This is a genomic window from Clostridium beijerinckii HUN142, from assembly GCF_000621745.1.
Lineage (GTDB): Bacteria > Bacillota > Clostridia > Clostridiales > Clostridiaceae > Clostridium > Clostridium beijerinckii_A.
In genome coordinates, this window is the sequence record NZ_KK211340.1 from 62348 (window position 1) to 120018 (window position 57671).

Sequence of the window (57671 nt, forward strand, 5' to 3'; positions counted from 1 at the left end):
TCTTCTTTATCACATTTGTCATGTTTATCGCATTTATCATATTTATCTTCTTTATCACACTTATCGTGTTTATAATCTTTTTCAGGTTTTTTACACTCTTTATTCTTGTTTCTTTCCTCATCTAAATTATCTATAGTTTCAGTTATGTTTTGATGATCTTCTGGAATCCTATTTTGTTTATCTTCAACTTTAGATTCTATGTTCGCTTTAGGTTGAAGATCAATCTCATCCTTTTTTCGTTCAACTGATTCATCTTGTAATTTAGGTGCCTTTACTACTTCCTCTTCTTTAGCACTTGACTGAGTTATAGTTTTACTCGCTACACTTACACTCAAATTTTCTTTTTCCTTAGTTTGCAATGTTGTTTTATCAACGTATTTCTTAGAATCGACTTTTATAATCTTAAACCTTCTCCAATTATCAGCAGATTCTTCTCCATTCATAAACCCATGCATTACAAACTCTGTTTCATTATCTTTCGCCCTGCATATAGCAGCACCAGATATTTTTTCATAAGATATTCCAAGACCAGCTATGTTATTTACATAATATTCTTTACTAGTATCTCCCTTTCCGACTTCATTTATTGCTAAAGGTCCAATATCAATTAATTGTTTTAAATCCTTTTTACAACAGATAAGTACCATGGAGTAATTATCTTCTTGCCTAAGATTCTGAGCATAAAATGAGATTTTGCACTTATCGCCTTTGGCCTCCACCTTAGCATATCCAGACAAAGCTTTATCATTAGATTGAGAATATCCTCTCTCATCTTCTTGTAATATTATAAAGTTTCTATACAATTTGTTGTGTGCCAACCCTATATTCCCTCCACATATATTTATTCCATATAGTATATGTCTGGAAATTAGAATTATGATTTAGCTAACATTTTTCTATATTTTTATGATACATGCAACACTGAAAATCTAATGCAAATTAAAAGCAGAGAACGAATAATTCCGCAATTACTCATTCTCTACTTTTTAGTTTCTTATATCATATATAAAATCAGATAAAACTGCAAATTCCTCCAATGTTAGTGTTTCAGCCCTTCTCTTAGGATCAATTCCTGACTTTTCAAATGCTTCCTCTAATTTTTCTTTATCTACTCTTAATGTCTTCGCTGCATTCCACAAAGTTTTTCTTCTCATATTGAATCCTGCTCTTACAAGCTCAAACATAATCCCCATATCCTTAGTCTTCACTCTAGGTTTATCCAACCTATCTAATCTTATTACTATAGATTCAACTTTTGGCCTAGGAATAAAGCAAGTTGGTGATACTTTTCTTATTATATTTGTATCACAATAATACTGTACTAAAACAGATAATGCACCATATTCTTTACAATTAGGTTCAGCATTAATTCTTTCTGCAACTTCTTTCTGAATCATTATAGTTAATGATTTAAAGTTATATCCACCCTTTAGAAGTTTAACTATTATAGGTGTTGTAACATAATACGGAAGATTTGCTACAAGCTTAACACTTTTCTCATCTCCAATAAGTTCATTAAAATCCACTTTAAGTGCGTCCTTATGTATTAAACTAAAATTCTCATTTTCCCCCAACTCTTGCTCAAGTATTGGAATTAAATCGCTATCTAATTCTATAGATGTTACTTTTTTAGCTTTCATCAAAAGTTGAGCAGTTAGCGTTCCTACACCTGGTCCAATTTCTATAATAAAATCATCATTATTAACTTCTGCCCCATTAACTATATCATCGAGAACAGAATCGTCAACTAAGAAATTTTGTCCAAGGCTTTTTGAAAATTTAAAGTTATATTTCTTTACCAGTTCCTGAGTTTTTATATCTTTTAAATCCATTTATTTATTACCTACTTCCAGTTGTTTTTCTATTTCTTCTATAGCATTAGTAAATTCTTCTTTGGTTATTCCGTAATTATTTAATCTAGAAACCATTTGTGCAGCATTTCCATAACCTATACCTAATATTTTACCAAGCATAGTTCTTCTAATCTTTGAAGTATTATCTCCTGTAAGCTTAAAATAAAACATATCCTGCATAGTAAAAAATGCCTTTTTTTCTTCTTGTGTTATTTTTGCCATTTCAAGAGCTTTCAATATAACTTCTGGACATGCATTTTCTACTCCGATATCTCCATTTTTTAACCCATCTTCTTTTGTAATATATGCATGTTTTATTCCCTTAACTCTCTTTGCTATTATTCTTCTTATCTTTTCCCCTGCAAAATCTGGATCCGTTAATACAATTACACCTTTTCTTTTCTGGGCCTCCTGTATTCTTGCTATTACCTTTGCATTTATTCCAAATCCTCCTACAGCAATTATTTCTGCATCTATAGCTTTCTTTACAGCATCAACGTCATCTCTACCCTCAACGACTATTACTTCTTTTATCAATACATTACTTCCTTTCTTTCTTAATAATTACTTTATGCATTATATATCTATATTATAAAATAGCCCTTAATTATTTTATCTCATTTCTAATAATATGATAAAACACCTACAATTCAAAGAAAAAAATAGAGATAACATTTGTTATCTCTTAAAATAGCTTACCATTGCCCTGGGTAAGCAACTACTAATACATCAACTGATCTTCTTCCCCATGAATCACATTCATTTGACGAATTAAGGTATATGTCAATTCTATCGCCCTTTATAGCACCACCTGTATCTGATGCAATTGCATATCCATATCCATCTACATAAACCTTACTTCCTAATGGTATTACAGACGGATCGACTGCAATCGTACTCATACCACCTTGATTTCTAACAGGCGTTCTTCCTGTAGCTGTAGTAGAATGATTGCTATAAGCGGTTGCTGTGCAATTAATCTTTTTCTTATAAGTTACTCTGTCTCCACCTCTACTTGCGTACACTTGACCAGTTCCTTTGACCACAACTTCATTTTGTGGTTCTAATATGGTTTTAGTACTCTTTACATTACGAGAAATCTCTACTTCATCTTTATATATTATTTGATAAGTAATTTGTTTCTGACCATTAACTCCTTCACTCTTAACCTTCTGAACACTACTGTCCAAATTCTCATCTTTTTCTACAATTGTATCGAAGTTAATTGGCTGTTTCTCGGTGACATCTTTTGTTTCCACTTTGACAAGTTGGACACTTTCGTTACCCTCTAAATTAGACTCTAGGGATGGTAATACCTCATCCACATCTTTGTCAAATTCTATTCCTTGATCTTTTAATGTATTTTTCTCTGCATCCAGCATATCCTCAACCGTATCCTCTGCTGTTTGCACTTGTACTTCCATTCCACCAGCCTTAATTTCTACTGGAATAGCCTTTTTTACTTTAATAGTTTCTTTTTCAGATACTTTGGATTCCAAGGATGGTTGCACTTTATCTTTAGGCGATACTTCTATCCCATTTTCTTGCAACACACCTTTAACAGTCCCCTTGTACGTGACAAAAGTCGCTTCTTTACCGTCTATACTTATTACGAGCGTTTTTCTCATGCTCATTATAGTCACTGTTGTAACAACTACAAATGCTAACGCAATTGTTCCAATTATAATTTTTGCCTTCGGACCGTTAGAAAAACTTTGCCTAATAAATTGTCTCAATTTTTCTATCATTATTTTCCCTCCTTTGGCAAGAGTGTCTTTTGAATTATATATTAATATTCTAGACTTGTCAAATTAGTAAACTCTTGCAATATAATGAAGCATTGTGATAATGCACTCTGTGCATAAAATATAATATATAAAAATGATAGCGGTTTTTAATATTACTCCATTATAGAATTAAAAATTTATGATATTAAATTATAGAAACATTTATTAAACTTAATAGTAATTTCAGTTTAAGATTAGATTTGTTTTTATGTTGAATACAGAAATTATATTTAAAGTGTACAACTAATATTTTACCTTATTTTTCCTTTCTTATCAATCTAAAAAAATTCTCATTAAATCGCAAATTTGCCTCATAAGGGTCAATATTCTTAATCTCTGCTATCTTAGTTATTATATATTCAATATAATCTGATTTATTTCTCTTTCCTCTGTTTGGTTCAGGTGCCATGTATGGACAATCAGTTTCCACAAGTATTTTTTCTAAAGGGATTTCTCTAACTACCTCAACAACTTTTTTTGCGTTTTTAAAAGTAACAACACCTGTCACGCCTATATAATATCCTAGTTTTACACATTCCCTTGCAAATTCCACACTCCCTGAAAAGCAATGAACTACACCTGTAACATCTGGAAACTCTTTAATTATTTCTAATGTATCTTGATGTGCATCTCTATCATGAATAACAACTGGATAATTTAGTTCTTTCGCTAAATTCATTTGTCTCCTAAATACATCCTTCTGAATATCCTTCGATGGATTTTCATCCCAGTAGTAGTCTAATCCAATTTCTCCAATAGCCACTATCTTCTCATTATTCTTAATATAAGATTTAATTTCATCCACTGTATCGTTCTTCATCTCATCTGCATTCTCTGGATGTATTCCTAAAGCACCAAAAATAAAATCATGATCCTTAGTCAATCGGTCTGTTGTTTTTAAACTATCATATGATGCTGCGCAATTTAAGATTCCAATAACCCCATTTTCATTAATCTCATTTAACAAAGACTCTCTATCCTCATTAAAAGCTTCATCATCATAATGAGCATGGCTATCTATTATTTCAAATTTTTGATTCATAAACAAATATTCCTTTCCTTCTAAATATTGTTTCCAATTATTACATTCTGAAACCACTATATTTAAATTTAGTATCACTTACTCATACTTAGATAATAGCATAAAGTTTTTTACTTAGATCTCTTTATGGTAACTTTATTTAAAATTATGTAATCCAATATAAATATTCTAGAAACTTTAATTTATCAAAGTTTCTCTTAAACTATGATACAATACAAATTAAAATAAAAATAAATTCGTAAATACTAGTTAATTTCTACGAATTTATTATTTGACACCTAGATGACATATTCATGTACTAAAATTAAGATTGTAAAGTAGTTAAAGCATTATTATTTACCCCTTTTAATCATTTATTTAGAATGGTTAACTGAACGTCTCACTCCCCTAAGTGAGACGTTCTATTTTTTTGTAATTATCTTACGATACTACCTGTTGGAATTTCACCTGGATCCACTGCCTTTAATATACTATCGTCATCAGTTGCAGCACATAAAATCATTCCTTGTGATAATTCGCCTCTAAGTTTTACTGGCTTTAAGTTAGCAACTAAAACTACATTTTTACCTACTATTTCTTCTGGTTTATAGAACTTAGATATTCCAGAAACCACTTGTCTTTCTTCTCCACCTAAATCAACTTTTAATTTTAATAATTTCTTAGCTCCCTTTATTGGTTCACATGCTAATACTTTTACTACTCTTAAATCAACCTTTTCAAAATCATCTATTGTTATTTCTTCTTTTATAGGTGTAATTTCTCTCTTAGCTGGTGCTTGAGCAGCCTTTAAAGCTTCTAATTCTTCTAATTTCTTATCTACATCTATTCTTGGGAATAGGTTATCAGCTTTAACCATTTTAGTGCCTGGTTTTGTTCCATCAAATGATTTTAATGAATCCCATGAAGCTAATTCTGTATTTATTTGTTCATTAATTTTTCTCGCTGTATCTGGTAAAAATGCTGAGATCATTACTGACGCAAATCTAAGACTTTCAGATAAATTATAAAGAACTGTTCCAAGTCTAGCTTTTTTACTTTCATCTTTAGCTAATATCCATGGAGTTGTTTCATCTATATATTTATTTGCTCTTCTTATTAATTCAAAAACATATTCTAAAGCTTGTGGTATATTTAATTCGTTTATTGCCTCCTCAATTTTAGCTGGTGCTGATAATGCTAAATTTATTAACTCATCATCAATAGCTTCTTTTTCATCTTGAGCTGGCATTTCTCCACCAAAATATTTTTCAACCATTGCAACTGTTCTTGATAACAGATTACCTAAATCATTACAAAGATCTGAATTTATTTTCTTTATAAATATTTCATTATTAAATAATCCATCTGCTCCAAATGGAATTTCTTTTAATAAATAATATCTTACAGGGTCAACTCCAAATTCATCTACAAGAACAACTGGATCTACTACATTACCTTTAGATTTTGACATTTTTCCACCATCAACAAGTAGCCATCCATGACCAAAAACTTGCTTTGGAAGAGGTAAATCTAGCGCCATTAACATTATTGGCCAGTAAATAGTATGGAATCTTAAAATATCCTTTCCTATTAAATGTACATCTGCTGGCCAGTATTTATCATATAAATCTTTATTATCTTGGCCATATCCAAGCGCAGTAATATAGTTTGATAATGCATCAATCCAAACATATACAACATGGCTTTCATCAAAAGTTACAGGTACTCCCCAGTTAAAGCTTGTTCTTGAAACACAAAGATCCTGAAGACCTGGTCTTAAGAAATTATTTAGCATTTCATTTTTTCTTGATTCTGGTTGAATGAACTCTGGATGGTCTTCAATATATTTGATTAATTTATCAGCATACTTGCTCATCTTGAAGAAATATGCTTCTTCCTTTGATTTTTCAACTGGTCTTCCGCAATCAGGACAATTTCCGTTAACTAATTGTGTATCAGTCCAGAAAGATTCACAAGGTGTACAATACCACCCTTCATAAGAACTCTTATATATATCTCCTTGATCATATAATTTCTTAAATATGTCTTGAACAGCTTTAATGTGATAATCATCAGTAGTTCTGATGAACTTATCATAACTTATATTCATCATGCTCCAAAGATCTTTAATACCAGCAACAACTTCATCTACGTGTTGTTTTGGTGTTATTCCTTTTTCTTCAGCTATTCTTTGGATCTTTTGACCATGTTCATCTGTTCCTGTTAAGAACATTACATCATAACCTGTTAATCTCTTAAATCTTGCTAAAGCATCAGCAGCTACAGTTGTATAGGTATTACCTATATGAAGCTTTGTTGATGGATAATAAATTGGTGTCGTAATATAATATGTTTTTTTACAATCTGTACACATTATTTGTGTCCTCCTTATATTAAAGCAATTATTTATTGCTATTTTTCTATTATAATATTAATTTTTGCCTTCTATATATTGTATCATGACATCTCTAGCCCGCATTTTTTAAGCATATTCTTCAGAATATCAGAATATCAGAATATTAGAATATATATTCTTAAGATTATTGCCATATTTATGTCTTTATTTTCAAATCATCTTGCCGTTATCTTTTAGTCTACTCATAAGTATAACAAAATCGCAGGCGACTGTGGAGCCGGAGATTTTTTCACGCATCTGCCTTTTCGAACTCATGTGATAAAAATTTGGCAGGGGAATAAGATTTCTTTTTTATTCTTTTTAAAATACAAAAACTAGTCAATCAACCTTTTTTAAGTTATCTACAGATTTTATTCAAATATAAATTCCTAAAGAATAAAAAAATCTCTATATAAGTATTAAAACCTATATAGAGACGTATTATACGTGTTACCACTCTAATTCTTACTTACCTCACAGCAAATAACTTAGTAGGTGACCAACATCACCCTGCAATATAACGGTCGCTTCCGTATTTCCCTAACCAAATAACTTTGACTCAAGAAACATGCTCTGAGACCATCTTCATAAAATTCACAAACGCTAACTTTCAGCATACATTAGCTCTCTTATAGAATGATTCTTTTACTACTCTTCTCTTCATAGCAATTTATTTAATTAATACTAGTTTGTTTCAGAGATTATTTTATCTAAACTTTATAGATAAAATTTTTAACCTATAATATATATTAATCCCCAAATTATTTACATTATACTATTTGTTGCTCTTAAGTGCAATAACCTATTTATAATGTTTAAATTATATTTCCTTAGTTGATTCCTTAAGAAATTGTTTTTCGCTATCACTTAAGAATGGACTTAATTTATTATAAGTCTCTTTATGATAATTATTTAACCATTCTTTTTCATCCTCTGTCAGCAATTGAACATCAATTCCATCCAAGTCTATTGGACAATATGACATGGTTTCAAATTTATAAAATTCTCCAAACTCAGCATTTCTTTCGTCCTCAACAACTAGCATAATATTTTCTGTCCTTATTCCATGTTTGCCTTCTCTATATATTCCTGGCTCATTAGTTAATATCATTCCCGGTTCTAATTCTATTATATTCGGTACTGGCCTTATTGTTTGTGGACCTTCGTGAACGCTTAAGCAGAATCCAACCCCATGACCTGTTCCACATTTGTAGTCTATTCCTTCTTCCCATAAAACTCTTCTACTTAAAATATCTATATTGGATCCTGTAGTTCCTTTTAAAAATTTTGCTTTCATAAGGTTGATATGTGCTTTTAGAACCAGCGTAAAATCTCGTTTTTCTTCTTCAGTCAATTTACCTAAAACAATGCTACGTGTTATATCAGTAGTTCCATCAAAATATTGTCCACCGCTATCAACTAACAGTATTCCTTCTTTTTCTAACTTATATGCACTTTCCTCTGTTGCAGAATAATGCATCATTGCTGCATGTTCTTTATATCCTGCAATTGTTCCAAAACTTTCTTCAATAAATAAGTCTCCTTGACTTCTAAAATCATATAACTTTTCTGATAAGGTAATCTCTGTAATAGGTTCTTTATCTACCTTTTCCTTAATCCACTTAATAAATCTTACCATTGCAACACCGTCTTTGAGCTGACAACTTTTAAGATTTTCTATTTCCTTCTCGTTCTTTATAGATTTTAAATTTGTAGTTATATTCATTTCTTCTATTTTCTTTATTTCTTTATTAATCTGATTGCATATATACGCACTTATTTTACTTGGGTCTAATATAACACTATCTTGTACTTCTTTTATATCTTCAAATATATCCTCATAATTTTTTATTATTATGCCTTCTTTAGTTAATGTTTTTTCATCAGCAGATGATATCTTTTCCCTATCTATGTATAGCACAGCTTTCTCTTCATCAATTAATGCATATGCTAAAACTACTGGTGTATACTTTACATCATTTCCTCTAATATTAAAAATCCATGCTATATCATCTAATGATGATATTATATATGACTTTCCACATAGCTTCTTCATCTCATTTCTTACTTCTTGAATCTTTTCATTTGCAGTTTTTCCGCAATACTTTACTTCATGCAAAAAAACTTTTTCTTTGGGCATTTTAGGTTTGTCTTCCCATATTTCTTCAATTAAGTCTTTATTCATTACTATGTTTATATTTTTATTTTCTTTTATTTTTAGAATTTCTTTATATTGATTAACCGATAATACTCTCCCATCGAAACCTAAAGTTTGACCATCCATCATATTTTCCATCAACCACTCTTCTAAAGTCGGCCATCCAGGAATTCTCATTTTAAAAAGCTCTACTCCAGAATCTTTTAATTGTTCATTGGCTTGTATAAAGTATCTTCCATCTGTCCATAGCATTGCTTTTTCCATTCCTATCAATGCTGTTCCTGCTGAACCAGTAAATCCTGTTATATATGCTCTAGACTTAAAACATTCAGCCACATATTCACTTTGATGAAAATCTTCACTTGGCACTATATAATAATCTATATTGTCTTTTTTCATTATTTCTCTTAATTTTTGTATTCTTTCTGATACTCTCATATTTATTCCCTCTTTTAAATGAATTTTTTAAGAACGTCATAAGACCTAATAAGTAAACACATATATGTATCTTAATCTTATTAGGTTCTTATTTTTTGCAATAATATATTATTTCATGAATTCTTCGATTTCATCAATTTCCTTAATCATATTCTTAGTTAAAACTTCACATCCATCTTTAGTAACTAAAATATCATCTTCAATTCTTATGCCTATATTTTCTTCAGCTATATATATACCTGGTTCCACTGTAAATACCATTCCTTCTGCAAATGTGAATTCTCTACCAAGTATCCCCAAATCATGAGTATCTAGGCCTAAACTGTGACCTATTTTATGCCAATAATATCTGTTAACTTCTGATTTTTCTTTTATAAGCCCTAATCCAATACATTCTTGTGCAATTAAATCTTTAGCCCATACATTTAATTCTCTTGAATCCACTCCAGGCTTTATTCTTTCAATTACTGCTTTATTAGCTCTAAGTACAGCTTCATAAACTTCCTTTTGTCTTTGAGTGAACTTGCCACTTATAGGGAATGCCCTTGTTATATCTGCATTATATAAATTCCATTGAGCTCCAAGGTCAAATAGAATTAAATCTCCATCTTTTAACTCACTGTTATTATCTACATAATGAAGTATTGTTGCATTTTTTCCTGCTGCTGCTATTGTTCTAAAAGCATAATCTTTAACGCCTCTTGTTTTGCATTCAAAATCAAAATAAGCCTCGATTTCATATTCCTTCATTCCAGCCTTCACATTTTTCATTAAAGACTTTACACCTTCAATAGTTATTTCTATTGCTTTTCTCATTTCTTTTATTTCATTATCAGACTTAACCATTCTTAGAGGTGCAATTATACTTGTAAAATTCTTTATATTAATATGTGGATACTTACTAATAATCTCTTTTGCAAATCTATTTGATACAGAGTCACTTTCTTCAAACTCTTCTCTATCCAAATCTAGATACAAATTAAATTTTTCTTTTCCCTTTATTAATGCATTTAGATAAGAAGTAAACTCCTTCATATAAGATACATCATTTATTCCAGATATCTCTTTTCCCTCAAAATCTCTTAATGTTTTTCCACTCCACATTTCTTTATCCAAATCTAAATCTGTCAAAAATAACTTTTCACTTACTATATTATTATATTTAGATAATACAACCAAATGTCCGTCTTCTTGTATTCCTGTTAAGTAATAAAAATTCTTATCTGGAGTAAATTGATAGAATTCATCTCCAGTCTTTTTAGCTGGTTTACCTGCAAATAATATCATTACTGAATTATCTTCTACACTATTCATAAGTTTGCTTCTGTTTTCTATATAAGTATCTTTATTCATAATTTAGCCTCTTTTCTACTATTAAAATATATTCCTATGTTAATATAATACTCCAATGATTCTAACTAATAAATATTCTGACTAACAAATTTTATCAAATAATTCGACTTGTTATTTTAAAAACATATATTTACCATAAATATAGCCATAATTATTGCTGTTGCATCAGCAAATACTGCTGCCCATAAAGTATGCCTTATCTTCTTTACCTTAATTGCTCCAAAATACACTGTAATTGTATAAAATATAGTTTCTGTACTTCCCATTACAACTGACGCTATAAGACCTGTTCTCGTATCTGGTCCTAAACTTTTTATTATATCTGTAAACACACCAATCGCACCGCTTCCTGACAGTGGTTTTATTATTAGTAATGGTATTAGATCTTTAGGCAATCCTATAAAATTTGCAAGTGGAGCAATTAGATTATTTAGTAAATCCATTAATTTTGCTTCTCTAAATACTTGTACTGCAATTATCATAGCTAAAAGATATGGAAATATTCTTAAGGTTACCATCAATCCGTCCTTAGCGCCCTCTATAAACCATTCATAAACCTTTCTTCCTTTGAACATCCCATATGTTATTATAAGTAAAAATATTATTGGTATTATGCTTTTACTTAAGTAATTAAACATAATTCTATAATCCTCCTTGAAGCATTTCTAATTAAATTCTAGTGTTGAAATTTCTAAAAATATTTCTGTAATATCTTGCAGCATATTACTCCAACTATTGCAGCTGTTGCCGTTGATGCTATCGTTGGCAATATTATTATTCCAGGATTAACCGAATTACATGCTGCTCTTATAGATATTATCGTCGATGGTACTAACTGTATACATGTAGCATTTAAGACAAGAAAAAGCGCCATATCATTTGAAGCTGTTTCTTTATCTGAATTAAGCCTATCCATTTCTTCCATCGCCTTTATTCCAAAAGGTGTTGCTGCATTTGATAACCCCATCATATTAGCAGTAAGGTTCATAACAATAGCGCCTAAAGCTTTTTCATCCTTTGCAGCTTCTTTAAAAATTCTTTTAAGAATAGGCTTTAATAACTTTGATAATTTTTCGGTGAGTCCGCTATTTTCTGCAACTTTCATAACTCCACACCAAAAGCACATTATTCCTGTAAGTTCAATTATAAAGGTTACAGTGTTACCTGACGAACTAATTATTGCTTTGGAAATAAGCTCTCCATTTCCAGTCAATAATCCAACTAGAATTCCAAAAAATATTAGAAAAAACCAAATATAATTTATCATATTCTCCCCCATAGTATAGTTATTCTTTACATTTATATTCCTTGCACTTATTTTTTAGTAGTGATAGGATATAATTACTAAACATAATTATATTATTTTAAGGAGAATTTTTATGAACGATTCAAATTTAAAGATAGCTCAACAAGATGTAGAAGAGGCTCTAAAGACTGTAGAAGACATGGAAAAAGTTATAAGCAATGATGAACCGTCAAAAGAACAGTTAAAAGAAAAGTTTATTTGTTTATCAAACAGAGTTCAGAAATTAGAAGATATTCTAAAAAACGAAGGAATCCTTTAAATAAAATAGGTATGTCTCAAAATATTAAAAATTATATTGAGACATACCTATTCTTTTAATTTTCTAAAATAATCTTTTGTTCTTTTCTATTTCCCATTAAATCCTTTGATGTTTTAAAAAATACGATAAGTGTAATTATAACTGATAATATATCAGATGTTGCTCCTGCAATCCACACTCCATCTAATCCTTTAAACCTTGGAATTATTATAAGACACGGAATTAATATTATCACCTGTCTCAGTAAACTTAAAAACATCGATATTTTTACCCTTCCAATTGATTGAAAGTAATTCGTAATTATAATCTGTCCTCCTATAAATGGCAACATAATCAAAAATATTCTCATTCCATGCGCTGTCACCTCTATAAGTGATGATTCATTATTGAAAATCTTAACTAATGTCTCTGGAATTCCTTCAATTATTATAAATCCTATTACTACTATTATTGTAGCTGTGATGACTCCATACTTTACGGCTTGCTTAACTCTATCATATTTCCTTGCACCAAAATTATAACCTATTATAGGCTGAAGCCCTTGGTTTAATCCAAAAATCGGCATTAAAAATATCATCGCCAAACTGTTTACTATGGTCATTGCTCCTACAGCTAAGTCTCCACCATATGACTGTAATGAATTATTAGTTATTACTTGAACCGCGCTTTGTGCAAGCTGCATGCTAAAAGGACTAATTCCTATAGCAAAAATACTTAAAACTGCATTTTTCTCTAACTTTAAGTTTTTCTTTCTAATTTTAAGCACACTGGATCCTTTTGTAAAATAATGCAAAATCCATATACTACTTATTGTCTGTGCAACAACAGTTCCAAGGGCACCACCTTTAACACCAAGACCTAACCCAAATATAAATATTGGATCTAAGATTATGTTTATAATAGCACTCATCAACATAGAAGCCATTGCTATTTTAGGACTTCCATCGCTTCTAATGGAGTGATTCAAGCCAAAACTAATCATATTAAATATGCAGCCACTAATAATTACCCTTATAAAGTCTTCACCATAGCCTATAATATTTTCACTTGCTCCAAACGCTTTTAGAAGCGGATTAGCAAATATATGACCAAGTAATGTTAGTAGTATGCTTATTATTAGTATTAATGTAAATGCATTTCCTAGAAGTTTTTCAGCTCCTTCTTTATCATGCTCTCCAAGCTTTATTGATACTTTAGTTGCTGTACCAATTCCAACTAACATACCAAAAGCTAAAATTATAAACATTATTGGCATTGTTATTCCGACACCTGCCATGGCAAGTTCACCTATGCCTTCTATATGTCCAATAAATATTCTATCTATTATATTATATAATGTATTGACTAACATTCCTATAACGGCAGGAATTGAAAACTCAAGTAATAGTTTTCCTACACTTATTTCTCCTAATCTATTCTGCTTATTCATTAACATCCTCCTTATTAATTAAAGAACTCTTAGATAGCTTATTCAAAAGATTCATTAATTCTTGAGATTCCGCATCAGTAAAACATTTTCTAATTTTAGACTCCCATTCATTCATTATATAATATACATCATCTTTAATCTGTTCTGCTTTTTCGGTTAGTTCGAGTTTATAGGCACGCCTATCACTTTCCTTTTTTATTCTCCTTACATAACCTTCGTCCTCTAATTTTTTTATTGCTCTGGCTGTTGTAGCTTTATCTAATTTAACTTTCTCCGTTAATTCTTCTTGTGTTATACCATCATTTTTATAAAGATTTAACAGAAACAAGTATTGACCAGCACCTATTCCAAATTTACTAAATTTCTTGCCAAAATACATACAGCTGGCTCTGTGAATTTCACCAATATATTTTCCTATATGCTGATAGCAATCCATATTACTTCTCTCCTGTCTTAATCATGTTATTATAGTATTAACAATAATCTCATTTCATATCCAAATAATTACATACAAACTATATTATCACGAATTAGTTACATACGCAACTAATTATAGATTTTAAAAAATAGAAGACTACTCCAGAATAGCTTTAAGCTATCTTGAAGTAGTCTTCTATAAACATATATACTATGTTATAAAACTTGGTTCTTTTTCTATTAAATTGTACTTTCTCTTTCAACTAGTTGATGCTCTAAAACATAATGTGGCTCATCTAACTCTTTTTTATTTAAAAGTTTTATAAGCATTCTCATAGCAACAGATCCCATATCATAAGTCGGTTGAGAAATTGTTGTGATCTTTGGATAGAAAATTGAAGCTGCAAAATTATCATTAAATCCAATTACACTTACATCTTTCGGAATATCTAAGTTATTATCTCTTAGTCCATTAATTGCTCCCATTGCAATATCATCAGACGCACATACAACACCTCTAAATTTCTTATTTTGCTTTATGAATTTTTGTATGCCTTCATATCCACTCTTTACTTTCATTGAGCTTAGATAAACTAGTTCAGGATCTATTTCTATTCCTGATTCCTTCATTGCATTTTCATAGCCAATGTATCTATCACCCCAAGCATTTTTGCTCTCTTTTTCAGCTCCTATAAAAGCAATTTCTTTTATTCCCTTTTCAATTAATAACTTTGTACTATCGTAACTAGCTTTAACATTATCAATTGTTACACTTGGTAGAACTCCCTCTTTGTCCTTAGTTTCAACTAAAACAGTTTTTATATCTAATTCATTGATTAGTTCTAATATTTCTTCATTAAGAGAACTGCTCATATAAATTACACCATCAACCATTTTTTCTCTAAGTACCCTTAAGTATTCTTTTTCCTTTTCTATATCAAGGTCTGAATTACAAAGTATTATATTGTAATCGTATATATTTGAAACATCTTCAGCACCTCTTACAATTTCTGGGTAAAACTGGTTTGATATATCAGGAAGTAGAATCCCTATTGTCTTTGTTCTTTGAGTTTTTAAACTTCTTGCAACTATATTAGGTCTGTATCCAAGCTTCTTTATTGCATCTAAAACTTTTTTCTTAGTATCTTCGTTTACTACATCGATATCATTTAAAACTCTAGAAACGGTTGCAATTGATACTCCAGCTTCTTTTGCAACATCCTTAATAGAAGTAGCCATTATTATTCCTCCTTTGAATTTTTCTAGATAATCTCATTATACTAACATATTACCTTATAAATCAACATAACTTAAAATAAATTATTATTTTATTGTAAGTTTTGTCAAAAATCATAGTTTTTAATCTTAAATTTATAAACATATTAACTAATTTACAATCTTATATAAGAAATATATATCAAAATCATATAGAATATGTATATAGATACCAAAATGACTAGGAATTTTAATAAAATCTTTTATTCCTAGTCATTTTAGTTTTTATTTTACAACTTCAACATTCATATTTAATGTTTCGCTGTTTATAACTGTTTCTGAATAATTAGATTCTTGATTATAAAGAACTTCACAAGTTAAAGTTTCTTTCTTTATTGTTTGTTCAAATTTCTTAATAATATCAATTAACATCTCGTTATTTGATACATACAGATTTATTCTATCCGCAACTTCAAATCCTTTATCTTTTCTCATATTTTGAATCTTTGAAATAACTTCTCTTACATGCCCTTCCTCTTGAAGTTCTGGTGTTACAGTTGTATCTAAAACAACTCCAAGTTCACCTTCTCCAGCAAATGCATAACCTTCTAAACCTTGCATTGTAACTAAAAGATTCTCATTTGTAAGGACTATTTCTGTATCATTAACATTTATAGTCTCACTTCCACCATTTTGAATCTTTTGAGCTAATTCCATTTGGTTCTTTTCAGAAATTGCCTTTCTAATTTGAGGAATTAATTTTCCATACAACTTACCTATAACAGGTAGATTAGGCTTTATTTCAAAGTTAACATATTTTGAAAGATCTGCTCCAAGCTCAACCTTCTTGATATTTAATTCTTCCTTTACAATATCTCCATAATAATCTGGAAGAGATTTTGTTGATATAAGTAATTCAGAAAGTGGTTGCCTATTCTTAACATTTGCAGCATTTCTAGCACTTCTTCCAAGCTTAACAAGTGTATATGCTAAATCCATTTCTTTCTCTAATTCCTTATTTATTGCAGTCTTATCAACTTCTGGCCAAGTACATAAATGAATGCTTTCTTGAGCATTTTTATCAAGGTTAACAACTAAATTTTGGTAAATTTCTTCAGTCATAAAAGGTACAAATGGTGATGCCACCTTAATTAAATTTGTTAGTACCTTATATAAAGTTACATAAGCTCCTATCTTATCGTTTGTTAATTCTTGTGACCAGTATCTTGCCCTATTTCTTCTTACATACCAATTTGATAATTCATCAGTAAAGTCTTCAATAGCTAATGCTGCTTGAGTAATTTTATAAGTATTTAATCCATCATCAACTGTTTCGATTAATGTATTTAATTTAGATATTATCCATTTATCCATTATATTATCTGAAACGAAATCAGCATACTTAGTTGGATCAAAATTATCTATTTCTGCATATAAAACATAGAATGAATAAACGTTCCATAATGTTCCTAAGAACTTTCTTTGAGCTTCTGCAACATCATCAACAGAGAATCTTGTTGGAAGCCATGGTGCACTTGCAGTATAGAAGTGCCATCTTGTAGCATCCGCTCCTTGACTATTTAATACTTCAAAAGGATCTACTACATTTCCCTTATGTTTAGACATCTTAAGTCCCTTTTTATCCAAAACGTGACCTAATACTATACAATTTTCAAATGAATTTGTGTCAAATAAGCATGTTGAAATTGCAAGCAATGTATAGAACCAACCTCTTGTTTGGTCAACTGCTTCGGAAATAAATTGTGCTGGGAAATTCCTCTCGAAGGTTTCCTTGTTTTCAAATGGATAGTGCCATTGTGCAAAAGGCATTGATCCTGAATCAAACCAGCAATCTATAACTTCATGAGTTCTCTTCATTTCCTTACCGCAATGTGGACATTTTAATTTTATTCCATCTACATAAGGCTTATGTAGTTCAATTCCCTTACAATCTGTAGTTGCTTTTTCTTCTAGTTCTTCTCTACTACCAATACACTCTTGGTGACCACATTCGCATTGCCATATTGGAAGTGGTGTTCCCCAATATCTATCTCTTGAGATACCCCAATCAATAACATTTTCAAGGAACTTACCCATTCTTCCTGTTCTAGTGTTATCAGGATACCAATTTATTTTATTATTATTTTCAAGTAATTTATCTCTCATTTTAGTCATTGCAACAAACCAGCTATCTTTTGGATAGTATAAAAGTGGTGTATCACATCTCCAGCAATGTGGGTATGAGTGAGTATGCTTTTGTGCTTTAAATAATTGATTACGTTCTTCTAAATACTTAACAATACTTTCATCACACTTCTTAACAAACTTTCCTGCCCATGGAGTAACCTCGTCAACAAAATTACCATTTGTATCTACTAGATTTATAAATGCAATTCCGTTTTTCTTTGAAACAAGACTATCGTCTTCACCATAAGCTGGTGCAATGTGTACTATTCCTGTACCATCTGATAATGTTACATAATCTCCATGAATTACTACGAAAGCTTTTCCTTCAACTTTTGCAAAAGGTAATAATTGTTCGTATTCAGTACCTAGTAATTCTTCACCTTTAAATTCTTTAACTATTTCGTATTCAGTATCTCCTAAGACCTTACCTACTAAATCTTTAGCTAAGATATAAATTTCTTCTCCTACCTTTACTTCTGCATATGTATAAGATTTATTTATACATAATGCTAAGTTAGATGGCAAAGTCCATGGAGTTGTTGTCCACGCTAATATATATTTATTTTCTTCGCCTTTAACTTTAAACTTTACAGTTGCAGTTAAATCCTTAACATCCTTATATCCTTGAGCAACTTCATGAGATGATAGTGCTGTTCCACATCGTGGACAGTAAGGCATTACCTTGTGCCCTTTATACAATAATCCCTTATTCCACATTTGCTTTAAAGCCCACCATTCAGACTCAATATAGTTATCATGATATGTTACATATGGGTCATCCATGTCTACCCAGAATCCAATTTGTTCAGACATTTGTTTCCATAGACTTACATATGAAAATACGCTATCTTTACATTCATGAACAAATTTCTCTACACCAAAATCCTCTATTTGCTCTTTTCCTGAAATTCCAAGTTTCTTCTCTATTTCTAACTCTACTGGAAGCCCATGAGTATCCCATCCGGCTTTTCTAAGAACCTTATACCCTTTCATTACTTTATATCTTGGAATTATATCCTTCATAACTCTTGTCAAAATATGTCCAACATGTGGCTTTCCATTTGCCGTTGGTGGACCGTCATAAAAAGTAAAATATTCTCCATCTGAATTTGAATCAAAACTCTTTTTTATTATGTCTTTTTCTGTCCAAAGCTTTGCTATGTCTTTTTCAATTTTCACGGTACCTTTTGATGAATCTACCTTATTGTACATTAAAAATTCCCCTTTCAGCTGAGTAAATTATATTGTTCTCTTTAAGAATTGTTTCCTTATTGCATACTTTTCTAAACATAAAAAAACTCCATCCTAAAGGACGAAGTTGAATTCGCAAACCACCTAAGGTTAAAACATTTAAATACAAAATTAAATGTTTTATTTCAAGTACATACATACTCTATCCTTTAACGCAGGCTCTACGTGATAACTTATTCGGCATTAAACCTTTCAGCCTCCAACTCCTAGGTGATTTTCTCTAAGATCTATTATAACTTTACACCAACCAGCTACTCTCTAAAAATAATATCTAAGATACTTTTCCTAATCATCGTCTTTTATTTTAATAATTATATATTAATGATTTTTAAATGTCAATTCATGATCACCATTAATTGTATTTTTATTACTAATTAATGTAATAAAGTAATTGAATCCTAATTTCCTCAAATTAATGTGATGTCATTTTAGTAATTTTATAACTTAACTAAGATATAAATTTAAATATTTTCATGAATATAACTACATATTTGTTCATAAGTTGTATTATTGACAATACTATACTCTACTAATATAACAGTATCTTCTTAAAGGGGGAAATATATGTTTTGTAAGAATTGCGGACAACAAATAGATGATAACGCTGCCGTATGTATACATTGTGGTGTTGCTACTGGTAATAATCTATCTTCTAAAAATGCTTTAGACAATCCATCTCATCTAGCTGGAATTGCATCTTGCTGCTTTCCAGTAGTAGGCATAATCTTATACTTCTTATGGAAAGATGAAAAGCCTCAAAGTGCCAGCCTCGTATGTAAATGGATGATCGGTGGAATAATTGTCTGGATAATCTTTTATGTTCTAGCTTTTGTATTCGGAATACTAGGAAGCTTATCGTCATACTAAATTAAATGTTTAGTCGTAAAAAAGTTTTAAACTATATGTTTTTCTGCCATCAGTTACCTGAAAGATCATTCTTTTTTAGAGGTTATCAGTTTCCACTATGTGCACGATGCACAGGAATATTACTAGGATACATTCTCGGGCTCACATACGTAATATTATCTAAGAACATTCATATAATTATAGAATTGTTACTAATGATCCCTCTTTTAATTGATGGATTTGGTCAATATCTCATGTACTTTAAGAGTACTAATACAAGGAGATTAATTACCGGAATCTTAGCAGGCATATCAACTATATGTTTATTTAGGTTGGCAATAGTTTTAGGCCTTCAATCTGGGCATTGGTTTTATAATTTTATTCATATATAACCGTACTAATTTATTATTACAGTTATAATAATACTAATATAAAACATAGCTATCTAAATCTGATATTCTCAATGATTTAGATAGCTTTACATTTTTGTATAAAATAACTTTATAGACCTTTTAGCAATTAAATAACTTTTCTCAGTATTATCTTATTTAATTATTTTAGGAATCAATAATATAAATTCAGATCCGACCCCATATTCTGAATTTACTTTTAACTTAATACCAAAATTCTTTGAGATGGATTTCAATAGACTAAGACCAATTCCTGTTCCATTAATATTTTGTCCTCTAACTATATCGCTTCGATAAAATCTATCAAATATTCGCTTTTGTTCATCTTTCTTAATACCTATTCCGTTATCTATAATCATGATCTTAATATGCTTATTTACATCCTCAATAACAAGGTTTATTTCACCATCTTCACCTGTATATTTAAATGCATTTTCGATTAATATTATAATTGCTCTCTTTATCTTATCATAATCCCACTGAACTGATATTTCTTCTTCTGGCTTAGCAACTTTAAATATTTTCTCCTTAATTTCTGCTAAATCAAAATAAAATTCGCTTATATCATTAATTAAATCATTTAATTTAAATTTTGTTATATTTATAGACAAGTCTAGATCTTCTTTAGATAATAATAACAAATCGCTATTCAACTTCTCTAGCCCCCTAACTTCACTCATCATCTTTGAAATATGCTCAAAATGATCATCTATAGTATCTCCCCAAGAGTGGGCTAATAGCTCTAACTTACCCTTTATTACAGCTAACGGTGTTCTCATTTCATGAGAAGCATCTTGAACAAAATAAACTTGCTTTTCATAGGCTTCCCTAACTGGCCTTATGACTTTTGTTGAAAGATAAGCCGAAAGAATTATTGCAATTATAATTAGTATTATAAGACTTACTGCTATCGAATATCTCAATCTATTTATAGAATTTACTTCTGAATCAATATTAGCAATAACTTGTATCTTATAATCACCACTACTAATAACAATTTCTCTAAAGTTATAGCCATTATTTATTACCGTAACCACTTCATTTTTCGCATCATTTGAAATTGTTGGCAGATTATCTTTACTAAAATATAAATTTCTACTCATTGTTTCAAACTCATTGTTTTTATACACAATAACAATAAGATTTGGAGGTATATGCTTAGGCTTTGAATCTAATTTTCCATCAAAATTCTCTGGTCTATGTGAATTTTCTCCTACATCTGGATTTTTAAATTCATCTTTATGTAAATCTCCATCTAAATTATGCCTATCTTCATTAAAAATATATTCATAGTAATTTGGATTAAATTGTTCCTTAGTTAAAATCTCTTTCTGCTCTAAAAGCTGATGATCTATAACATCTAGTACTCTAGACGAGTATAATACCTGTGTTATTATTGCAAATACTATTAAGCACCCAAAAACTATACTTGTACTCGTAGCTATGATTTTCTTCTTTGTAGATAAAAATATATCTTTCTTCATACATTAATCCTCTATACTTTCATCCAACAAATATCCCATTCCTCTTTTAGTTATAAGATACTTTCCATACCCAAAAGTTCCTAACTGTTTTCTTAATCTGCTTATATAAACCTCAATTATTTCTGTTGCCGCATCACTATTATATCCGCATACATTATCAAATATTTGTTCCTTAAATAGTAATACACCTTTATTTATAACCATATACTCTAATAGCTTATATAGCTTTTCATTTAATTCCAATTCATTTGTACTTATATATACCTTTTTCACTTTCATATCGATTTGCATATCTTTGAACTCAAGAAGATTAGCTCTTTTAACTTTACCCATGCTCTTTAGAATTGAATTAATTCGTGCTTTCAACTCCTCCATAAAGAAGGGTTTAGTTAGATAATCATTTGCTCCTAAACTAAAAGCTTTAAGCTTATCACCAAGCTCTTCTTTTGCTGTTAGTATAATCACACCTGTATTTAAACAATTTTTAGATATATGACTCAAAACACTCATTCCACTTACTTCTGGCAACATAAGATCTAATATAACAATATCATAGTTATAACTGCTTAAACATTCCATTGCATCTGACCCATTATACACTGCTTTAATTTCTAACTCATCTCTAAAGTATTCAACTATATTTTGACTTATTTCTATATTATCTTCCACAAGTAACACCTTTATCATTATTTTCACTCCAAACCAAATATTTAAAATAAAGTTCCTATAATTAATTTTTTAAACTCAGCCTAATTATATACTAGTTTTCTTAACACTCGCTTAATTTGTTTAAGACGATATTAATATAATAATAAAAATTATTATTTAATATAGGATATTTTTTTATAATTATTGTTATAATATTAATTAACTATACTTTTATTTTAGATTATAAAATGTATAATTAAGATAAAGTTAGTTTTTCAATTAACTTAAAAAATGTTTTTAGGAGATACTATTATGGAAAATAATTTGAATGAAGCAATTTTAGATAAATTAACAAAAACTTGCACTTGTAAGGCAATACCTAGATCAAAAATTAAAGAGGCCATTAGAAATGGTGCTTCTACTATAAAAGAGGTCCAAAAAGCTACTGGGGCAGGCAGTGGTTCATGCGGAGGTAGAAATTGTTCTCCGCGAATAAATGATTTACTAAAGCAATCAAGAGAAAACATATAATCATTAAACTTTTACTCATAGTAAATTAGAAAAGCAAAACACATACAGATTAAATAAATCATGTATGTGTTTTGCTTTTAATTATAATCTTAAACAGTTTTTCATTCACAAGTTATTTTTCCATCCTTATATTCTGGAACTATATCTATGATGCTTTTTTTTATGCAATATTCAATATCATTATTTAATCCTAAGGATTTCATTACTGAATAGTGAGATGCTTCTCGTACATAGCTTAAGATATTTATATTTTTTTTATATATCATACAGGCTGTCTTTGCTATATCTGTTAACTCTATATTTCTATTAACATCTAGCATTTGATTAATTATATATCCACTACAAATAAAATCATCCATTGAGAAGTTTCCATTTGTTCCTGCATTAATAATAACCACATCATCATTTATATCAATCAACCTTTTCGCCACTGATTCTCCATTTATCATAGCTCCTATAAAAACTCTTTTAGCCTCAACTGACTTTGTTAAAGCTCTTGTTCCATTTGTTGTAGTCATAAGCACTATTTTATCTTCGACTTTTTCTTTTGTATATTCTAATGGTGAATTTGATAGATCAAAGCCGTCAATTTTAACAGCTTTTCTCTCTCCACCTAAAATATAATTCTCTCTACTAAGTTTCTTTGCATATTCCAGTGTTTCCTCAATAGTCAAATAGGGAATAACTGCTCTTCCCCCGTTATCTAGTGCTGTAATAATTACAGAGGTAGCTCTAAATATATCAATTATAACTGCAATCTTATCCTTTACTCTACTTTCAACTATATCATCTGCTGAGATTATAATATCTATTTTCATTTTACTTACTCCATTTCTAATCATTAGAATTAATAAATAGTTACTCTTTGAAATTTTTTCCTTGCCATGAGTTGTTGTCTTCTAAAGTCTTGTCTATTGAATTTAAAACTTCCCATTTTTTCAAGCTCCACATTGGTCCGATCAAAAGATCCCTAGGTGCATCACCCGTTAATCTATGGACTACCATATCCTTGGGAAGCAATGTTATTCCGTGAGTCACAAGTTCTATATAATCATCTTGTGATAGAAACTTAAGGTCTCCTGTCTCATATAACTTTACCATTGGTGTTTGCTTCATTAAATGTAATAAATGTAGCTTGATTCCTTTAGCTCCTGAATGAGCTATATAATCTATTGTTCTTAACATATCCTCTTTAGTCTCGCCTGGTAATCCTAAGATATCATGGACTACTACATCAATATTTCTCTCTTTTAATTTTCTCATTGCATTTTCAAATACATCTAATTTATATCCTCTATTAATTCTTTTAGCAGTCTCATCATTGCAAGTTTGAAGTCCAAGTTCTATCCAAAGATAGATCTTATTATTTATATCTTGTAATAAATCTAATACATCATCATCTAAACAATCAGGTCTTGTAGCTATTGCAATGGCTACAACTCCTTCCTGATTTAATGCCTCTTCATATTTTTCTTTCAATTCATCAATAGGTGCATAAGTGTTTGTATAAGCCTGAAAATAAGCTATATACTTGCCACTTTTCCACTTTTGTGACATCATACCCTTTATATTATGAAATTGATTTGAAATAGACAATTCCCTGTCACCGGCGTAATCCCCTGAACCTCTTTCACTACAAAAAAGGCATCCTCCGTTACTTATCTTCCCATCTCTATTAGGACAAGAAAAGCCTCCATCTAAAGATATTTTAAATACTTTTTCGCCAAATTTATTTCTTAAAAAATAGTTTAAACTATGATATCTTTTTCCATCCCAAAAACTGTTCATGTTTCCTCCTTTTTTATGTGTTTAATATACCTTCTTTAAATATTGTAACATTTAAAGAATAAATTAAAAGTAAACCTTATATATTTAGTAAAAGGAACATTCTTTAAGGGGGATAAATATTGAAAAAGGAAATGATAAAAGTATTTCAAGTTGCCACGGTATTTATTGGAACAATCGTTGGTGCCGGTCTTGCTTCTGGAAAAGAAATTACAGAATTTTTTACTCAATACGGTATATCTAGTTTCATAGGAATTATAGGTTGTGGTATTTTCTACATCTTAATAAGTTCTATAATTTCTAGAATAAGTATTAATTATAATCTTAGCTCTTATAGTGATGTTATGAATATAATAAGTCCTAATATATTTGGTAAGATTACTGGTTTTATAACAACCCTTTTTCTTATTTCCAGCGCATCTATAATACTTGCTGGGAGTGGTGCTTTGATCCATCAGTTTTTTGGGATACCCAAAATAATTGGATCATTAATAATGATTGCAATAGCGATATTTTTTCTACTCAGAGATACTGAAGGATTAATTGAGGTTAATTCCTTTATTGTTCCAGGCTTAATTTGTACTCTTACTTTGATCACAGTCTTGTATTTTGCCTTTTGCAGAAATACAGTTTCGTTAACTAATATCGCTAGTTTTCCAAAACAAAAAACTGGAATATTTTTTTCTACAGTGCTTTACGCTGGATATAATACACTTTCAGCTTCAGGAGTCCTAGTACCACTTAGCACTCAGATGAAAAAAAGTAAGATAATGATTGCTGGAATAGTTACCGGTGCAATTGGATTAACTATACTTTGTTTGATGATAAACTTATTACTAACAATTAATCAGCCTTATATATACAAATACGAGATTCCTTTACTTTTTGTTGCTAATAGATTTGGTAACTTAATTCAAGCATTGCTACTTGTTATAATCTGGTTAGAGATGTTTTCAACTGAAGTTTCTGACATATATTCTATAAGTAAAACCTTAGAACAAACATTTAATATAAAATTTAAAAAGGCTATTTTTATCGTAATAAGTCTTGCTCTTTTAATTTCTCAATTTGGATTTGGAAATCTTATAACTAAGTTATATCCTATATTCGGGCTATTAAGTTTGATTTTTATATTCCAATGTATATTATTCTTTCTTAAACATAAGAAGGATTTCACTAACACAACTCAAATCAAATAATTATGATATAATTTTTATAAAATATATTAATAATTATTCTTAAAGGATTTGATATAAATGAATTATTTAGATTTATTAAATGAATGTACTTTGTGTAATAGAAATTGTAAAGTAAATAGAAATAATGGTGAAATAGGATATTGTAAAGCCGGGAATAGTATAAAAGTCGCTAAAGCTTCCCTTCACCTTTGGGAGGAGCCACCTATTTCTCAAGGAAATGGTTCTGGTACTGTATTTTTTTCTCACTGTAATCTAAAATGCGTATTTTGCCAAAACTATAATATAAGTCAGGGAATTAATGTTAGTTCATCTTCTTCTGATTTTAATACTAATAGTATTAAAAATACACCAGTTGTTGGCGCTGAAATATCTATTGAACGACTTTCTGAAATTTTTTTAGAACTTCAGGAAAAAGGTGCAAACAATATTAACTTAGTTACTCCAACACATTATGTTCCTCAAATAATTGAGGCTTTAAAAATAGCTAAAAAAAATAAGTTAACTATCCCAATCCTTTATAATACCAATAGTTATGATTCTATTGAAACCATAAAATTATTGGATGGATATATTGATGTTTATTTGCCGGACTTCAAATATTTTGATAATAAGTATTCTCTAAAATACTCTAAAGTTAATGATTATGCTTCCAATGCTATTAAAATAATAGATGAAATGCTAAATCAGGTTGGCACTCCCAAGTTTGATTCAAAAGGAAATATACTAAAGGGAGTTATTGTAAGACACTTGATGCTTCCTGGACTACTTTTTGATTCAAAAAAAATAATAGATCTTCTATATAATAGATATAAAACTGATATTTATATAAGCCTAATGAATCAATATATTCCTATGTTTAATGCTTGCAATTATCCAGAAATAAATAAGAAACTTAATCCAAAACACTACGATAGCCTAATCAATTATGCTTTAGATATTGGCGTAGTTAATGGATTTATACAAGATGAAGGTGCTAACATCTCTGATTTCATTCCTGAATTTAATCTAGAAGGAATAGAAAAATAAAATTTTATCATACATATATCTTCTAGTAATTTCATTAATTATAGCAGCTCCTATTCTAATCACAGCTATATAATATAGCTGACAGAGAAAATGGGAACTGCTTCTACATCTAAAAACCATCCTAATATAATTCTAATAATAAAACTTAGGAATTCCTCTTTTATTATCTAAACCTGGTATAATCGGAGGTATAAATTCATTCATTCCAAGCGTGCTTCTTAAACTTGAAGAATCTCTAAGTTCTGCTATCCTTGATACTCCAACATAGATGTCCGATATTCTATACCACGTTGCATAATCAACAATCCCAGTCTGTGGTAAGGTAAATATTTGTTGAAATGTTTTAACTGCATCTGCCGTCTTTTGATTGAATTGTCCATCCTCAGCAACCTTAGGGATCAATGGATAATTTCTAGCTATTCTATTCAATTGATTCTGAATAGTTCTTACTGCTGGACCTGAAGATCCTATAGTAAGTGGTTCACCAGGATATGACTGTGGGCTTCCAGAAACCTTTTCAGCTGTAGTTAGTTCGATATCATTTCCATAATAATTTTTCAAAATATCATATGGAACCATTCCTTGTTGAGCTAATTGCTGACTTCCCCATTGGCTTAACCACTGAGGGCAAGTAACACTCTTTCCATCACAATATTGTGTTAAAAGTGGTTGTTTAGCACCAACTCTCCTTATATAAGTAGAAAATATTTCATCTACAATAGCACTTATACTATCGTAAATATTTCTTCCATAATTAAATGCGTGATCATAAGCTGTTGAACTAGTAATATCAAAATTCTTTCCTTTCCCCCTGTACCATTCTGTATAAATTCTATTTAGCGTAAATGATACAATACAGAAGATATTTGCTCTTATAGCAGACTCATTCCAAGTTGAATATATTTCACTGGAAGCAACATTTTTAATATAGTCTTTAAAAGGTACTTTATAATTTGGTGCTGATGGATCATTTGGTCCACCTTGGTGTACAATAATATATTCTGGAACTATTGGCTGAGGCAATACAACTCCCGAACTTGGTGGTGGCAACTGCTTTTCTGGATCCTCTGGTATTTTGGGTGGGAAATTTCCATTCAAAGTATTTGGTTGTATATTTATAACCTCTTGTCTCATCGTTCCCCTTCCTGAGTTACTTGTCAAATTACAAATTTGATAGGCAACTTGTGTAGGAAATACTTGACACCCCCTTATTACTATTGGATTAAATCCATCTCTTTCAACTGTTATATCATACAAACTATAGGGTACTTGGTTGCTATTGGGATTCAAAGAATATTCTAAAGGCGGTGCTGTTAATTCTATTATTTGTGTCAATCCAACTGAATCTGTAACTAGCTGAATACTATTAACACTTTCAGATCCTTCTGGTGTTCTTACAGTTATTCTGGCTCCATCAATTGGAATATAATCATCCCCTCTGAAACATTGAATCTTTAATCTACCGATATTTGTTGACGTATTTCCACTACTCGTATTCTCCATAACTTTCCTCTTTATATTTTTTCTCAGGATATTATATTTATTAAGTGTATTATTTGTTACCTGTATATCTCTCCAATTTATATTTCCCCTGGTCAAAATAGCATTTAAATCATTTTGTAACGCTCTTAAACTATTGAATATACACACTTCACCATATCCCCATAAAGGATTTGGATATGTTACATCTGTACGTCTTCTTCTAGCTCCTCTTAATAAATAATACTTTAACCTTTGACCAAATAAATATGGATCATTTCCTTTAACTATTCCCCATTGCATCATTAATGCACATATTCCAGCCACCTGAGGCGTAGCCATTGACGTACCTGTTTTATTGTCATACCCCCCATTGGGTACTGGTCCCGCAATATCCTCTCCTGGAGCTACTAAATCAGGTCTTACTATATTCTGATCTTGTGCACCTCTTCCACTAAATGATGATAAGTTATTAGTTCTATAATTATAACTTCCTACAGCTATTATATTATCTACTGTCGCTGGTATACCTAGCGTATTATATTGATTGGGTTCTAAAAACTTAGTTGCAGGATTTAATCCTTCTAAGACTGGAAGCCATATTGAATATGTTCCTAAGTATTCATTAGTAACATTTATCTCCAATGTCCATACACCTTCAACAAGAAAGCCTGATCTAGCAGAAAGAATTATTCTGATTTCACTATTCAATTCAAATGGTTTAGGTCCAGATACATATATATCATATCTATCACCACCTATTGTTCCTTGAATATAACCTTCCTGTATGTTAATATTCCCGCTGCTCTGGCTTGTTGGATTTATTATATTAACTGATATATTCGGCAATATTGTCTTATAAAAATTCATGACTATTGATTTTTCTTCGCTTGCAATATTAAAAATTTGCCTTTGTGTTTTAACTAATTGTCCTCCAACATGATGACCTGCATCACCTTCATTTCCTGCAGCAATAACTATAGATACTCTTTCTAAATTAGATAGTGTTCTAATGTATTGCTCTAGTAAACTGCTTCCGTCATGAGCTCCATCATTAGTGCTAAGACTAATACTAATAACTAGTGGCATATTCAACTCTTTACCTTTATCCATAAGGAATTTAATTCCCTGCATAATCTGCGAACTTAGAATAGCAGTCCCTCTAGCAGCCTTAACCATTGCTATTGAAGAATTAGGAGCCACCCCTCTATACATAGGATTTATTCTTCCTCCACCACATGCAATTCCTGCAACATGAGTTCCATGTCCACTATTATCTATTGATGGAACTAGTGAGAATGGATTGTTAGATTTTATTGCTTCATTTATGATTTGCTTATTATATACATTTCCTCCTGTGCTTAAATCATAAATGTATTCTATTCTAGTAGATGTTCCTGTTGAATCCATAAATGCTGGATGTGTATAATCTATTCCTGAATCTACAAATCCAACTAATACTCCCTCACCTGAAACATCAAAATCTGGAGACAATTGAAGTATACACGATGCTCTATTACTTTCTTGATCCTGCTCATATAAGCTCTTTGGCAATTCTATATATTGAATGGTATTACTCATAGATAATTGTTCTAACTTATCTCTGGGTATATTAACAACAGCAAAGTTAAATCCCAAATCTTGAAAAGTTCCTCCTAAACTTTCAACAAATGATTTTGTTTGTTCTTGAGTATCTCTATATAAAATAGTGAGTTCTACATTATTGCCCTGGCTCTGGTACTTATAACCTAATTCATCTAATATAGCTTTGGGCACGTTAGTTAATAATCCTATTGATGCATCTACCTTTGAAGATATTTGTGTCTCCAATTCAGGCATAATTACCACACCTTAATTAAATATATTCATAGATATACTATGCAATAAAGTGTTTTAATGTAACAAAAACAGAGAATAATTGAAAATTTCAACTACTCTCTGTTTCTAGCTATATTTTAATATTCTTGATATAAGAGCTTTTACATTAGTTTTTTATAAAGTAATCTCTAATCTCTCTAATTTAGCAATTACTTCCACTTCCTTTAGCTCCATAGTTTCAGTAAGAAGACTTCCTGCATTACTTACTAAAAGTAATTTAGAGTTACCTAAGACTTTTATTTGTCTTATTTTTCTTTTCCCCTTATAATCTATTAAGAAAAATCCACTATTACTTATATCCTTCACAGTATGTGCAAAAGCAATATCTCCCTTTAGCATTCTAAAACCATTCATTTCATCGTCTTCAATTTCTAAATAAAATACTTTATCTTGAGCATAATTCTCGATTTTATTCGAATGAACAGGCATCTCTTTAGAACCTTTTTTATTGGATAGTGAGTAATCATATATTGGAACACTTCTAAGTACTGATGAGAACGCATCTGTCCAAACTTCTGAAGTCTCTGTATTTCTTTTTGGAATTTCCTTTAAGGTTTTTCTTTCTTCCATTAACACTTCATCGGTAACAACCATGCTTATATCATTTAAATCAGCTTTTAATACCTTAGCTGCTTTATCTATTAATGATTCAGGGGCAACTTTTCTTCCCATTTCAACTTCATTTAAATACTTTTCTGCTACACCTAGCTTTTTTGCTAAAGCTTTAACTGTAAGTCCACTCTTTTCTCTAGCTTGTTTTATATTTTCTCCTACACGACTCACTTTATTTTCTCCCCTTTTGTTGTTCTTTATACCATTCTCTTTCTTCAACCAAGTGTTCTAATAAATATTTAAAAGTCCATTTATAATTCTGTGGTGTAGATACAGCTAGCACACCACCTTGAATAAAGCCTCTTATATATCTAATAGTAACTTTCAATTGTTCATCCTTAAAGCCATTGAAAATAAGTGCCTTTTCACTCAACTGCATTTCTTCATAAGAATCTTCATTTTTGTTTCCATGAATTATATCTTCTAATGTCATTAGCGTCATATTATTACTAATTTCTATGACCTTAATATTTTGACTTTCAATTTTTTTAATTTCATCTTCCTTTAGTCCATATGCTAATATACATTTATTATTTGTAGCCATCATTCATGACACCTCTTTTCTTTTAATTGACTATAACATTATGGAATGATATTTTTTAATCTTCGATTATTTCTGGCGCTTTAATTTCCTCTCCCTGCATATCTACTGTAACACTTTTTATTACTTGATCTTCATAAGGTCTGTCTGACATATCAGTTTTTTGAGAAACAATCTTATCAGCTATTTCCATACCTTCAATAACCTTACCAAATGATGCATACTGACCATCTAAATGTGGAGCATCAGCTACCATAATAAAAAATTGGCTTCCTGCTGAATCTGGATGCATCGCTCTAGCCATTGATAGAACTCCTTTTGTATGCTTTAAAGTATTCTTAAAGCCATTGCTTGTAAACTCTCCCTTTATTGAATATCCAGGACCGCCAGTACCTGTTCCTTCTGGACATCCCCCTTGAATCATAAAATTCGGAATAACTCTATGAAATATTAGTCCATCATAAAATCCTCTATTGATTAAATCTACAAAATTTCTTACTGTATTTGGTGCTATTTCAGGATATAATTCTGCTTTTATAACCCCACCATTTTCCATAGTCATTGTAATAATTGGATTCTTCATCTTTAAAATTTCTCCTCTCGATATCAATCTTAATTAATATTATTATCTAAAATGTAAATTTCAATTCATACTCATAATTATTTATTTCTATAAATCTGAATCATATTTACATTCTAAAATTAATTAAACTATAACAAAAATCTATAACTTTATCATCATTTATAGAATTACAGATTTCTATATTCCCCTTTTCTTTAGAATCATTTAATAAACATTTTTCTGTTAACTTTCTTTTTAATTCTTGAGCTGTACCAAGTCCACCATCAATAAGAGGTATCTTCTCTCCAATAACATTTGATAAGGCCTTTTTTATAAATGGATAATGAGTACACCCAAGAACTATAGAACTTATATCATTATCTAAATAATTTTTAAATTTTTCCTTTAAATAGCTCTCTAGTTCTTCGCCTTCTACTATTCCCTGTTCTATAAATTCTACTAATCCTGCACATGGTAATGATATTATATCAGCCTCATTTTTATATTTATCCATTAATGATTTAAATTTCTTTTCTCTCAATGTCATAGGAGTTGCCATTATTATTATTGGACCTTTTCTATTTAATTTAACAGCTGGCTTTAATGCTGGTTCTATTCCTATTACTGAAATCTGATTATATTTACTTCTGATTTCTTCTATTGCTGCACTAGTTGCAGTATTACAAGCTATTACAACTGCTTTAACATTTTTACTTAGTAAAAACTCTACAGCATCAAGCGTAAGATCCCTTACTTCATTTACTTTCTTAGTTCCATAGGGTGCATTCTGTGAATCTCCGAAATATATAAAGTTTTCGTTAGGCATGATGGATATTGCTTCTCTCATCACACTTAAGCCTCCCACCCCTGAATCAAAAAATCCTATGGGGTTAGTTTTTATATTCAAAACGTCCTCACTCCATTTTTCCAAATATTTAGATATGCACAAATAACTAATCAGATATAAGAAACTATATTCTATATATAAATATAATTGCGATTGGATTTCAAGTATTAATATATATTAAAATTAAATATAATAAAATTAAACATAAATCTGATTTATTATTCTTTAACATATTTTATCTACAAACATTTTATTACTTTATTTACCTAATGTCTATAATTTCTGGTTTTCATTCACCCATATTGATAATTAATAAAGTAATTAATTTAATTAATTACTTCATTCATATTATTAAATATAATTTTATCAAAAAAATCTATCTCATTCAAAATAAACCTATATGTTATATGAAAAATTTATATATATATGAGTATTTTAGATATTATTTTAACATTTTTGCATTATCATTGTATAAATTTACATGTTATTTATGATATAATGATTATTATTAATTTGGTGAGGTATAATCATGCGATTAATTCCAATTGAATGTGTAAGAGAAAATTCATTGCTAGGCAAAGATATATATACACCTGATGGTAGATGTCTACTTAGAGCCGGTATTCTATTAAACGATATTATATTGAAAAAAATTAAGGAATATAAAATATTCTCTTTATATATAATTGATGACTATAGTTCTGCTGAAATTGAAGATGTTATAAAGCCAGAATTAAGGCAAAAATCTATATCTGTAATTAAAGAGACGTTTTCCGATATAGAAAGAATAGCTTCTGTTCATAAATTCGAAAAGAGAAGTATTAGCGAATATACAAAACAAGAGCAGCAATATTTCAATTCAATTACTAATATAGCGGAAGAATTATTAGAAAATGTTTTATCAAACAAAAATATATTAATTTCTTTAGTTGATATAAAGAGCATGGATAATTATACATATGCTCATTGTGTAAATGTCGCTGTAATATCACTTATACTTGGAATTAGTTTAAATCTTTCTAAGCGCAATTTAACTTATCTCTGTATTGGTGCACTAATTCACGATATAGGAAAGTCATTCATTCCAAGCGAGATTCTTCAAAAGCCAGGTAAATTAACATCTGAAGAATTTGAAGTGATAAAGAACCATTCAAGATATGGGTATAAATTTTTGAATAACTTTTTTAGCTTAAGTTCTCATATCAAGCTGATAGTACTACAACATCATGAAAGATTCGATGGATTAGGTTATCCTAATAGCATATCTGGTAATAAAATTAGCTATCTAGCTAGGATTGTAAGTATTGCAGATGTTTATGATGCATTAACTTCTGATAGACCATATAAAAGAGCCATGTGTCCAAGTGATGCACTTGAATACTTAATGTCAAATGCTGGTACACTTTTTGATCATGATATGCTTAACGTATTCTGTAAAATTGTTATACCATTTCCTCAAGGAACAATTGTAAGCCTTAGTAATGGTGATATAGGAGTCGTTGAGGAGACTATGCCTAACTTCCCACTAAGACCAACGATAAAGATACTCAAGAGTGATTATCCTAATAAAATTGGTTCTAAGGTCAATTTAATAGAAAATCTTTCAGTTGTTATTTCCGATATAAAATACGAAATATAAAATAAGCTACTAATTATAAAATTTGTAGCTTATTTTTTTATATATTTTTAATTTTGCACTAGTTGATGAATAAAAGTTTAAATATATAATATGAAAATTTATCTAGATTTTATGTATTTTTAATTTATGCTTTGCCTTCTATTTAGAAATGGATTCAAATTTGCCAATGCTTCAGCTTCTTTAAAGCTTTTAGCTCTAAAAACTAACGTCCAACCATTTTTATCATACTTTCCAGCACACATTATGTATTTTTCTTGTTGTTTTATATAATTACCCTGTTTATCTATAATTAAGCTTCTAATATTATCAATACTCTTACAGTTTAACTTAACAAAAAAGTTCCCACATTCTTCCACAATACACATCTCCTTAGCAAACATATGTTCATTAATTGTATTATACAGAACATATGTTCACTTGTCAATATTTCCTTTTAATTAATATATTTCATATAAAAAAAACTAGGATACTGTCTTTCATATCCTAGTTTCAGTTTCAAAATAAATGCAGTAACTTGACTAATCTTTTTAATTCACTAACTTTTTATTCTGCTATATTGAATACTTCCAAGTCCGCATTCTCATCGAACTTCTCAAGTTCAACATCTGCAATTGCCCTTAGAGTATCAAGCGCAGTAATTACTCCTACATTTCTTTCAACTGCAGCTCTTCTTATTAAGAATCCATCTCTTTTTGAATCATTTCCTTTAGTTGGAGTATTTACAACTAAGTCAACTTCTCTATTCTTTACTATATTTAATATATTTGGTTCTTCTTCATCTATTTTTCTTATTTCTTCTGCTTCGATACCTGCTTCCCTTAGTAAGGCACAAGTTCCTGCAGTTGCAATAAATTTGTATCCTACTGATGCTAAATCTTTTGCTATTGGTAAAAATTCTGCCTTATCATGTTTATTTATTGTAGCAAGTATTTTTCCTTTTTCTTTTGATGGATACATATAAGCTCCAACAAATCCTTTATATAGTGCTTCCTTTATATTTCTACCAACACCTAAAACTTCTCCTGTAGATCTCATTTCCGGTCCTAAACTTACTTCAACATTAGGTAATTTTTGAGTTGAGAATACAGGTACTTTAACTGAAACCAATTTAGGCTCTTTATATACATCTACTCCATATCCCAAATCCTTTAATTTAGCACCAAGCATTACTCGTGTTGCTAAATCTACTATTGGAACTCCACTTACCTTGCTTATATATGGTACTGTTCTTGATGCTCTTGGATTAACTTCAATCACATATAATTCTCCTTCAAATTCTATGAATTGAATATTTATCATTCCTTTTATTCCGATCGCTAATGCCAATTTTCTAGTATACTCTAATACATCAGCTTTAATTTTGTCAGAGATATTTTGGCTTGGGTACATAGTTACACTATCCCCTGAATGAACTCCAGCTCTTTCCAAATGCTCCATAATACCTGGTATTAAAATATCTTCTCCATCCGATATAGCATCTACTTCTATTTCTCTACCCATTAAATATTTATCAATAAGAATTGGATTTTTATTATCTTTAGCAAAAGCATTTTCTAAGTAATATGTTAGCTCTTCATCATCATGAGTTATTTCCATTCCTTGACCGCCAATTACATATGAAGGCCTAACAAGTACTGGAAATCCTAATTTTTTAGCTTCTTCTAGTCCTTCTTCTACTGACCATACGCCCTTACCCTTTGGTCTTGATATTCCTAACTTTTCTAGTAAATCATCAAATTTTTCTCTGTCTTCAGCCAAATCTATTTGATCTGCTGTAGTCCCTAGTGTTACAATTTTTTGTTCTTTCAAGAAATTTGCAAGCTTAATAGCTGTTTGACCTCCAAATTGAAGTATTACACCATCTGGTTTTTCTTTTTCTATTATATTTAAAACATCTTCTTCAGTTAATGGTTCAAAGTATAATTTATCTGATACATCAAAGTCAGTACTTACTGTTTCTGGGTTATTATTAATTATAATAGTTTCAATTCCAAGCTTCTTTAATGCCTTTACACAATGTACTGATGCATAATCAAACTCAATTCCTTGACCTATTCTTATAGGACCGGAACCTATAACTATAACCTTTTTATTGTCTGATACTTCAACCTCATCATATTGCTCATAAGTTGAGTAATAATATGGTGATAATGCTTCAAATTCTCCTCCACAAGTATCAACCATTTTATATGAAGGTTTTATACTCCATATATCTCTTAATCTATATACATCATCTGGACTAACTTTTAACATATCAGCTATAGCTTTATCTGAAAATCCTTTTTTCTTTAAATGATGCAACCATTCCTTATCTAAATCTTCTATTTTACTTAATTTTAATCTTTGTTCCTCTTCAACTATCCATTTTATCTTTTCTAGGAAGAACATGTCGATTCCAGTAATTTTATTTATTCTATCTATCATATAGTCTCTTCTTATCATTTCAGCTAGTGCAAAGATTCTTTCATCATCTGGTTTCATTACTATACTCTTTAATTTTGAAATACTATATTCTTTAAACTTTTTATGATCTAACGAATACTTTCCTATTTCTAAGCTTCTGATACCCTTTAGGAATGCTTGCTCAAAGTTAGCTCCTATCGCCATAATTTCTCCAGTAGCCATCATTTTTGTTCCTAATTGTCTATCTGCACCGAAGAATTTATCAAAAGGCCATTTTGGTATTTTAACTACGACATAATCAAGTGTTGGTTCAAAGCAGGCATAAGTCTTTTGAGTTACTGCATTTTTTATTTCATCTAATCCATATCCAAGTGCAATCTTTGCAGCAAGCTTAGCAATAGGATATCCTGTTGCTTTTGATGCTAAAGCTGAACTTCTTGATACTCTAGGATTGATTTCTATAACTGCATATTCAAAAGAATTTGGATTTAATGAAAATTGTACATTGCACCCACCTTCAATTCCAACAGCATTTATTATATTTATTGATGCAGTTCTAAGCATTTGATACTCTTTATCTGAAAGAGTTTGTGATGGAGCAACAACTATACTATCCCCAGTATGTATACCAACGGGATCTATGTTTTCCATGTTACATACAGTAATACAGTTTCCATAAGAGTCTCTCATTACTTCATATTCTACTTCTTTCCATCCCTTAACGCTCTTTTCAAGTAAAACTTGACCTATTGTACTTAATTGAAGTCCTAATCTTAAGATAGTTTCAAGTTCTTCTTCATCATTAGCAATACCACCACCAGATCCACCTAAAGTATACGCTGGTCTAACTATAACTGGATATCCAATTTTACTTGCAAAATCCATCCCTTCTTCTAATCCATTTACAATTTCACTCTTTATAACTGGTTCCCCAATTTTATTCATCATATTTCTGAATAATTCTCTATCTTCACCTTCTTTAATAGATGCAATAGATGTTCCAATTACTTTTACATTATACTTTTCTAAAATACCAGAGTCATGTAATTCTACAGCAAGGTTCAGTCCTGTTTGACCGCCCATCCCTGCAAGCAGGCTATCTGGTCTTTCTTTAGCAATAACTTTCTCAACAAATTCTAACGTTAACGGCTCTAAATAAACTTTATCTGCTACTTCTTTATCTGTCATTATTGTTGCTGGATTTGAATTCACAAGTACAACTTCTATTCCTTCTGATTTTAAAGCTTCACAAGCTTGAGTTCCTGAATAATCAAACTCTGCCGCTTGACCTATAACTATTGGACCGGATCCTATAACTAAAACTTTCTTTATATTATTATTTAATGGCATTTTACTAAAACCTCCTATAGTGCATATTCTAAGAATTTATCAAATATATATTCACTGTCTTTCGGACCTGCTGATGCTTCTGGATGGAATTGAACTGAGTATATTGGTAGCGTCCTATGCTTCATTCCTTCTACAGTTCCATCATTTATATTAACGTGAGTAATTTCCATATCATCTGGTAACTTTTCTACTACATACCCATGGTTTTGGGAAGTTATATGCACAATATTAGCTTCTAAATCCTTAACTGGGTGATTACATCCTCTATGTCCAAACTTTAATTTAGTGGTTTTACCACCTAGTGCTAAGCCTAATAATTGATGTCCTAAGCAAATACCTGTTAATGGTTTCTTTCCAACTAACTTCTTTATATTTTCTATAGCAAAATCCAAATCTTCTGGGTCTCCAGGGCCATTAGATAAGAATACTAAATCTGGGTTAACACTTAATACTTCTTCCGCTGTTGCTGTTGCTGGGAATACAGTCAACTTACAACCTCTCTTTTTAAAGTTTCTTATTATATTAGTCTTTATGCCAAAATCCATAACAGCAATGTGTTTTCCATTTCCTTCAATCGTATAAGATTTTTTTGTAGTGACAGTTTTTACCGCATCCTTTGTAGAGAATCCAGATATTTTCTCCTTAATATATTCGTCATCAATATCCTCTAGTGCGATAACTCCCCTCATAGTACCACTATTTCTTAAAACCTTAGTTAATGCTCTTGTATCTATTCCTTCTAATCCGATGACCTTTCCTTGCTTTAAAAAATCCTCAAGTTCTAATTCACATCTAAAGTTACTTGGCATATTACATTTTTCTCTTACAATAAAGCCCCTCACCTTTATTGAATTAGACTCCATATCTTCAAGATTAATTCCGTAATTCCCTATTAAAGGATAAGTCATCGTTACTATTTGCCCGTAATAAGATGGATCAGTAAGTACTTCTTGATAACCTGTCATTCCAGTTGTAAATACTACCTCTCCAACGCTTTCCTTTAGATATCCAAAAGCTTTTCCTTCAAAAATCATGCCGTTTTCTAATATAAGCTTCGCTTTCATACTTAAGCCTCCTACAAATATATTTTTGCTAAAACTACACCTTATGAATCTTTGTTTAATATAAAACAAAAGGATAATAAAGAGATTTCAGAAAACCTGATCTCGTTACTATCCTGTGATATACCATACAAATATTTGAATTCAAAAAATAAGCTATGAAATTTTTCATTCAGCTTTCAAATATCATAGTTATGCTTCCCTTTTTGGCCTCACAGGACCAAGTTAAAGTGTATCTTAACTTTTAAAATTTCTCTTTCTAACTATTCTAGTTGATAGATAATCCTATGTCAAGATAAATTAAGGATAGTTTAATATAATTATTTTTATTTATTGCTTATTTATTTTTAATTTATTCAATATATAAATCTTATCACAAAAATAAGATTATATAAAGCATAAAAATACACTTATTTGAATTTTTATTCATAAATATTTTTGTTTTAGATATTAATATACCATTAATTCAAATAATTTCTTTTATATATTAAACCTTAATTATAATATGTATACCTAATTAATTAACTCAATAGTTATTTTTCTAATACCATATTTAAATAGGCATAATCTGTGCATATTTATATAATAAAATAAAGAATAATAGCTAGTATTTATACTAGCTATTATTCTTTAATATAATTCTTCTACTTAATGCTCGCGGAATTAATTTATTTCCCAAAATCAGCAACTTATTTTTATATCCTGGGATAATTATTGCCTTGCCCATTGCAAATTCTCTATAAGCACATTGTGCTATATCACTTGCATCCATTAAATATCTTTTAGATTTCTCTGACTTTCTTATACCTGCCTTCTCTTGAAATGATGTCTTTACAGGTCCTGGACAAAGACAACTTACCCTAATACCTAAACCCTTTAATTCATCATGAATTGCTTCTGTTAGTGATAAAACATAAGCCTTACTTGAATAATATATAGACATTTTAGGACCGCCAATAAATGCTGCCGTTGACGCTACATTTAAGATCCCACCCTGCCTTCTCTCAATCATTTTCCTAGAAAAATATTTTGTAAGCATAGTTAATGCAACAATATTTATATTTATTATCTTTTCTTCAAGTCCATCTTCTAAATCATGAAGAAAACCAAAGCTACCTATACCTGCATTGTTTATTAAATTATCCACAGTGAAATTTTTTTCTTCCACAACTTGTATTATCTTTTGATAACCTTTATCCACAGATAAGTCACATTGAATTATCTCTACACTTATTCCATATTCATTTTCAAACTTAGTTTTAACATTCTTCAGCTTATTCTCATTTTTTGCTACGATAATTAAATTCTTTTTATTTTTAGCATAGATCGTTGCTAACTCAAATCCAATTCCATCGCTACCACCAGTTATTAATGTGTATCTGTTTAAATTAATCATTATAATCCTTCTTTCTAACATATAGTATTAGTTTATAATCTATGACTTCTTACTATTACCTTAGAATTATAATTATATTTACTCTATTTACACTCTATCTTATACACCAATGATTGCTAATTGCAAATTCATGTAATTTATGTTATTATATAATTAAGCAAATATTCAGAATATTTAGGCAGTTACAGTTAATTCTGAATTGACCTATCCAAAATTAACACTACTTTTTCTAAAAATGTACTTATCAAAATAATGATAAGTACATTTTGTTTTTTGTATATATTTTCAGACTACTTGTCTATAATTTAAAATTGTTTAATTATAAGTTCTGCTGTTTTTATATTAGTAACAACAGCTACGTTATGTACATTACAAACTCTAAGCAATGCTGATACATCTGGTTCGTGAGGTTGCGCAGTCAATGGATCTGTAAAGAATATTACTAAGTCAATCTTTCCTTCCGCAATACGACCACCTAATTGTTGATCTCCTCCATATGGACCAGATAAATATCTCTTAACTTCAAGACCAGTTGCTTCTGATATCTTTTTTCCCGTTGTCCCAGTAGCAACCAACTCATATTTAGCTAGTACATCCTTGTACTTCTTTGAAAATCCAATAATATCTTCCTTCTTTTTATCATGTGCTATTAACGCTATTTTCACAATTGTTATCCCCCTTTTTATATCTATTTAATACGTTTTCACATTGGATTATACTATACTTTTTTATAGTTATAAAGTCTATTTAATATTATTGCTTTATCATATAAATATTTATATATTATTACAACATATTCCTCGATTATTTCCTTGGCAATACCTAATTGGGTAGCTTATTCATAAAAATATTAATTTATTATCTTTGATTATCATAATATAAAGGACATTAGGTAATAACGTCCTTTATATTCTCTGTATTATCTTACCTGGCCATTTCCATAAATGATATATTTAATTGTTGTTAGTTCCTTAAGTCCCATTGGTCCTCTTGCGTGTAACTTTTGAGTACTTATTCCTATTTCAGCACCAAAACCAAACTCTGAACCATCCGTAAATCTTGTTGATGCATTTACATAAACTGCTGCTGCATCAACTCTTTGCAAGAATTTTTGAGAGTTCTTATAACTTTCTGTAATTATAGCTTCTGAATGCCCTGTTCCATATTTATTAATATGAGTAATTGCTTCATCCACATTTTTAACTATTTTAACAGCCATTATATAATCTAAGTACTCCCTTTTCCAATCTTCTTCATTGGTCTTCTCAATATCATTAATTATGGCCTGCGATGCATCATCGCCTTTAACTGCAACTCCATTTTCTCTTAATGCTCTAACAGCGATTGGTAAGAATTCACCTGCTATCTTTTCATGCACTAATAACTTTTCAGCAGAATTACAAACTGAAGGTCTTGATGCTTTTGCATTAACTACTATATTTTTTGCCATTTCAAAATCACAATTTTCATCTACATATATATGACAATTACCTGTACCTGTCTCTATAACTGGAACAGTTGCATTTTTAAGAACTGCTTGAATTAATCCAGATCCTCCCCTTGGAATAAGAACATCTATAAATTCATTTAATCTCATCATCTCAGTTGCAACTTCTCTGCTTGTATCTTCAATTAACTGAACCGATTCTCTAGGTAATCCTGCCTTCTCTATTCCTTTAACTAATGCTTTAACTATAGCCTTATTTGAATTTATAGCTTCACTACCGCCTCTCAAAATAACAGAATTTCCTGTTTTCAAGCACAATCCAGCCGCATCACACGTCACATTCGGTCTAGATTCATAAATTATTCCTATAACCCCTAATGGCACTCTTTTTTGACCTATTTGTAATCCGTTTGGTCTTTGCCACATTGATATTACTTCTCCAATTGGATCCTGAAGCTTAACTACATCTTTAAGCCCAGCTGCCATTGCTTCAATTCGTTCATCGTTAAGCGATAATCTATCTAACATTGCTTTTGATGTACCCTTTGACTCTGAGATTTCTAAATCTATTTTATTTGCTTTTATTATTTCTTCTTTTGCTTTAATTAACTCTTCAGCCATAAAAATTAAAGCATTGTCTTTTTCCTTTGTTGATGAAATACCTAATTCATATGATGCCTCTTTAGCTTTTTGCCCCATGACTATTAATTTACTCATTTTTTAACCCCCATTTCTATTTTTTATTTATGCTGTAAATAAAGTTCCTATTTCTTCACCCTTTAAAATATTAATTATTATATCTGGTTCACTTCCATTAGCTAATACCATATCTACTCCTGCATTTGTAGCTGTCTTAGCTGCTGATAATTTTGTAATCATTCCGCCAGTTCCTAAATTTGAACCTGCTCCTCCAGCACAATCTTCTAACTCTGGAGTTATTTCTTTAACTTCATTTAACAATTTTGCACTTTCATTACTTCTTGGATCCGAATCATAGAATCCATCTATATCAGATAATATTATTAGTAAATCTGCGTTAATTAATGATGCTACTATTGCTGATAAATTATCATTATCACCAAATCTAACTATATTCTCAATCTCATCTATTGAAACTGTATCATTCTCATTTACTATTGGAATTATTTTATTGTGTAATAAAGTTTCAAATGTATTACATACATTTTCCCTAATATGGTCGTCTTCTACAACATCCCTTGTAAGCAATACTTGACCAACTACATGGCTATATTCTCCAAAAAACTTACTATATATATGCATTAGTTCACATTGTCCAACTGCTGCTACCGCTTGCTTTTCTCTTATACTTTCGGGCTTTTCTTTCAATTTTAATTTATTGACACCAACAGCAACCGCGCCTGATGTAACAAGCGTAACTTGCTTACCTGCATTAACTACATCAGATAATACACGAGTTAGCTTTTCAATTCTACTTAAATTAATATTTCCATTATCATAAGTTAATGTTGATGATCCAACCTTTACAACTATTCTACTAGCCTCTTTTAACCTTTGACGAAAGCCCATTTTTCCATCCCCTTAAAGTCTATTTATTCTTTATATTTTATCTTACTATACCTAATATATCTTATCAAGTTTTAAAATCTTTTTATAATAAAAACATATACTCTATACAAAAATAATTATATTTTTATAAAAAAATAAGAATAAAGGAAATACTAAATTTATTAAAAAAAGTGTTTCCTCTATCCTTATATAATTTGCTAGATTAATAAAACTTAAAGTTCTAATTTAGATTATATATACAAATACACAAATAAAGTGACAAAGAGTTCCTAACATAATAAATACATGAAATATTTCATGTCTTCCAAATAGCCATATTTTTATCTTATCTGATTTTAATGCATATATTACTCCGCCGATTGTATACATTATTCCTCCGAGAACCAACCATAGTAGCCCAGTCGAAGATAAAACTTGAGACATTGGATATATTGCAAATATTGCAAACCAACCTATTCCTATATACATACTGCTACTAAGCCATCTAGGACAAGTTACCCAGCATAATTTAAATGCAATTCCGACTACTGCACACACTGTTACTGCTAGAAATAAATTTATTCCTACCTTTCCATTCAATGCCACTAGGCAAAATGGTGCATATGATCCTGCAATTAATATAAATATCATAGAATGATCTAATCTTTTTAGAATCTTTATTACCTTATCATTTGCTATTACTGAATGATATGTTGCTGATGCACTATATAATAAAATCATACTTACCCCGAAAAATAAAACTGATACAAATGTTATTGTAGAACTCCCTCTTGTATATACCTTTACTAACATTGCTATTAATGCAAATATTGATAAAACCGCACCAATAAAATGAGTTAATCCATTAATAGGCTCTCTTAAATATTTCTCCATTTTTTACCCTCCCATTTATTCCCACGTAGTTTTGATAACTATGTGTTGCTATATTAGAATTATTTCATATATTTTTTTTTATTGCAAAACCTATTTTTGTTTATTTTTTATTATTAATTAGTATTTTACCCATAAATGCTTGAATTATCTACTTCTTTTCGATAATATTAAAATTATAATAAAAACATAGTTTATATTACTATGTGAGGAGTGAAATTATATGAATGACTTTAATATTGATAACTATATAAATTCACAAAAATCATCTAACAATATTAACCTGAATGATTTTCCTGAAATTGATTTATATATGGATCAAGTGATGCAGCTATTTGAAAGTAAATTAAGTTACACTAAAAGAAATGATAATGATAAAGTTCTTACTAAAACTATGATTAACAATTATGCAAAAGGTAATCTTTTAATGAAAATTAAAAATAAGAAATATACTAAAAACCATCTTATTTTAATGGGATTAATTTATAATTTAAAAGGTGCATTATCTCTAACTGATATAAAAACTATCTTGAGCCCCATAATTGATGCTTTTGAGAAAGAACAAGAATATCCATTACATGATATATATCAATCTTTTCTTAATATATATGATTCAAATTTAGATGATTTAAAATCTTCTTCAGCTAAAATTTATGATAATATAACAGAACTCATAACTAATGAAGGTAATTCTTTAGGCGATTATGAAGAAAAGCTTCTGCTTATCTGTGCATACGTTAGTATGAGTAATCTTTATAGACGTATGAGTGAAAAAATAATAGATGAGTGTTTTGGAAGTCCTAAGGATTGTAAATAATATTAATTTAAAATAGACAATAATACAAAAATTTAAAATTATAGAAATACTTAAAAATGCAAAAATCATTAATTATATGATATAATAAGCAACATGTAGTTAAACTATTTATACGATGCACAATTAAGGATGAAATTCCAAATTAATTTATGATAACATATTTTAACGATAAAAAGGATTTTTTCCCTAATTGTGCATTATTATAATTAAGAAGAAATGAGGTCGAAATATATTGATAAACGTATCAAATGTTAGTCTGAGATTTGGTGGACGTAAACTTTTTGAAGATGTCAACCTTAAATTTACTCCTGGAAATTGTTATGGAGTTATTGGTGCTAATGGAGCTGGAAAGAGTACATTCCTAAAAATATTATCAGGTGAAATAGAACCTAATACTGGTGAAGTTACAATTGCTCCAAATTTAAGAATGTCCATATTAAAGCAAGAACATAATAAATATGATGACTTTCAAGTTTTAGAAACTGTAATAATGGGTAACGAAAGATTATATGAAATAATGAAAGAAAAAGATGAGATATATGCAAAGCCTGATTTTTCTGATGAAGATGGAATTAAAGCTTCTGAATTAGAAGGTGAATTTGCTGAACTTAATGGTTGGGAAGCTGAATCTGAAGCTTCTTCAGTTCTACAGGGATTAGGAATAGGCACAGAAATGCATTTTAAAAATGTATCAGAGTTAACTGGTGGAGAAAAAGTTAAAGTTCTTTTAGCTCAAGCTCTATTCGGGAACCCTGGAATCTTAATTCTAGACGAACCTACTAATGGTTTGGATTTAAAGGCTGTGAACTGGTTAGAAGACTTCTTAGGTAATTTTGATGGAACTGTTATAGTTGTATCCCATGATAGACATTTCTTAAATTCAGTTTGTACTCAAATGGCTGATGTTGACTTTGGAAAGATAAAAATTTATGTAGGTAACTATGACTTCTGGTATGAATCAAGTCAATTAGCTCTTCAAATGTCAAAAGATCAAAACAAAAAAAAGGAAGAAAAGATTAAGGAATTACAGGACTTTATTGCAAGATTTAGTGCGAATGCTTCTAAATCTAAGCAGGCTACTTCTCGTAAGAAGCTTTTGGATAAAATTACTTTAGATGATATTCAACCATCAAGTAGAAAATATCCTTTTGTAGGCTTTAAACCTGAACGAGAAGTTGGTAATGATATATTAATGGTTAAAGATCTATCAAAAACAGTTGATGGTGTTAAAGTATTAGATAATGTAAATTTCATAGTTAATAAAGGTGATAAAATTGCTCTTATTGGTAATGAAATTGCTGTAACTACATTATTCAAAATATTATCTGGGGAAATGGAACCAGATAACGGTGAATATAAATGGGGAATAACTATAACTAATGCGTACTTCCCAGCTGATAACTCAAAATACTTTGACGATTGCAATCTTTCTTTAGTAGATTGGCTTAGACAATATTCTGAGGAAAAATCTGAAAGCTATATCAGAGGGTTCCTAGGCAGAATGTTATTCTCTGGTGATGAAGCATTAAAAGAGGCTAATGTATTATCAGGAGGAGAAAAGGTTAGATGTATGTTGTCTAAAATGATGCTTTCCAATGCTAATGTATTGATGTTAGACCAACCTACAAATCATCTTGACCTTGAATCAATTACAGCTGTAAATAATGGTTTGAAAGATTATAACAGTAATATATTATTTGCTTCTCATGATCATCAATTTGTTCAAACTATAGCAAATAGAATCATAGATATAAAAGATGATGGTTCTATAATAGATAGAAGTATGACATTTGATGAATACTTAGAATTTTCTAATTCTAATAAGTAATAAATTAACTGTGTAAATTAAAGTTATATATAATCTATAATAAAAAGTTCAGCATTCTTATAAATTGCTGAACTTTTTACATTCTTTAAATAAACAATTTTCTATTTTAATTTAAATCACTAAGTAATTTATAATAATTATTCTATGTTAGCATATCTTCTATTACTTCAAAAACATGATCTACAATATTATTGGCATATGGCTTAATTAATTCTTCCACTGAATTAAATGTATAACTATTTCTAGTAATATTAAACATGGAAATATCATTCATAGAATCACCAACTGTATATAAGCTATCAACACCCTTATTTTCATCTTCTAAAATCATCATAATTGCATTCCCTTTTGAACAATTCTTCGGAACTATATCTACAAATAGTTGATTCCTAAAAGCTTCTATGTATTCTTTATATTCATTTAGCAATTTTTCTCTTACCAATTCAGATCTTTCTATAGATTGTGATACATTAAATACACTCATAATTTGCGAATCTGATGTGCTATTCAAAGCCTCTTCTAATGTTACCTTATTAGAAAAATGATTAAAAAAATCAGCATCTATACCTGAAACATCAACCAATTTATTTTCTATCATGCATGTATCATTTCCATCATCATAATATATTAAAGAATCTCCTATATTATAAAAGTCAGATATTATTCTATTCTGTATCTTATTTGGTATTGATTTCTTATGTATAATATTGTTTCTATTATCCATGATTACTCCTCCATTACACATAACCAAATAATCATATTCAAATGGATATTCATTTAGAATACTATTTACTCCGTTTAAACTTCTTCCTGTTGAAATTATTATCTTATTTCCAAATGCTTTTAATCTATTTAATGCTTCTAAATCCTTCTGTGCAATTTTATTATCCCTAAATAGCGTCCCATCCAAATCACTCGCTAAAAACTTCATAAGTATCCTCCTAATTCCTCCATAATTCTATTTAGTTAATAATTGCATATATTACTCCATTAAAAAATTCTATGTAGTTGCTGCTTTCGCCTAATTACTAACCGTTATCAAAATTGTTTATCTGTTTTTATTCAAAACTTGTAGCTAAATTCGCTATTCTATATGTATCCTTTTATATCTATTCCTAATCCATTTAATGTAAACTTAATGGTACTCTCTATAATATCTTCTAAGTTTATCTTCTCTATATGTATCGATTCATATATTGCAGATGAACATAGCGATCCAAAAAATTGGAATGCAATAAGTTCTACATCTCCTTTCTTAATTTCCCCACTTTCCATTGCTGTTCTTATATTGATTTCAATTTCATTTATATACCTTCGGATTTTATGACGCAATTCATTTTGCCTATCCTCAGTTCCCCACAACTGACTCATTACTATTTTAAAAAAATCTGTATACCCATATAAAAATGTTAATTGCATCCTACATATTTTTATTAATTTTTCAATAGGATCTATATTCATATTCTGAACTTCAATAACTTGATTTTGTAATATTTGCAATCCCTCCTCAACAATGAAATTAAATATTTCCTCTTTACTCTTAAAATGATAATATAGTGTCCCTTTCACAAGACCAGCATTGGCAGCTATATCATCCATAGTAGCACCTCTATATCCGGATTCAGAAAATATTTTTATTGCAGATTTAAAAATCAAGTTCTTTGTTTTGTTCATAACATTTCTCCTCATTTTTCAATAATTACTTATGCTAATATTATCAATATATTATATCATTTAGTTTACTATTAAACCACAATTCTACATATTACTATTTCTGTAAAAAGTAAAACCTTCAACCATCTAATCTTACTTTTGAATTTTTCATTATCTGTGATAAAATTAATATTAAGGTAAAAAATAAACTATGTATGTTACACATAATTTATTCGCTGTATATATTAGTTATTCTATGCTATTTACTTGCTAATCACATTTATAGATTTAACTATATATATCTAATTAAAATAAGAAATGGAGGATACTTGTCACAACTGTAACATTATAAATATTTAGGGCTATTATCTCTAAATTATTTCATAAAGTTTTGGCATTGGTATTTATGATTCAAGTATATAATAGAACTACAAAATCTTATGAAGAAGAGCTTATCGCCGGAAAGAAATATATCGAATGGACCTATGAATCACCAGTTGGTAAAACCATTACTGAACTTATTGCAAAGAAAAGATTATTTTCTAAGTTATATGGGAAGTATTGTGATACAAAACTAAGCACATCCAAAATTTCACCGTTTGTAAAGAGCTTTAATATTGATATGACTATGTCGAAGAAGAAAATTAATGAATTTAATTCTTTTAATGACTTCTTTACAAGAGAATTAAATTTTGATGCTAGACCAATAAATGCAGATAATAATATATTAATCTCTCCAGGAGATGGGAGAATAACCGCCTATGTGGATATTGACTTAGATAATATAATTCAAATTAAGGGATTAACTTATAGTTTAAAAGAGTTAATTAATGATAATACTGTGGCTAATAAATATAAAAATGGAGTATGTGTTGTATTACGCTTATGCCCTACTGATTATCATAGATTTCACTTCATAGATTCAGGTATTCCTTATGAAAGTCATTATATAAAAGGGCACTACTATTCTGTAAACCCAATAGCTTTAAAATCTGTTCCTAAGCTTTTTTGTGAAAACAAAAGAGAATGGTCTTTATTTAAATCAGATAATTTTAAAGATATACTTCATATAGAAGTTGGTGCTACATGTGTGGGTTCAATAATTCAGACTTATTCTCCTAGAGTTAGAGTAGATAAAGGTGATGAAAAAGGTTATTTTAAATTTGGAGGGTCCACGACTATATTATTTTTTGAAGAAGGGGCCATAAAAATAGATCCTGATATTATAGAACAATCTAAATTGGGCTTTGAATGTAAAGTTATTTTTGGTGAAAATATTGGTACTAAAATTTTATAAAATAAAAAAGAATGGTTAAACCATTCTTTTTTATTTTGGCAGAGCGTGAAGGAATCGAACCCTCAATGTACCGTCCGTAGCGGTAAGTTATATCCGTTTAACTAACGCTCCATATTCAATTTTTGCAACAAGTTTATCTTATCACAAGCAGTTAGAATAATCAAGTTTATAATTGATTATTCTTATAATTTTATAAATTTAATACTATTATTCAACTTAGTTCCATCTACAATTTAGAATAAGTTATCTAAAAATTAAAGTTAACTTAATAATCTTTAGATAACTATCTTATTTATGCTAACTTCTACAAGTATATATCAGAAAACTCTACTTCAAGAACTTCCACTTTACTTTTAATATTTAAACATTTATCTCTATTATTTTCATCGTCCTGTAATCTTTCTATTGGTAGCTTAATTATAAATTCACAACCAGAATTCTCTTCACTTTTCAATTCGATACTACCATTATGAGCTTGAGTTAAATATCTAACTAAATCAAGACCTATTCCACTGCCCGAGTTCTCAGACTTTTTATTTCTTGAAGATTGAACAAATCTATTAAAAATTGTATTTTGCTCTTCCTTGGGTATCCCAATCCCTTCATCCCTTACCGAAATAGTTAATTGATTTATACTTTTCCACGCATTTATATATATATTACTTCCTTTTGGCGAAAATTTTATTGCATTAGAAATCAAATTCATTATTATTCTATCTATTGCTTCTGGATCTACCGCCATTATGCACTCTTCAACATTTGTATCAAAAACTAAAGAGATATCTTTCTGCTTAGCATATTTATCTATAGAAGATATGTTCCATTCTATCAAATTAATTACATCCAAATTCTCTCTTATAATGCCATAATGATTTTTTTCTAATTTTGTTGTATCTATTAGATTATTTACAAGCTTTAATATTTTATATGAATTTCTTTTTATAACATCCATGTGATCCTGACATTTGCCATACTTCTTGATATCTTTATAATCATCCTTATAACATTGCAAAACACTTAAAATTATATTTAATGGTGATCTTAAATCATGTGAAATATTTAAAATAAAATCTTCTTGATTTTTCTTAGACTCTGATAAATTAATAAGCTTGCTAATTAATTCATCTTTCGACAACTTAACAAGGTCATTTCTATTTAATATATTTTCCCTATCAATCTGATTATCTTTCAAAATATTAACCTCAACCATTTTTAAATCCCCTTTTGTAATTTTTTTTACTTTTTTTACCATATACCCTTAATATATAATATCATATAACTTCCCAGCTAACAACCATATTAAATAAATTTGATAGGATATTTCTAATGTTAAAAGGTAATATAATTAATTCATTCAAGCTTAATAATAGAATATTTATAAATTTAAATATTATTTGAGAAGTATATATAATTATTGCTATTACTAAGTGTAGTTCCTTATTATCTCATCTTTTATGTACTTTAGTATTAATATTACATAAGTTAATGTTCCGACAATAAACATCGCATCAAAACTTATATTAGGGTTAACTGTTTCTAATATTGTTTGAATTATTAAAGGTAATGTGGCCGCATACAAGGTTAAAGAATATAAAGCTATGTACTTAACTACCATTCTTAAAAATACCGTAAAGAGCCTTGAAACAATTGCTACAATTAAAGAATTAAAGAATAGATTAAAAAGTATTATTGCAAAATATGATACCATTTGATGAACGAGAGATATTGCATCCAAGTTATACGTTTTATATTGAACAAATACACTCTTCAATCCTCCTAATAAAAGGCTAAGCAATATTGCATATGAAATTGATCTTAATATTCCTTCTTTCGCATATTTAGAAAAAACCTTTATGTCGTATATAGAAGTTATAAGCTTTATAAAAAAAATAGTTTTATTAGTCATTTTCCCCTCCAGATTAATATTCTCTACTTTCATAAGACCTATTAAGTATATTAACATATATTAAAATTAGTTTAAATGTCAAGGTTTATTATTTACTTTTATTGTCAATATTATATAAATAAAAGAGTACTTTGTAATTAAATAAAATATTAACAGAAAATATTTTATTCAAATTAACTCTAAATATATTAGTTACTTCATTAGGAGGCATTTATTTGAGAATAAATAAATTTTATTATAAAAGGTTAAAAACCAAAAAATTATCCAAAAGAATCATATATATACTCGCGCTGTTTATATTATTATCTTCTAGCTGTTTTTATGAGTTATACAATTACAATAAGTTTTTAGATAACTTCAAATCAGATTTTGATAATTATAAATTCTCTGAAGCTAATAATTTATTGATAACTAAGCAAAACTTTAACCCATTTAAATTATCTATGATTAATCATGACGTTTCCAAATATCTTAGCACTAAGATTAACACTTTGTCAGAGGAAATCCAAAGCAAGAAAATTTCTTCTGAAGATGCATTAATTCAGTTTAAGGAGATAGAACGCTATAATCTAGTAAATGATGATGAGATACATAATGCCTCAGATTCAATAGACTTAATTCAAGATTCTATTAAAAGTTATAATTCTGGTATTAATTCTTTTAATAATGGACAATATTCAGAAGCAATTTCATATTTCAAAAAGGTTTCTGCTTTAGATCTTAACTATACGGATTCACTCATATACCTAGATGCATCAAAAAACAAACTAAAAGAAAATTTGTTTGCTTACTGTGATAATTTAATCGACAATGATTACTACAGTGAAGCTATGTCTAAAATTTCAGATAATAGTGACCTTTTAGGTGATGACATTGATGCAAAAGAAAAGATGGCAGATATAAAAACAAAACAACAAGAATATTTAGATAAGAATTCAGCTATTGCTGAAGCTTCATCGCGCGCGTTAACCTCTACTATCTCCTCAAAAAATATTAATACATTAAATATAGAGAGTATGACGCCTTATCTTATAAACGTAAGCCTTCAAGATCAAAAGACCTATGTTTATAAAGGAAAAGCTGACAAATGGCAATTAGTTAAAACATTTCCTTGTTCTACAGGAATAAGTGGAGAAGACACACCTTCTGGATCATTTACTATTAAGGAAAGAGGGGATTGGTTCTTTTCAGAAGAGTATCAACAAGGAGGTAAGTATTGGACTCAAATTACTGGAGATATTTTATTCCATTCAGTTCCCTTTGCTAAAGATAAAGCTACAGTTGCGGATTACACAATGAATAAGCCTTCTTCTCATGGTTGCATTAGACTCTCTATAGATGATTCCAAATGGATTTTTACTAATATCCCTAAAGGAAGTAAGGTTATAATAAAATAAATATAAAAAAGCAAGGAAATAAACATATTGTTTATCTTCTTGCTTTTCTGATTATTTAACTAAATATGTTTATAATATCTGAATTTCCTTTTCTAAATAAAACGAATATAAGTACTTACATTTAACCTTTTTGCCTATTAGCTTAAATATTGCATCACTATAATATTCCAATTGCTTCCTATACTTCTCTTTAAATTCATCTTCATGACCTTCTATAACATAATCTGTTTTATAATCTATAAGTATAATATCTCCGTTATATTCAAAAAAACAGTCAATTATTCCTTGTAATCTTATCTTTTCATCCCTGTATCTATCATCCAGTGTTCTATCTACTTCTAAACTACTTATCTCTGTATAAAAAGGTATTTCTCTATAAATCTTTTCTCCACTACTGTTTAATTCAAGCATCCTTTTGCCTAAATCAGACTTAAAGAAATTTAATATTTTAGTAGGATTAATTACCTTTAATTCTTCACTAAGTAAAAGCTCCTTTTCAAATAATTCGTGCAGCTGTTCCTTAATTTCTTCTACGGATGATACTCTATTAAAATCTATTTTTTTCATTACAAAATGAACCGCAGTACCTTTTTCTGAAGGAGTAAGACCTTTCTTTTCTTGAAGAAACTTGGGTACAACCTTTACTTTTTCCCTGTATAATTGTTCAGTATCATAATCTTCTTCTGCATGCCTTCTTTTTAAATCCGAAACAGAAATATTACTTTTAATTGTTGTTGAGGCTTTCAATGGGTATTTATATGATAATATTCTATCTACTTCTTCACTTAGAAGATTATCCAATGATTTATTATTTATTATTGTTAATTCATATTTTTCTTCTTGTTCTGACTCTTCTGTCCTTGTTTTATCAATCAAGTCACTTTTATTCCAAAAATTTATTTTCCATCTAGAATCATCATTCTTTAATATTAGATTTTCAATTCCAAAACCTTCCGAAAAAATTCTTCCATCTCTATGTTGACATAGTGACATACAAATCCAATCTAAATATGACTTTCCTTTTAAAACTTCTGAAGGCGATATGCGATCATATTCTAAAGATGCTGATGCTAGCCATTTCTCAGCTGATCTTTCAATATTTCCTACTGTTCCAGTCATTATTAACTTTTCCTTTGCTCTCGTACATGCTACATATAGTATTCTCATTTCCTCTGATAATGTTTCAAATTTCATTTTTTTCTTTATTGATTCCTTAGCTAAAGTTCCTGTACTAAATCTTTTCCCTATATCTATAAAGTCTGGTCCAAGCCCTAATTCGTCATGATATAATATGCTTTTATTTAAATCCATAAGGTTGAAATTCTTTCCCAATCCGCATAAGAATACCACTGGAAACTCCAATCCCTTGCTTTTATGGATGCTCATAATTCTTACTACATCTTCATTTTCACCTAACACTTGCGCACTTCCCATATCTCCTGAAGACTTTATAAGCTTATTTATAAAATTTATAAAATTAAATAATCCCTTAAAACTCGTTTTCTCAAATTGTCTTGCTCTTTGAAAAAGTATTTTTAAGTTTGCTTGTCTAAGTGCTCCATTAGGCATAGCTCCAACATATCCATAATAAGAAGTATCCATATATAAGTACCATATAAATTCATCAATTGCCATATAAATTGATTTTTTTCTCCACTTATCGATAGAATTAATAAAATACTTACATTTACCTACTAAAGCATCAGAATAAAACTCATCAATTGAGTTATAATCTTCTTGGCTTATATATTTTATATTTTCATAAAAATAATTATCTTTATTTATAAGTCTAACATCACTTATCTCCTCTGATGAAAATCCCATAATTGGAGATCTCATTATCGATATTACTGGAACGTCCTGCATTGGATTATCAATAACCTTCAAAAGGGAAATCATTGTTCTAATCTCAATTGATTCAAAATAACCAGATCCTGTATCTGCATACACCGGAATTCCTTCTGCACTTAACTCATCCAATAATGACTCTGACCAGTTTTTAGTTGCTCTAAGAAGAATAACGATATCTTTATATCTTAATGGTCTATATTCGCCAGATTCCTTATCTAAAACTTTAAATGTCTCGTCGTCTTCGCTCTTTGACATTAGTTCCTTAATTCTTTTCGCAACAATTCTTCCTTCTAAAGTAACATTATTTATTTCTTCCTGATCTTCATTATTTTCCTCAACCATTTCATTGTAGCTTTTATCAATTATGTTAATTTCAATAGGACCTCCAACAATTGTATCTTTGAAGTTATTTTCCTTAAAATCTGCACCTAAGTTCAAAGCTTCTTTGTCTGTATATTCTAATTCTCCAACAACTTCAGACATTACCTCTTTAAAAATATAGTTTACTCCATCTAATATTTCTCTTCTGCTTCTAAAATTCTTATATAATTGAATCTTTTTATTCATCCCATTACTTGAATCATATGTATTATATTTTTCAATGAATAATTCAGGTTTTGCCTGTCTAAATCTGTATATACTTTGCTTAACATCTCCAACCATAAATACATTCGGACTATTATCTTTTTTTCTAGATACTAAATTTATTATTGTTTCTTGAACATTATTTGAATCTTGATACTCATCAACAAGTACCTCATCAAAATATTCTTTAAAATTCATTGCAATACTTGATGGAATCATATTATTATCTTCATCATAATCACTTAATATCTTTAGACACAAATGTTCCAAATCATTAAAGTCTAATATATTTCTTTCCCTTTTTCGTTTACTAAACCTCTCACTAAATTCTAAAACTAGTTCTATCAATCTTTTTATATACAGGTATGATCCTTGAATATTCCTTAACATTTGTTGAGGATTCGCTGAAAATGCATTATTTAATAATTCAGATATTCCTTTTTTAACATCATCTCTAATTTTCTTTACAATATTCTGAGATAGCTCATCTGAAACTTTATCTTTCTTTATAGATTTTAATCTACTGAATTCTATTGATGATAATGTATTAAACATTGATTCGAGTCCTTTATCAGTAGACTCATAAGCAGATTTTATACCACTTAACTCCATTACCAAGTTATCCATATAAGGCTCCAATCCATCAGTTTTGTTTGTAACCTCAATAGCCTTTTCTAACATTTTAACATATCCATCTAACTCAATCTTTACACTTTGAGACAAAATTTTTACCCAATTAGTTCTATTCAACTCATCTAATTGCTTAACATTAAAAGCCTCTGCGCTATTAACGAGCCATTTTTCAGGCCATGGACCAGACATTATAAAGCTATACAGATCTAACACTAAGTTTTTCAAATTATTATCATTTTTATAGCTACTAAATATTTCAACTAAATTAGTAAATTCAGTATCCTCTTCCTCGTATTTATCTTCGAAAAGTTCTTCAATAACTTCCGATTTAATTAGTATACCTTCAGTCTGGTCCCCTATTCTAAACGATGGATCTAAATCAATCCTATGGTAATTATTTTTAATTACGTCCAGGCAAAATGAATGCATTGTGGTTATATTAGCCCTATTCAACAGTGTTAATTGCTTCTGAAGATTTTTGGAATTAGGATTATTCTCTAATTCTTTTGATATTGCATCTGCTATCCTTTCCCTCATCTCAGCAGCTGCTGCATTAGTAAATGTTACAACTAATAATTTATCTATATCAACTGGATTATCTTCATTAGTAATTATTCTTATAATCCTCTCTACTAAAACAGCAGTCTTACCTGAACCTGCTGCCGCTGCAACTAGTAGATTACAATTTCTCGTTTCGATTGCACTTAATTGTTCATCAGTCCACTTTGTATTACCCATATATAAATCTCTCCTGTACTAATTAAAATCACTTTAACTATAAGAAAATATAATTAATTTTAATAAAAAATATACTAGGTACTATATTTCCTCATTTTCAACTTTAATTAATTTATTAGAATTATCAATTTCCTTTTTTATACTACTCCATATATCATTTGTAGATTTGTTTATTATAATTTTGTATTTATTATCTTTTATCTCTGTATCAAATTGGCATATTGATGAGAAATCACAATATTCACAATGGGCAATATTAGAATTCTTAGTCGGCTGAATTTTAATATCTCCACTTAGCATTTCTTCACATATTTCAATCATCTTTTTATTTACAT

General features: G+C 29.4%; 47 protein-coding genes, 1 tRNA gene, 1 pseudogene and 2 other annotated features (1 of these 51 cut by a window edge). Of the genes and pseudogenes, 11 read left to right on the forward strand and 38 right to left on the reverse strand.

Annotated features, from left to right (window positions below):
* The 10 genes and pseudogenes from T483_RS29920 to T483_RS0127405 form a co-directional block, all read right to left on the reverse strand.
* Window positions 1–818, reverse strand: a pseudogene (locus T483_RS29920) (hypothetical protein); the annotation flags it as partial.
* 168 nt (window positions 819–986) lie between these two features.
* Complete coding sequence (gene rsmA, locus T483_RS0127365; RefSeq protein ID WP_026889689.1) at window positions 987–1832, reverse strand: 16S rRNA (adenine(1518)-N(6)/adenine(1519)-N(6))-dimethyltransferase RsmA; 846 nt, start codon at window positions 1830–1832, stop codon at window positions 987–989.
* Complete coding sequence (rnmV, locus tag T483_RS0127370) at window positions 1833–2390, reverse strand: ribonuclease M5 (RefSeq protein ID WP_026889690.1); 558 nt, start codon at window positions 2388–2390, stop codon at window positions 1833–1835.
* A gap of 158 nt (window positions 2391–2548) precedes the next feature.
* On the reverse strand, window positions 2549–3601 hold the full coding sequence (locus T483_RS0127375; RefSeq protein ID WP_026889691.1) for a 3D domain-containing protein: 1053 nt from the start codon (window positions 3599–3601) through the stop codon (window positions 2549–2551).
* Between the two features lie 295 nt (window positions 3602–3896).
* Window positions 3897–4682: a TatD family hydrolase gene (locus T483_RS0127380; protein ID WP_026889692.1), complete on the reverse strand. Its 786-nt coding sequence runs from the start codon at window positions 4680–4682 to the stop codon at window positions 3897–3899.
* Between the two features lie 415 nt (window positions 4683–5097).
* On the reverse strand, window positions 5098–7035 hold the full coding sequence (gene metG / locus T483_RS0127385; protein WP_026889693.1) for a methionine--tRNA ligase: 1938 nt from the start codon (window positions 7033–7035) through the stop codon (window positions 5098–5100).
* 450 nt (window positions 7036–7485) lie between these two features.
* Window positions 7486–7729 (reverse strand) — a binding site (T-box leader).
* Between the two features lie 147 nt (window positions 7730–7876).
* The gene (locus tag T483_RS0127390) at window positions 7877–9652 is read right to left on the reverse strand and encodes an aminopeptidase P family protein (RefSeq protein ID WP_026889694.1); all 1776 of its coding nucleotides are present in this window, start codon (window positions 9650–9652) and stop codon (window positions 7877–7879) included.
* 108 nt (window positions 9653–9760) lie between these two features.
* A complete protein-coding gene (locus T483_RS0127395) occupies window positions 9761–11005 on the reverse strand; it encodes an aminopeptidase P family protein (protein ID WP_026889695.1) in 1245 nt (414 codons plus the stop codon).
* Window positions 11006–11121: 116 nt separating this feature from the next.
* Complete coding sequence (locus T483_RS0127400) at window positions 11122–11643, reverse strand: spore maturation protein (protein ID WP_026889696.1); 522 nt, start codon at window positions 11641–11643, stop codon at window positions 11122–11124.
* A 53-nt stretch (window positions 11644–11696) separates the two neighbouring features.
* A complete protein-coding gene (locus T483_RS0127405) occupies window positions 11697–12272 on the reverse strand; it encodes a nucleoside recognition domain-containing protein (protein ID WP_017209530.1) in 576 nt (191 codons plus the stop codon).
* A 112-nt stretch (window positions 12273–12384) separates the two neighbouring features.
* Between T483_RS0127405 and T483_RS0127410 the strand changes: the two genes are divergently transcribed.
* Window positions 12385–12570, forward strand: a complete 186-nt coding sequence (locus tag T483_RS0127410) for a hypothetical protein (protein WP_011967415.1) — start codon at window positions 12385–12387, stop codon at window positions 12568–12570.
* Window positions 12571–12625: 55 nt separating this feature from the next.
* Here T483_RS0127410 and T483_RS0127415 read toward each other — a convergent pair whose 3' ends face one another.
* The 4 genes from T483_RS0127415 to ileS all read right to left on the reverse strand — a co-directional run bounded on the left by T483_RS0127415 (window position 12626) and on the right by ileS (window position 19030).
* On the reverse strand, window positions 12626–13999 hold the full coding sequence (locus T483_RS0127415) for an MATE family efflux transporter (protein ID WP_026889697.1): 1374 nt from the start codon (window positions 13997–13999) through the stop codon (window positions 12626–12628).
* On the reverse strand, window positions 13992–14435 hold the full coding sequence (locus T483_RS0127420; protein ID WP_026889698.1) for a MarR family winged helix-turn-helix transcriptional regulator: 444 nt from the start codon (window positions 14433–14435) through the stop codon (window positions 13992–13994). Before T483_RS0127420 ends, T483_RS0127415 begins: the two co-directional genes overlap by 8 nt.
* 221 nt (window positions 14436–14656) lie before the next feature.
* Complete coding sequence (locus T483_RS0127425; RefSeq protein ID WP_026889699.1) at window positions 14657–15655, reverse strand: LacI family DNA-binding transcriptional regulator; 999 nt, start codon at window positions 15653–15655, stop codon at window positions 14657–14659.
* 261 nt (window positions 15656–15916) lie between these two features.
* Window positions 15917–19030 carry an isoleucine--tRNA ligase gene (ileS, locus tag T483_RS0127430; RefSeq protein WP_026889700.1) on the reverse strand — a complete coding sequence of 1038 codons (3114 nt, stop codon included), beginning with the start codon at window positions 19028–19030 and terminating at the stop codon, window positions 15917–15919.
* 93 nt (window positions 19031–19123) lie between these two features.
* Window positions 19124–19371: a binding site (T-box leader), on the reverse strand.
* 262 nt (window positions 19372–19633) lie between these two features.
* Between ileS and T483_RS0127440 the strand changes: the two genes are divergently transcribed.
* Window positions 19634–19936, forward strand: coding sequence for a zinc-ribbon domain-containing protein (locus tag T483_RS0127440; RefSeq protein ID WP_026889702.1), 303 nt, complete (start codon window positions 19634–19636; stop codon window positions 19934–19936).
* A 35-nt stretch (window positions 19937–19971) separates the two neighbouring features.
* A complete protein-coding gene (locus tag T483_RS30780) occupies window positions 19972–20307 on the forward strand; it encodes a DUF2085 domain-containing protein (protein WP_347460442.1) in 336 nt (111 codons plus the stop codon).
* Between the two features lie 152 nt (window positions 20308–20459).
* On the opposite strand, the gene T483_RS0127445 is transcribed toward T483_RS30780, so the two are convergent.
* Entirely contained in the window at window positions 20460–21809 is a 1350-nt protein-coding gene (locus T483_RS0127445) for a sensor histidine kinase (RefSeq protein WP_026889703.1), read from the reverse strand.
* Between the two features lie 3 nt (window positions 21810–21812).
* Window positions 21813–22496, reverse strand: a complete 684-nt coding sequence (locus T483_RS0127450; RefSeq protein WP_026889704.1) for a response regulator transcription factor — start codon at window positions 22494–22496, stop codon at window positions 21813–21815.
* A 273-nt stretch (window positions 22497–22769) separates the two neighbouring features.
* On the opposite strand from T483_RS0127450, the gene T483_RS0127455 reads away from it, so the two are divergent.
* Window positions 22770–22988 (forward strand): (2Fe-2S)-binding protein, encoded by a 219-nt coding sequence (locus T483_RS0127455; RefSeq protein ID WP_026889705.1) that lies wholly within the window; start codon window positions 22770–22772, stop codon window positions 22986–22988.
* Window positions 22989–23089: 101 nt separating this feature from the next.
* On the opposite strand, the gene T483_RS0127460 is transcribed toward T483_RS0127455, so the two are convergent.
* Together T483_RS0127460 and T483_RS0127465 are read right to left on the reverse strand one after the other, a co-directional pair.
* Window positions 23090–23806, reverse strand: a complete 717-nt coding sequence (locus T483_RS0127460) for a 2-phosphosulfolactate phosphatase family protein (RefSeq protein WP_026889706.1) — start codon at window positions 23804–23806, stop codon at window positions 23090–23092.
* A gap of 40 nt (window positions 23807–23846) precedes the next feature.
* Entirely contained in the window at window positions 23847–24776 is a 930-nt protein-coding gene (locus T483_RS0127465; RefSeq protein ID WP_026889707.1) for a TIGR01212 family radical SAM protein, read from the reverse strand.
* Between the two features lie 119 nt (window positions 24777–24895).
* Between T483_RS0127465 and T483_RS0127470 the strand changes: the two genes are divergently transcribed.
* Together T483_RS0127470 and T483_RS0127475 are read left to right on the forward strand one after the other, a co-directional pair.
* Entirely contained in the window at window positions 24896–25972 is a 1077-nt protein-coding gene (locus tag T483_RS0127470) for a YkvI family membrane protein (protein ID WP_026889708.1), read from the forward strand.
* Between the two features lie 57 nt (window positions 25973–26029).
* Window positions 26030–26998: a radical SAM protein gene (locus T483_RS0127475; protein ID WP_026889709.1), complete on the forward strand. Its 969-nt coding sequence runs from the start codon at window positions 26030–26032 to the stop codon at window positions 26996–26998.
* Window positions 26999–27130: 132 nt separating this feature from the next.
* Here T483_RS0127475 and T483_RS0127480 read toward each other — a convergent pair whose 3' ends face one another.
* The 5 genes from T483_RS0127480 to murI all read right to left on the reverse strand — a co-directional run bounded on the left by T483_RS0127480 (window position 27131) and on the right by murI (window position 32977).
* The gene (locus T483_RS0127480; RefSeq protein ID WP_026889710.1) at window positions 27131–30316 is read right to left on the reverse strand and encodes a S8 family serine peptidase; all 3186 of its coding nucleotides are present in this window, start codon (window positions 30314–30316) and stop codon (window positions 27131–27133) included.
* A gap of 153 nt (window positions 30317–30469) precedes the next feature.
* Window positions 30470–31138, reverse strand: a complete 669-nt coding sequence (locus T483_RS0127485; protein WP_026889711.1) for a helix-turn-helix domain-containing protein — start codon at window positions 31136–31138, stop codon at window positions 30470–30472.
* 1 nt (window position 31139) lies between these two features.
* A complete protein-coding gene (locus T483_RS0127490) occupies window positions 31140–31511 on the reverse strand; it encodes a DUF3783 domain-containing protein (RefSeq protein ID WP_023975945.1) in 372 nt (123 codons plus the stop codon).
* A gap of 55 nt (window positions 31512–31566) precedes the next feature.
* On the reverse strand, window positions 31567–32091 hold the full coding sequence (locus T483_RS0127495) for a peptidylprolyl isomerase (protein ID WP_026889712.1): 525 nt from the start codon (window positions 32089–32091) through the stop codon (window positions 31567–31569).
* A gap of 106 nt (window positions 32092–32197) precedes the next feature.
* A complete protein-coding gene (murI, locus tag T483_RS0127500; RefSeq protein ID WP_026889713.1) occupies window positions 32198–32977 on the reverse strand; it encodes a glutamate racemase in 780 nt (259 codons plus the stop codon).
* 469 nt (window positions 32978–33446) lie between these two features.
* Between murI and T483_RS0127505 the strand changes: the two genes are divergently transcribed.
* The gene (locus T483_RS0127505) at window positions 33447–34556 is read left to right on the forward strand and encodes an HD-GYP domain-containing protein (protein WP_026889714.1); all 1110 of its coding nucleotides are present in this window, start codon (window positions 33447–33449) and stop codon (window positions 34554–34556) included.
* A 119-nt stretch (window positions 34557–34675) separates the two neighbouring features.
* Here the strand turns inward: T483_RS0127505 and T483_RS0127510 are convergent, their stop codons facing one another.
* From T483_RS0127510 to trhA, 8 genes are all read right to left on the reverse strand, one after another.
* A complete protein-coding gene (locus T483_RS0127510) occupies window positions 34676–34912 on the reverse strand; it encodes a hypothetical protein (protein WP_026889715.1) in 237 nt (78 codons plus the stop codon).
* Between the two features lie 187 nt (window positions 34913–35099).
* Window positions 35100–38309, reverse strand: coding sequence for a carbamoyl-phosphate synthase large subunit (gene carB / locus T483_RS0127515; protein WP_026889716.1), 3210 nt, complete (start codon window positions 38307–38309; stop codon window positions 35100–35102).
* Between the two features lie 14 nt (window positions 38310–38323).
* The gene (carA, locus tag T483_RS0127520) at window positions 38324–39373 is read right to left on the reverse strand and encodes a glutamine-hydrolyzing carbamoyl-phosphate synthase small subunit (protein WP_026889717.1); all 1050 of its coding nucleotides are present in this window, start codon (window positions 39371–39373) and stop codon (window positions 38324–38326) included.
* A gap of 613 nt (window positions 39374–39986) precedes the next feature.
* Window positions 39987–40766, reverse strand: a complete 780-nt coding sequence (locus T483_RS0127525; RefSeq protein ID WP_026889718.1) for an SDR family NAD(P)-dependent oxidoreductase — start codon at window positions 40764–40766, stop codon at window positions 39987–39989.
* Window positions 40767–41071: 305 nt separating this feature from the next.
* On the reverse strand, window positions 41072–41431 hold the full coding sequence (gene mgsA / locus T483_RS0127530) for a methylglyoxal synthase (RefSeq protein ID WP_023975953.1): 360 nt from the start codon (window positions 41429–41431) through the stop codon (window positions 41072–41074).
* A gap of 254 nt (window positions 41432–41685) precedes the next feature.
* Window positions 41686–42930 (reverse strand): glutamate-5-semialdehyde dehydrogenase, encoded by a 1245-nt coding sequence (locus T483_RS0127535; RefSeq protein WP_026889719.1) that lies wholly within the window; start codon window positions 42928–42930, stop codon window positions 41686–41688.
* A 27-nt stretch (window positions 42931–42957) separates the two neighbouring features.
* Window positions 42958–43761 (reverse strand): glutamate 5-kinase, encoded by an 804-nt coding sequence (gene proB / locus T483_RS0127540; protein WP_026889720.1) that lies wholly within the window; start codon window positions 43759–43761, stop codon window positions 42958–42960.
* Window positions 43762–43986: 225 nt separating this feature from the next.
* On the reverse strand, window positions 43987–44634 hold the full coding sequence (gene trhA / locus T483_RS0127545) for a PAQR family membrane homeostasis protein TrhA (RefSeq protein WP_026889721.1): 648 nt from the start codon (window positions 44632–44634) through the stop codon (window positions 43987–43989).
* Between the two features lie 220 nt (window positions 44635–44854).
* Here trhA and T483_RS0127550 point away from each other — a divergent pair, with 220 nt between their 5' ends.
* The gene (locus tag T483_RS0127550; protein WP_026889722.1) at window positions 44855–45448 is read left to right on the forward strand and encodes a DUF1836 domain-containing protein; all 594 of its coding nucleotides are present in this window, start codon (window positions 44855–44857) and stop codon (window positions 45446–45448) included.
* A 232-nt stretch (window positions 45449–45680) separates the two neighbouring features.
* A complete protein-coding gene (locus T483_RS0127555) occupies window positions 45681–47276 on the forward strand; it encodes an ABC-F family ATP-binding cassette domain-containing protein (protein ID WP_026889723.1) in 1596 nt (531 codons plus the stop codon).
* Between the two features lie 142 nt (window positions 47277–47418).
* On the opposite strand, the gene T483_RS0127560 is transcribed toward T483_RS0127555, so the two are convergent.
* Both T483_RS0127560 and T483_RS0127565 read right to left on the reverse strand, forming a co-directional pair.
* Window positions 47419–48207 carry an HAD-IIB family hydrolase gene (locus tag T483_RS0127560; protein WP_026889724.1) on the reverse strand — a complete coding sequence of 263 codons (789 nt, stop codon included), beginning with the start codon at window positions 48205–48207 and terminating at the stop codon, window positions 47419–47421.
* A gap of 158 nt (window positions 48208–48365) precedes the next feature.
* Window positions 48366–48950 (reverse strand): TetR/AcrR family transcriptional regulator, encoded by a 585-nt coding sequence (locus tag T483_RS0127565; RefSeq protein WP_026889725.1) that lies wholly within the window; start codon window positions 48948–48950, stop codon window positions 48366–48368.
* A gap of 385 nt (window positions 48951–49335) precedes the next feature.
* On the opposite strand from T483_RS0127565, the gene T483_RS0127570 reads away from it, so the two are divergent.
* Window positions 49336–50226, forward strand: a complete 891-nt coding sequence (locus T483_RS0127570) for a phosphatidylserine decarboxylase (RefSeq protein WP_026889726.1) — start codon at window positions 49336–49338, stop codon at window positions 50224–50226.
* 36 nt (window positions 50227–50262) lie between these two features.
* Here T483_RS0127570 and T483_RS0127575 read toward each other — a convergent pair.
* The 3 genes from T483_RS0127575 to T483_RS0127585 form a co-directional block, all read right to left on the reverse strand.
* Window positions 50263–50337: transfer RNA gene (locus T483_RS0127575), tRNA-Arg, on the reverse strand.
* Between the two features lie 193 nt (window positions 50338–50530).
* Window positions 50531–51436: a sensor histidine kinase gene (locus T483_RS0127580; RefSeq protein WP_026889727.1), complete on the reverse strand. Its 906-nt coding sequence runs from the start codon at window positions 51434–51436 to the stop codon at window positions 50531–50533.
* Between the two features lie 213 nt (window positions 51437–51649).
* Window positions 51650–52132, reverse strand: a complete 483-nt coding sequence (locus T483_RS0127585) for a DUF1189 family protein (protein WP_026889728.1) — start codon at window positions 52130–52132, stop codon at window positions 51650–51652.
* 215 nt (window positions 52133–52347) lie between these two features.
* Between T483_RS0127585 and T483_RS0127590 the strand changes: the two genes are divergently transcribed.
* Window positions 52348–53529, forward strand: coding sequence for a L,D-transpeptidase (locus T483_RS0127590; protein WP_026889729.1), 1182 nt, complete (start codon window positions 52348–52350; stop codon window positions 53527–53529).
* Window positions 53530–53598: 69 nt separating this feature from the next.
* Here the strand turns inward: T483_RS0127590 and addA are convergent, their stop codons facing one another.
* A complete protein-coding gene (gene addA / locus T483_RS0127595) occupies window positions 53599–57336 on the reverse strand; it encodes a helicase-exonuclease AddAB subunit AddA (protein WP_026889730.1) in 3738 nt (1245 codons plus the stop codon).
* An 81-nt stretch (window positions 57337–57417) separates the two neighbouring features.
* On the reverse strand, window positions 57418–57671 hold the final stretch of the coding sequence (addB, locus tag T483_RS0127600) for a helicase-exonuclease AddAB subunit AddB (RefSeq protein WP_026889731.1). It continues 3226 nt past the right edge of the window; only the last 254 of its 3480 coding nucleotides appear in the window; its start codon lies beyond the right edge, outside the window; it ends in the stop codon at window positions 57418–57420.

Bases quoted from the DNA above. Each gene is read 5' to 3' on its own strand.
- T483_RS0127440 (WP_026889702.1), top strand. From the start codon at position 19,634: ATGTTTTGTAAGAATTGCGGACAACAAATAGATGATAACGCTGCCGTA.
- T483_RS0127390 (WP_026889694.1), bottom strand. From the start codon at position 9,652: ATGAGAGTATCAGAAAGAATACAAAAATTAAGAGAAATAATGAAAAAA.
- T483_RS0127395 (WP_026889695.1), bottom strand. From the start codon at position 11,005: ATGAATAAAGATACTTATATAGAAAACAGAAGCAAACTTATGAATAGT.
- rsmA (WP_026889689.1), bottom strand. From the start codon at position 1,832: ATGGATTTAAAAGATATAAAAACTCAGGAACTGGTAAAGAAATATAAC.
- T483_RS0127495 (WP_026889712.1), bottom strand. From the start codon at position 32,091: ATGAAGAATCCAATTATTACAATGACTATGGAAAATGGTGGGGTTATA.
- metG (WP_026889693.1), bottom strand. From the start codon at position 7,035: ATGTGTACAGATTGTAAAAAAACATATTATATTACGACACCAATTTAT.
- T483_RS0127445 (WP_026889703.1), bottom strand. From the start codon at position 21,809: ATGAAGAAAGATATATTTTTATCTACAAAGAAGAAAATCATAGCTACG.
- addA (WP_026889730.1), bottom strand. From the start codon at position 57,336: ATGGGTAATACAAAGTGGACTGATGAACAATTAAGTGCAATCGAAACG.
- T483_RS0127375 (WP_026889691.1), bottom strand. From the start codon at position 3,601: ATGATAGAAAAATTGAGACAATTTATTAGGCAAAGTTTTTCTAACGGT.
- T483_RS0127460 (WP_026889706.1), bottom strand. From the start codon at position 23,806: ATGAAAATAGATATTATAATCTCAGCAGATGATATAGTTGAAAGTAGA.
- trhA (WP_026889721.1), bottom strand. From the start codon at position 44,634: ATGGAGAAATATTTAAGAGAGCCTATTAATGGATTAACTCATTTTATT.
- T483_RS0127490 (WP_023975945.1), bottom strand. From the start codon at position 31,511: ATGGCTACAAATAATAAATGTATATTAGCATATGGACTAAAGGAAGAT.
- T483_RS0127380 (WP_026889692.1), bottom strand. From the start codon at position 4,682: ATGAATCAAAAATTTGAAATAATAGATAGCCATGCTCATTATGATGAT.
- T483_RS0127450 (WP_026889704.1), bottom strand. From the start codon at position 22,496: ATGATAAAGGTGTTACTTGTGGAAGATAATATAGAAATAAGTCAAAAT.
- T483_RS0127415 (WP_026889697.1), bottom strand. From the start codon at position 13,999: ATGAATAAGCAGAATAGATTAGGAGAAATAAGTGTAGGAAAACTATTA.
- T483_RS30780 (WP_347460442.1), top strand. From the start codon at position 19,972: ATGTTTTTCTGCCATCAGTTACCTGAAAGATCATTCTTTTTTAGAGGT.
- T483_RS0127525 (WP_026889718.1), bottom strand. From the start codon at position 40,766: ATGATTAATTTAAACAGATACACATTAATAACTGGTGGTAGCGATGGA.
- T483_RS0127400 (WP_026889696.1), bottom strand. From the start codon at position 11,643: ATGTTTAATTACTTAAGTAAAAGCATAATACCAATAATATTTTTACTT.
- T483_RS0127505 (WP_026889714.1), top strand. From the start codon at position 33,447: ATGCGATTAATTCCAATTGAATGTGTAAGAGAAAATTCATTGCTAGGC.
- proB (WP_026889720.1), bottom strand. From the start codon at position 43,761: ATGGGCTTTCGTCAAAGGTTAAAAGAGGCTAGTAGAATAGTTGTAAAG.
- T483_RS0127475 (WP_026889709.1), top strand. From the start codon at position 26,030: ATGAATTATTTAGATTTATTAAATGAATGTACTTTGTGTAATAGAAAT.
- T483_RS0127580 (WP_026889727.1), bottom strand. From the start codon at position 51,436: ATGGTTGAGGTTAATATTTTGAAAGATAATCAGATTGATAGGGAAAAT.
- T483_RS0127565 (WP_026889725.1), bottom strand. From the start codon at position 48,950: ATGAACAAAACAAAGAACTTGATTTTTAAATCTGCAATAAAAATATTT.
- T483_RS0127560 (WP_026889724.1), bottom strand. From the start codon at position 48,207: ATGAAGTTTTTAGCGAGTGATTTGGATGGGACGCTATTTAGGGATAAT.
- T483_RS0127455 (WP_026889705.1), top strand. From the start codon at position 22,770: ATGGAAAATAATTTGAATGAAGCAATTTTAGATAAATTAACAAAAACT.
- T483_RS0127550 (WP_026889722.1), top strand. From the start codon at position 44,855: ATGAATGACTTTAATATTGATAACTATATAAATTCACAAAAATCATCT.
- carB (WP_026889716.1), bottom strand. From the start codon at position 38,309: ATGCCATTAAATAATAATATAAAGAAAGTTTTAGTTATAGGATCCGGT.
- T483_RS0127405 (WP_017209530.1), bottom strand. From the start codon at position 12,272: ATGATAAATTATATTTGGTTTTTTCTAATATTTTTTGGAATTCTAGTT.
- T483_RS0127465 (WP_026889707.1), bottom strand. From the start codon at position 24,776: ATGAACAGTTTTTGGGATGGAAAAAGATATCATAGTTTAAACTATTTT.
- carA (WP_026889717.1), bottom strand. From the start codon at position 39,373: ATGAAAGCGAAGCTTATATTAGAAAACGGCATGATTTTTGAAGGAAAA.
- T483_RS0127425 (WP_026889699.1), bottom strand. From the start codon at position 15,655: ATGGCTACTTCTATTAAGGATGTTGCAAAAGAAGCTGGAGTATCAATT.
- T483_RS0127585 (WP_026889728.1), bottom strand. From the start codon at position 52,132: ATGACTAATAAAACTATTTTTTTTATAAAGCTTATAACTTCTATATAC.
- T483_RS0127570 (WP_026889726.1), top strand. From the start codon at position 49,336: ATGATTCAAGTATATAATAGAACTACAAAATCTTATGAAGAAGAGCTT.
- T483_RS0127480 (WP_026889710.1), bottom strand. From the start codon at position 30,316: ATGCCTGAATTGGAGACACAAATATCTTCAAAGGTAGATGCATCAATA.
- ileS (WP_026889700.1), bottom strand. From the start codon at position 19,030: ATGTACAATAAGGTAGATTCATCAAAAGGTACCGTGAAAATTGAAAAA.
- T483_RS0127420 (WP_026889698.1), bottom strand. From the start codon at position 14,435: ATGGATTGCTATCAGCATATAGGAAAATATATTGGTGAAATTCACAGA.
- T483_RS0127535 (WP_026889719.1), bottom strand. From the start codon at position 42,930: ATGAGTAAATTAATAGTCATGGGGCAAAAAGCTAAAGAGGCATCATAT.
- T483_RS0127410 (WP_011967415.1), top strand. From the start codon at position 12,385: ATGAACGATTCAAATTTAAAGATAGCTCAACAAGATGTAGAAGAGGCT.